We start from the raw sequence: 57,513 nt of genomic DNA, 5'->3' as shown, positions 1-57,513 counted from the left end.
TCCAGGACAAGGGCAAGCGGTTCAACACCGATCTGCTGGAGGCCATCGAGCTGGGCAACCTGCTCGACCTGGCCGAGGTCATGGCCATCTCCGCCCTGGCCCGCAAGGAGTCGCGCGGCGGTCACTACCGCGAGGACTACCCGAACCGCGACGACGTCAACTTCATGCGGCACACCATGGCGTACCGAGAGGTGGGCGCGGACGGCTCCGAGTCCATCCGCCTCGACTACAAGCCGGTCGTGCAGACCCGCTACCAGCCGATGGAGCGTAAGTACTGATGAGCACCCCCACTCTCGAGAAGTCCGACCAGGCCCCCGAGGCGGCCGACGCCACCGCCTCGCACCTGATCACCGTCACCTTCCGGATCCGGCGCTTCAACCCGGAGGTCTCGGACCAGGCGGTCTGGGAGGACTTCCAGATCGACATGGATCCGAAGGAGCGCGTCCTCGACGGTCTCCACAAGATCAAGTGGGAGCTGGACGGCACCCTGACCTTCCGCCGTTCCTGCGCCCACGGCATCTGCGGATCCGACGCGATGCGGATCAACGGCCGCAACCGGCTGGCCTGCAAGACGCTGATCAAGGACATCAGCCCGGAGAAGCCCATCTCGGTCGAGCCGATCAAGGGGCTCACGGTCCTCAAGGACCTGATCGTGGACATGGAGCCGTTCTTCCAGGCGTACCGCGATGTGATGCCCTTCCTGATCACGACGGGCAACGAGCCGACGCGTGAGCGGCTGCAGTCGGCGGCGGACCGTGAGCGGTTCGACGACACCACCAAGTGCATCCTGTGCGCCGCGTGCACCTCGTCGTGCCCGGTGTTCTGGAACGACGGCCAGTACTTCGGCCCGGCGGCGATCGTCAACGCGCACCGCTTCATCTTCGACTCGCGTGACGAGGGTGGTGAGCAGCGGCTGGAGATCCTGAACGACAAGGACGGCGTCTGGCGCTGCCGTACGACCTTCAACTGCACGGAGGCGTGCCCGCGAGGGATCGAGGTCACGAAGGCCATCCAGGAGGTGAAGCGCGCGCTGATCACGCGGCGCTTCTAGGAGGGCCACGGGCGAGGGCCCCGCTTCCCGGGTTTCCGGGGGCGGGGCCTTCGTCGTTCCGGCGCGCCTTCGTCGTTCCCGTGTGCCTTCGTCGTTCCGGCGTGCCTTCGTCGTTCCCGTGTGCCTTCGTCGTTCCGGCGTGCCTTGTCGTTCCGGCGCGCCTTCGTCGCTCCGGCGCGTTCCGGGGAACTATGCACAGTGGGTATACACATCGCGTATAGTCGTGCTCATGGCCACCGCCTACGTTCTCCCGATCAAGACCGCCGCCGCGCTCTTCCCTCTGCTGGCGCTCTTACTGTTGCTGCCGACAGCCGTCGCCCTGTACCGCCGTCACGGCGTGATGTCCCGGGGGCGGGCGCTGTCGCTGTACGGCTTCCTCTACTACGCGCTCACGGCCTTCTGCATGACGATCGTGCCGCTGCCGAAGCAGTCCGCCGACATGTGCCGGCGGTTCGCGATGGTGGCCCATCCGCAGTGGATGCCCGGGAACACCTTCAGAGACATCTGGAAGGAAGCGGACCACAAGGTCGGGCTCAACTCGCTGGTCCTCCAGAACCCCGCCGTCGCCGGAACCGTCTTCAACCTGCTGCTGCTCCTGCCGCTCGGCGTCTTCCTCCGCTATCACTTCCGGCGCTCGCTGCCCGCCACCGCCGCGATCGGCTTCGCGGTCTCGCTGTCCTTCGAGCTGACGCAGTGGACCGGGGTCTGGGGTCTCTACAACTGCCCGTACCGGCTCTTCGACGTGGACGACCTGATCGTCAACACGGCGGGGGCGGTGGCCGGTTGGCTGCTGGCCGGGCCGGTCGCGCGGATGCTGCCGACGCTGGAGACGCTGGACGGGCGGGCGTTGGCGGCACGCCCGGTTCCGTTCGGGCGGCGGCTGACGGCACTGGTCGTGGATGTGGCCGGGTATGTGGTCGCCTCGGTGTTCACCACCGTCGTGATCTACCGGGGCGGGTCGGCCCCGACCTGGATGCTGGTGGGAATCTTCGTGGCCTGGTTCGTGCTGCTGCCGCTGGCGACGGGGGCGACCCCCGGAAAGCGGCTGTTGCTGCTGAAGCTGGTGGCGGACGACGGCGGCCCGCTGGTGGTCTGGCGGCTGACCCTGCGCGCGCTGCTGATCGGGGCGCTGGTGATGCCATTCCTGGCGGGGCTGTTCCTGGCGGTGCTGACCCTGCTGAACGAGCCGTATCCCGCCCGCCTGTTCGCCACCGTCCGCGACTCGGGCACGCAGGGCGCGGCGGCGATCCTCATGGCGCTGAGCCCCGCTCAGCTGCTGACGGTGATGGTCGGGTTCACGCTGACGGCGGTGTGCGTACGGAAGACGCTGCGGCACCCGGACCGGCTGGCCCCGCACGACCGCATCTCGGGCATCCGCAACGCGACGCTGCCGCACCGGCGGGCGGTGCGGGCGGCCGTAGGGACGGCGACGGCTGACCGGCCCGCTGAACGGCCTGCCGACCGGCCCGCTGCCCCGCCTGCTGCCCCGCCTGCCGACCAGCCTGCTGCTCCGCCCGCTGACCGGCCCGCCGACCAGCCTGCTGCCCCGCCCGCTCCGGTCGCGGTAGGCGCGGACCGGGGCTGAGCCGGCGGGCGTTCAGGCGCGGGTCGAGGCGAGCTCCACGACGGTGACGTCCGGCGGCGCCCCGACCCGTACCGGCGGGCCCCAGGCGCCCGCGCCACGGGTCACATAGAGCTGGGTGTCGCCGTACCGCTCGAGCCCGGCGGCGGTCGGGTTGGCGAGCTCGGCCACATAGGTGCCGGGCCACAGCTGACCGCCGTGGGTGTGGCCGGAGAGCTGGAGATCCACGCCCGCCTTCACCGCGTCGTGGATCACCACCGGCTGATGGGCGAGCAGCACGGAGGCGCGCGAGCGGTCGCGGTCGCCGAGCGCCTTGCCGAAGTCGGGACCGTGGCCCTCGCTCTCCCCCGCCACGTCGTTCACTCCGGCGAGATCGAAGCCGGGCAGCTCGGTGCGCTCGTTCTCCAGGGGCCGCAGACCCAGCTCGCGGACGTGGTCCACCCACTCGGCGGCGCCCGAGTAGTACTCGTGGTTGCCGGTGACGAACCAGCTGCCGTGGCGGGCACTCAGCCCACGCAGCGGCTCGGCGGCCGGGCCGAGGTCGGCCACGCTGCCGTCCACGAGGTCGCCGACGACGGCGACGAGGTCGGGGTTGGTGCGATTGACCGCCTCGACGACCCGCCGGGTGTGATCGCGGCCCAGGATCGGCCCGAGGTGGATATCGCTGACGACGGCGATCCGGAAGCCGTGCGCCCGGCGCGGCAGCTTGGCGAGCGGCACGGTGATCCGCTTGACCCTCGGCCCGCGCAACACGGTGTACGTCCCGTACCCCACCGTCCCGGCCGCCACGGCAGTGGCCCCGAGGGCGACGGCCCGCGCGACGAAGAGACGGCGAGAGGGCACGGGGGCGGCGTCCCCGGGGTCCGCCGCGCCGCCTTGGGCGGCCGCCTGTGCGGTGGGCTTGGCGGCGTCGCCCTCGGCGACCTCGACCGCCCCGGCCACGGCGGGCCCCGCCGTCCCGGCCAGGGCCTCGATGGCCCCGTCGGCGACGGCCTCGGCTTCACTCACCACAGCCGCGCCCAGGCCATCCCCGACCACTGAGCCCGCGCCGCCTTCGGCGGCCGCGCCCTCGCTGCCACCCGTGCCGACGGCCGCCGGAGCAGGAGCGGGAGCAGGAGCGGGAGCAGGAGCAGGAGCAGGGGCGGGAGCGGCGGCGCCGCTGTCGTCGGCGAACGCCGTCGGCGGCCCGCCCGACGGGCCGCCGGGCGCGTCCGGGCCCTCGTCGGAGATGGCCGTCGACCGCACATCAGCGGACTTGCTCAGCCAGGCGCGCAGCAGGGGACGTACCGCCTCGCCCGCCAGGAGAGCCAGGGTCAGGTACAGGAGCAGGGCGAGCCAGAGGTAACCCGGCCAGGCGAGGGCGCGCTGGAGGGGGAAGGGCGCGCCCGCGCGGCCCGCGATCAGCGCGCCGACGCTGATCAGCGGCAGCGCGAAGGCCGCCGCCGTGCCCGTACGGCGCGCCCACCCCCCGCGCGCCGTCGTATCGCGGACAAGCCGCCGCCACACGTACCAGTGGACGCCGGTCAGCAGACCGACGACGACCAGTGCGATCAGGACGTAGAGCACGACCATCCCCGGTCCCCTCCCCTAGCGACTACGCGACTGCCTGCCACGGCAGCTGCGGCTGCGGCTGCGGCTGCCTGCCATGGCTGCCTGGAACGGCTACTCGGAGGCGTCGTTCCGGCGCAGAGCGCGCACGCCACGCAACCCGATCACCCCGATCGCCGTCCCCAAGAGAAACGAGGTGATCGCGAGCAGCAGATGCACCCAAAAGTACGCGGTGGGGTCGCCGGAGTCGTCGAAGGCGAGTCCGCTGGCGTCCTTCCACAAATTTTTGACAAAGGTGAACCAGATGACCCAGCTCCAGACCCCGAAGGCGAGCAGGAACCAGGACACGGGGCGGCTGAGCTTCATGGTCTCCAGTATGGGCGCGACCTCCCATACCCCCACGCGGGGGTCTGCCGTCAATACGTCGGCGCTGCTGTCGCTCTCCTCAGCGACGCCAGGTACGTTCACCTCCGTGCCCACACCTTCCTTCACCAGCACTCACGTCCGACACAGCACCCGTAAGAGCACCGGCAAGAGCACCGGCAAGAGCACGGACAGGATCTCCGGCAAGATCTCCGGCAAGGGCCGCACCCCCGCCCGCCACGCCGTGGCCCCGCTGGCCGCCACCGCCGCCGCCCTCCTGCTGTGCGGTCCGCTCGCCGCCGCCCCGGCGTACGCCGCCGACCAGCCGGGCGGCTCCACCGACGCGGTCAAGCCGCCCGCGCACATGTCCACGGTGGGCGGGAAGCGGCTCGGCCGCCCCGACACCCAGGTGGACCCGAAGCCGGGCGCGCCCGCGCTGCCCAAGGGGCTCAGCGGGAAGTCGTGGCTGGTGGCAGACGCCGAGTCGGGCGATGTGCTCGCCTCGCACAACGCCCACTGGCAGCTGCCGCCCGCGTCCACGCTGAAGATGCTGTTCGCGGACACGCTGCTGCCGAAGATGCCGAAGACGAAGACCCACAAGGTGCAGCTGTCCGACCTGGAGGGGATGGGTGAGGGCAGCAGCCTGGTCGGGGTCAAGGAGAACTACACCTACTCGGTCCACGACCTGTGGCTCGGCGTCTTCCTGCGCTCGGGCAACGACGCGGTGCATGTGCTGGCGGCCATGAACGGCGGGGTCCCGGCGACCGTAAAGGAGATGCAGGCACACGCGAAGTACCTGAACGCCCGGGACACCCGTGTGGTCACCCCGGACGGCTACGACGAGAAGGGCCAGGTCAGCAGCGCGTACGACCTGACCCTCTTCGCCCGCTCGGGGCTGCAGAAGGCGGATTTCCGGGAGTACTGCTCGACGGCGACCGCGCAGTTCCCCGGGACGTTCGAGAAGGACAAGAAGGGCAAGAAGACCCGCTCCAGCTTCGGCATCCAGAACACCAACCGGCTGCTGACCGGCCTCGGTGTCGACCCCTACAAGGGCATCGCCGGGGTCAAGAACGGCAACACCACGAACGCGGGCGCCACCTTCACCGGGGTCGCCCAGCGCGGCAACCGGGTACTGCTGGTCACCGTCATGAATCCGCAGCAGCAGGAGGCGAACGAGGTCTACAAGGAGACCGCGAAGCTCTTCGACTGGGGGTTCAAGGCGTCGGGCTCGGTGAACCCGGTCGGCACCCTCGTCCGGCCGGGCGCTGCGGGCGCCAACCACCCCTCGGCCGGTAGCGAGAACGGCCATAAGCACGCCCAGGCGTCCGTCTCGTCGGACGACGGAAGCTCGGGCGGTATGTGGACCGCCGTGGGCATCACGGGCGGCTCCCTGGCGCTGCTGGGCGCGGTGGCCTTCGGGGTGCACCGCCGCTGGCCGCTCCCCGAGCTGGTGCGCCGCCGCTCGCGCGACTGAGCGAAGCCCTTAGGGGCGCCGTGGCCGCCTTACCGGGCGCCGTGGCCGCCTTACGGTCGCCGCCGTCCGTTGTTCACGCCGCCGCCGGCGGGCCTTCCGGCCCGCTGGCGCGGTGCTTTTCGACCTCCGGCTCGGGCGGCCCGGACGCCTTAGGCGGCTCGGACGGCCCGGACGGCTCGGACGGCCCGGACGGCCCGGACGGCTCCTCCGGTTCGGACGGCTGGGCCTTGTCCGCCTCGGCCGCCCATTCCGCCTCGTGCTCGGCCTGGGCAGCGGGCGGGGTGGCTGTCCAGGCGGCGCAGTACAGCGTGAGTTTCGCGGTGAAGTTGATCCACAGCAGCAGCGCGATGGGCACCCCGAACGCCCCGTACATGCTCTTGGCCGCCACGTCCTTCAGATAGCTGCTGAGCAGCAGCTTGAGCAGTTCGAAGCCGATCGCCCCGATGAGCGCGGCGACCGCGACCGTACGGCGGGGCGGCTCCACGGCCGGAAGCCAGGTCAGCACGTAGCACAGCAGCAGGAAGTCGGCGCCGACGGCGATGAGGAACGCGGCGATCCGCAGCAGCCAGCCGCCGACCCCGTCCTCGGGGATGCCGATGAGCCGGGCGACCCGGCCCACGGCGGTGGCGGCCAGGGCGGACACGGCGAACGAGACGAGCGCCACCCCGCCCAGCCCGATCAGCACGAACGCGTCCTTGACCTTCCGCACCAGCGGGTTGCCGGGGTCCTCCTCCAGCTCCCATACGGCGCGCAGGCACTCGCGCAGCGAGCCCACCCAGCTGATGCCGGTGAACAGCAGCAGGGCGCCCGCGACGACCCCGATCGTGGCGGCGTTCTGGACGAGTGCGCCCAGGTCGAGCTGGCCGGAGATACCGGGGATCTGCTGGGCGAGCTTCTTCTGGAGCTGCGCCATCTGCGCCTGGCTGAGCGTCGCCGCGCCGATCGCCGCCCCGACGGCGATGAGCGGGAAGAAGGCGATGAAGCTGGTGAACGTGATCGCGGCGGCGAGCCGGCTCCAGTGGACGCGGTCGAGCCGTTCGTACGTACGCCAGGCGTGGGTGCGCATCAGCCAGGCCAGGGCGGGGCCGACGACAGGCAGCCGGGTCAACGATTCCATGATCAGCAACTACCCTTCTGCGCGTTGTCACTCCTCGGCGCGCCGGGCGCGCGGTACGGATATCCGGGTTCCCCGGACCGGCGCTCCCCTCATCACTCTTTTCGGTGAGGGCGCGCATACGGACGCACGATCACTCCATATGCTCCGGATCGTGCGGATAAGTTCCCTGCATGAAGGACGTCGTCGGTTCCCCGCAGTCGCTGCTCGTCCTGGGCGGTACGTCCGAGATCGCCCTGGCGACCGTCCGCCGCCTGATCACCCGGCGGGCCCGTACGGTCTGGCTGGCCGGCCGTCCCTCGCCCGCCCTGGAGTCGACCGCGCGGCAGCTGCGGGACCTCGGTGCCGACGCCCTTACGGTGCCCTTCGACGCGCTCGCCCCCGAGGCCCACGAGGTGACCCTGGGCAAGGTCTTCGCCGAGGGCGACATCGACCTGGTGCTGCTGGCCTTCGGCGTCCTGGGCGTCCAGGCGCGGGACGAGACCGATCCCCCGGCGGCGGTCCGGGTCGCCCAGACCAATTACACCGGCGCCGTCTCCGCGGCCCTGATCTGCGCCAACGCCATGCGCCGCCAGGGGCATGGCTCACTGGTGGTGCTCTCCTCGGCCGCCGCCGGACGGGTCCGCCGCACCGACTTCATCCACGCCTCCGCCAAGGCCGGGCTCGACGCGTTCGCCCAGGGGCTGGGGGACGCGCTGCGCGGCACGGGCGTCCATGTGATGGTCGTACGCCCCGGCTTCGTCCGTACGAAGCTCACGGCCGGGCTGCGGCCCGCACCGCTGGCCACCACGCCCCAGGCGGTCGCCGAGGTCATCGAGGAGGGGCTGCGGCGGCGCGCCCCGGTCGTCTGGGCGCCGGGCGCACTGCGGCTGGTGACGGCGGCACGCCGCCTGCTGCCCCGGTCCGTCTCCCGCCCGAGCGGGCCCCGTAGGGGTGCGGGGCCGTGTTGATGTGCGGCTCCGCCGCGCGGGTGTGACCGGCCACGACGGGCCCGCGGATGACTGACGCACCGGAACCCCGGCGGGGCGTCCCGGCGGAACGCTCAGTGAGAGGGCGCCGCCGGGCGCGAGAGATCCGCCTGACGGGGCACCACGGGCTGGGCACCGCCCGGCTGTTCATCCGCTCCGAAGGGGTATTCGCGGTCCAGCTGCCAGACCCCGTCCGCCCCCTGCTCGTACAGGGCGAAGCCGGTGATCGTCCAGGCGGCCTCGTACTCCTTGAGCTCCACGAACGCCCGGTCCATCGCCTCCTCGTCGATGCCGTGTGCGACCGTGACATGCGGGTGGTACGGGAACTGCAGCTCACGCGCGCACGGCCCGGACTCGGCCCGGATCCGCTCCTGGAGCACCGCGCACTCCTCCGCGCCCTCGACGATCCTGACGAAGACCACCGGCGAGAGCGGCCGGAAGGTGCCGGTGCCCTCCAGCCGCATCGGGAACGGCCGCCCCTCGGCCGCGACCCGCGCCAGATGGTCCTCCACGGCGGGCAGCGCCGAGACGTCGACCTCGGTCGGCGGCAGAAGGGTGACGTGCGTGGGAATGCCATGGGCGGCCGGGTCCCCGAAGCCCGCGCGCCGCTCCTGGAGGAAGCTGCCGTACGGCTCCGGGACCGCGATCGAAACGCCGAGCGTTACGGTCCCCACTGCGTTCTCCCTCCTGGCCCTCCCGGGCTGCTGGGTTCTGGCCGCTGCACCCGTGTCAGTGTGGCGGCTGCGCTGCCCTCGCGGCTAGATTCCTCGGTCCTTTGGCACACCCGTCCAAAGGCCCCCTGGTCAGGGGGCCGGACTGGTATGTTCCGCTTTCCGCGCGGGTCCGTATTCATAGGTGCGCGGGGCGCTCCGTGCTCACCGGGCGGTGCGCACGGCGCTCGGCGTGCCGCTCAGCGCGCCGCGGGCAGGAAGCCCACTTTGTCGTAGGTGGCGGCCAGCGTCTCGGCGGCGACGGCTCGGGCCTTGTCCGCCCCCTTGGCCAGGATTCCGTCCAACGTCGCGGGGTCGCGCAGGTATTCCTGGGTCCGCTCACGGAACGGCGTGACCCACTCGACCAGCACCTCGGAGAGCTCGGTCTTGAGCGCGCCGTAGCCCTTGCCCTCGTAACGGCGCTCCAACTCCGCGATGGCGGTGCCGGTCAGGGTGGAGTAGATGGTCAGCAGATTGCTGACGCCCGGCTTCTTCTCCTCGTCGAAGCGGATCTCCGTCTCGAGGTCGGTCACCGCACTCTTGATCTTCTTCGCCGAGACCTTGGGCTCGTCGAGGAGGCTGACGATGCCCTTCGGCATGGACGCCGACTTGCTCATCTTGATCGTCGGGTCCTGGAGGTCGTAGATCTTCCCCGTCTCCTTGACGATGTACGGCTCGGGAACGGTGAAGATCTCGCCGAAGCGGCCGTTGAAGCGGTCCGCCAGATCGCGGGTGAGCTCGATGTGCTGGCGCTGGTCCTCGCCGACGGGGACGTGGTTGGCCTGGTAGAGCAGGATGTCCGCGACCTGGAGGATCGGGTAGGTGAAGAGGCCGACGGTGGCCCGGTCGGCGCCGTGCTTGGCCGACTTGTCCTTGAACTGCGTCATCCGGGACGCCTCGCCGAAGCCGGTGAGACAGTTCATCACCCAGCCGAGCTGGGCGTGCTCGGGCACATGGCTCTGGATGAAGAGCGTGCAGCGGTCCGGGTCCAGGCCGGAGGCGAGCAGCTGGGCTGCGGCGAGCCGGCTGTTGGCGCGCAGCTCCGCCGGATCCTGCGGCATGGTGATCGCGTGCAGGTCGACCACGGTGTAGAACGCGTCGTGGGTCTCCTGCAGCGCGACGTACTGCCGGATCGCACCGAGGTAGTTGCCGAGGTGGAAGGAACCTGCGGTGGGCTGGATACCGGAGAGTGCACGGGGACGATCGAGGGCCATGGCACCCATTCTCTCAGGTGTGGAACCAGACTCCGTCCGCCGGTGTATGAGATGTGTGAGGACTGGTGAAGCACAGATCATCGCGCGAGTGCGGGCCGGCGACGCCGAGGCGTACGCCGAGCTGGTGCGGGCTCATGCGCCGATCGCGCACCGCACCGCCCGGCTGCTCGGGGCGGGCGCGGATGCCGAGGATGTGGTGCAGGACGCCTTTGTGAAGGCGTATCTCGCGCTCGGGCGGTTCCAGAGCGAGGCGGCGTTCCGGCCCTGGCTGCTGCGGATCGTCGCCCATGAGACGAGTAACGCGGTGCGCTCGGCGCGCCGGAGGCGCACGGCGGCGGACCGGGAGGGGGCGCTGCTGGCCGGAGCCGAGCCGGTGATACCGGAGTCGGCCGATCCGGCGGCCGTGGCGCTGGCGGGCGAGCGGCGGGCACGGCTGCTGGCCGCGCTGGAGGAGCTGAGCGAGCCGCAGCGGCGAGTGGTGATCTACCGCTATCTGCTGGATCTGGACGAGGCGGAGACCGCGGAGGCGCTGGGCTGGCCGCGCGGCACGGTGAAATCGCGGCTGAGCCGCGCCCTGAGACGGCTGGAGCGGCTGCTGGGGCCGTCGGAGATGTCGGAGACCGAGAGGGAGACGGCCGATGAGATGGAGTGGGGAGGCGAAGGAGATGGCCGAGGAAGGGCTGCCCGGAGAGCTGCGGGCGCTCGGGCGGGGGCCGGGGATACCGCCGTCCGGCGGACCGTCGCGGCACGGCGTGTCGCAAGCGGGCGGCGTGGAGCCGGAGGACGGCGCGCCCTCGGGGGCGGCGGCGGACGGCGTCCCGCCGGCGGGCGGGGAGACGCTGGTCGAGCGGGTGCTCGCCCGGATCGTGGGCCTGCCGGTGCCGGTGGCCGACGACGACCGGATCCTGGAGGAGCAGTGGTGGCGGCCCCTGCCCGGCCTGGAGGCCGGGCAGGGCCCCGCGCCGGAGGTCAGCCGGTCGGCAGACCGGGCGCCGGGTAGGCCGCCATCAGCTCGGACACCTCGGCCCTGATCTTGGTGAGGGCACCCTCGTCACCGCTCTTCGCGGCGGTCACCCCGCGGTCGATCCAGTCGGCCACCGCGGGCATGTGCTCGGTGGTCAGACCTCGCGAGGTGAGGGAGGGGGTGCCGATCCGGATACCGGAGGGGTCGAAGGGCTTGCGCGGGTCGTACGGGACGGTGTTGTAGTTCACCACGATCCCGGCCTGGTCCAGGGCCTTGGCCGCGACCTTGCCCGGCACCTCCTTGGGCGTCAGGTCCATCAGGATCAGATGGTTGTCGGTGCCGCCGGAGACCAGGTCGAAGCCGCGGGCGAGCAGTTCCCCGGCGAGCGCCTTGGCGTTGGCGACCACGGCTCGGGCGTAGTCACGGAAGGCGGGCTGGGCGGCCTCGTGCAGGGCCACCGCGATGGCGGCGGTGGTCTGGTTGTGCGGGCCGCCCTGGAGCCCGGGGAAGACGGCCTTGTCGATGGCCTTGGCATGGGTCTCGCGCGACATCAGCATCGCGCCGCGCGGACCCCGGAGCGTCTTATGGGTGGTGGTGGAGATGACATCGGCGTACGGGACGGGCGAGGGGTGGGCGCCGCCCGCGATCAGACCGGCGATATGCGCGATATCGGCCACGAGCACCGCGTCCACCTCGCGGGCGATCTCCGCGAAGGCGGCGAAGTCGATCGTGCGGGGCACCGCCGTGCCACCGCAGAAGATCAGCTTGGGCCGCTCCTTGCGGGCCAGCCCGCGCACCTGGTCGAAGTCGATCACGCCGGTGTCCTGCCGCACGCCGTACTGGACACCGCGGAACCAGGTGCCGGTGGCGGAGACGCCCCAGCCGTGGGTGAGATGACCACCCATGGGCAGTGACATGCCCATCACGGTGTCACCGGGCCGGGCGAAGGCCAGATAGACCGCGAGGTTGGCGGGCGAGCCGGAGTAGGGCTGGACATTGGCGTGCTCGGCGCCGAAGACGGCCTTGGCCCGGTTGATCGCCAGGGTCTCCACCTGGTCGATGACCTGCTGACCCTCGTAGTAGCGGCGGCCCGCGTAGCCCTCGCTGTACTTGTTCTGCAGCACCGTCCCGGAGGCCTCCAGGACGGCGGCGGAGACATAGTTCTCGCTCGGGATCAGGCGCAGGGTCTCGGACTGCAGCAGCTCCTCGGAGCCGACGAGGGAGGCGAGTTCGGGGTCGGCGGCGAGAAGGGCGGGGTGGGACAGGGGCAGGCTCATCGAGTCCTCCGGGGCGATCGGCGACGGTCCGGTCGTGTCCCGGGGTGCCCAGGCGGGCGGCACCTCGTGGCGCTGTGGCCGCGCATCGCTTCCTCGTGGTCGGTTCCACGCTCGGCTCGCCAGTCACGGTGCGCACCCCCACTCTAGCTAATGAGACAAGGAGGACAAGATGGGACCGGGACGCTCCGCGGAGCGGGCCATCGCCGCCGCCGAGGCCCATGGCGCGCACAACTACCATCCGCTGCCGGTCGTCGTCGCGTCCGCCGAAGGCGCCTGGATGACCGATGTCGAGGGCCGCCGCTATCTCGATCTGCTCGCCGGATACTCGGCGCTCAACTTCGGGCATCGCAACCGCCGGCTGATCGAGGCCGCCAAGGCCCAGCTGGACCGGGTCACCCTCACCTCCCGCGCCTTCCACCACGACCGCTTCGGCACCTTCTGCTCCGAGCTGGCCGAGCTGTGCGGCATGGAGATGGTGCTGCCCATGAACACGGGCGCGGAGGCGATGGAGACGGCCGTCAAGACCGCCCGCAAATGGGGCTATCGGATCAAGGGCGTCCCGGACGGCCGGGCCAGGATCATCGCCGCCGGGAACAACTTCCACGGCCGGACGACCACCCTCATCAGCTTCTCCACCGATCCCGAGGCCCGTGCCGACCACGGCCCCTTCACCCCGGGTTTCTCGATCGTGCCGTACGGGGATCTGGCGGCGATGGCGGCGACGCTGGACGCCGCGCCCGAGGAGACGGTCGCGGTGCTGCTGGAGCCGGTCCAGGGCGAGGCGGGGGTGGTGGTGCCGCCGCCCGGCTATCTGGCCGGGGTCCGGGAGCTGACCCGGGAGCGGAATGTGCTGTTCATCGCCGATGAGATCCAGTCGGGCCTCGGCCGCACCGGCACCACCTTCGCCTGTGAGCACGAGGGCGTGGTCCCCGATGTCTATGTGCTGGGCAAGGCGCTGGGCGGCGGGGTGGTGCCGGTGTCGGCGGTGGTGTCCTCCCGCGAGGTTCTCGGGGTGCACCGCCCCGGGGAGCACGGCTCCACCTTCGGCGGCTCCCCGCTCGCCTGCGCGGTCGCCCTGGAGGTCATCGCCATGGTGCGGACCGGGGAGTTCCAGCGGCACTCGGCCACGCTGGGCGAGCTGCTCCACCGCGAGCTGGGGCTGCTGCTGGGAAGGGGGGTCCAGGAGGTGCGCGGCCGGGGGCTGTGGGCGGGGGTGGACATCGATCCGTCGCGAGGCACCGGGCGGCAGATCTCCGAGCGGCTGATGGACCGCGGAGTGCTGGTCAAGGACACCCATGGCGCCACGATCCGGATCGCCCCGCCCCTGGTGATCAGCGAGGAGGATCTGGAGTGGGGGCTGGATCAGCTGAGGGCGGTGCTGGCCGAATGACCCGGTCTCGCTCAGCGGATGACGTGCGGGATGAAGCGCGCGTACTCATCCGTCACCAGCCCCGCCGACTCGCGGATGCCGAGCCCCGCCGACTCGCCCTCGACCACCCAGGTGCCGAGCACCACGCGGTTGCCGTCGAAGTCGGGCAGCGGCGCCAGTTCCTGGTAGCAGCACGGCTCATCGCGCACGACGGGCTCCTCGCCCGGCGGATGCACGGTGACCCCCGCACCCTCGCGGCCCAGCAGCGGTTTGGCCACATAGCCGGTGGTGCGGGCCAGTTCCCGGGGGCCGTCGAGGTAGGCGGGCAGCAGATGGGGGTGGCCCGGGAAGAGCTCCCACAACACGGCCAGCAGCGCCTTGTTGGACAGCAGCATCTTCCAGGCCGGTTCGATCCACAGGGTGGATCCGGTGCCGCCCCCGTTGTCCAGCGTGTCCAGCACATGCGGGCCGAACCGGTCGGTGGCCAGCCACTCCCAGGGGTAGAGCTTGAAGCAGCTCCGGATGAAGCCGAACCGCTTGTCGACGAAGCGGCCCGACAGCCGTTCCCAGCCGATGTCCTCCATGGAGATCGCCTCGGTCCTCAGCCCGGCCTGCTCGGCCGTCTCGCGGAGGTAGGCCACCGTCATCAGGTCCTCGCCCAGTTCGTCCCCGGCCGAATGGGCGAAGTACAGGGGCGTCCCCGGCGGCAGCAGCGCCGCCTGGGTGCGCCAGGCGTCCACCAGCCGTTCATGGAGGGAGTTCCACTGGTCGGCGCCCGGGAAGCGGTCCTCCATCCAGAACCACTGCGCGCTGGCCGCCTCCACCAGCGAGGTGGGTGTGTCGGCGTTGTACTCCAGCAGCTTCGCCGGGCCCGACTCACCGTCGTGGCGCAGGTCGAACCGGCCGTAGACGCTGGGCTGTTCGGCCCGGCGGTGCCAGGACTCGGCGATCAGCCCGGCCAGCCGCGGATCGTCGATGCCGAGGTCGGCGAAGCGGCCGGTCTCGACGATATGGGCGGCCGCCGCCAGCGACATCCGGTGCAGCTCCTCGACGACCTCCTCCAGCGCCTCGACCTCGGGCAGCGAGAACGCGTAGTAGGCGCTCTCGTCCCAGTAGGGGCGCAGCGAGCCGTCCGGGTAGCGGGTCAGCGGATAGATGACTCCCTGCTCCTCGACCGTGGACTGCCAGTCGGGGCGGGGGTCGATGGTGTGGCGCTTCATCGTGGGGCGGCCCGCTCAGCCGCCGCTGGAGCCCGAGCAGCCGAAGCCGCCCCGGTCGGCCGCCTTGCTCTTGTCGAAGGTGCCGTAGTCCGCCCAGCGGCCGCTGACGTCGGAGTCGTAGTACCACTCGCCGTCGACGCCCGATGTGCCCCGGCTCTTCTTGCCCTTGCCGCCCGTGGTGGACGAAGAGCCCTTGCAGGCACTGGAGTCGACGATCCGATAGCCGTTCACCGCGTCATAGCTGTCCCGGTCCACACAGCGCTTGTCCGGTTCCGAACCACAGGAGGTGAGCGCCGCCGCCAGCGCGCCCATACCGCCCAGGATCACCGTGCTCGACCGCAGCCGCCGCGTCGTCTTCCGCTCCATCCCCGTCTCCCCCGTTCCTCTCCCCCGAGGCCGTGATCTCCTCCGAGGCAGTCGTCCCGCCCGCGGCCCTCGTCCCGTTCGCGACCCTCGTCCCGCCCGAGGCCGTGACCGCTCACCTTAACCTCGCGCTTCCGCGAAGCGCGCCGCTCGACGGAGGGCGGTGATGGTCGGCCGCTCGTCATCGGCTCGTGTGATGACGGCGATCTCCGGGGCCGCTCCCTCCAGGGGAACGAACCGCACATCGGGGCGCGGATAGAAGTCGCGTGCCACCTCCGCGTGCAGCGAGATGTATCCGCTGGTGGCGACGGCGGTCGGGATGGCGGCCGGCTGACGGACGACCGGTGCGTTCGGCCCCGGCTCGGCAGCGGGCCCGAGCCATTCATGCAAGGCCGGGCTCAGGCGTGGAGTCGCCAGCCATGGCCCGTCGGCGACCTCGTCCATGGTCAGAAACGTGGCGTCGGCAAGCTGCGACCGGGCGGGCACCACCGCGACCCGGGGTGACGACAGGACGACGTCGGACCGCAAGCCGTCCACCGAACCGGCGTGCCACATGATCCCGGCGTCCACGGTGTGGTCGAGCACGGAGCGATATTGCGTGGACCAGTCCAGGTCGACGTACTCGATGCGTAACCCGGGCACCTGAGCGGTCAGCGCCGCACGCAGATCATCCCACCTCTGCCCCGCTCCGAATCCGAGCACCCCGAGGCGCAGCGTCCGCTCGTCCCGTCCGGCGCCCTCGGACCTGGCGCGCTCGGCGAGCTGGCCCACCGCCTCGAGCAGTACCCGGGCCTCGGCCACGAACCACACACCCGTCGGGGTCAGGGTCACCCGCCGACTGGTCCGCTCGAACAGCGAAGCGCCTACCTCGCGCTCGAGACGCCGGATGTACTGCCCGAAGGGCTGCTGCGAGATGTGATGCCGCTCGGCCGCCCGCCCGAAATGCAGTTCCTCGGCCAGGGTCACCACATAACGCAGTGAGCGGATCTCCATCGAATCTCCACGGAACAGCCAGGCAGGCATCGGCGCGCAGCCGGGCGGGCGCATCGGACAGAACAATTTTGACTGATGATCCAGATGGATCTTCGTGATGTCCTGCTTTGCGGATAGCGGCCATCGCTATCAACGGAAACTACTTGCTAAGGGGCTGTATATGATGCTTCGTAAGGCTTTGGTCACGCTCGGGTGTGTGGCAGCGATCGGAATGGCGGGTGCGGGTACGGCTTCGGCATCCGCCCAGCACACGCAGTCAGTTGCCGGGACGCAGTCGACCGTCGGAACGCAGTCGGCTGTCGGGACGCAGTCAGTTATCGGCAACTTCAAGACCAGGGACGAGTGTAAAAGAGTGGGGACATTCCTGGCGGCACTTGGTTCCCCGCGCACTCACGGGTGGTCTTGCATGTTGAACCAGCAGGGCACGTACACGCTGCGTGTTTTCTAGGCGGTGCGAAGAGTTTGCTGGGCGCCCAGCGTGTGACCTGAGCGCCCAGCGCATGACCTGCGGAAACTGGAGGAATCAGGGCAGGAATTGCTCTGGGCGGGGACTGTCTGACCGACGCGTGGGGCGTCAGGGCAGCACCCGGCACAGCGCCTCCAGCGCGCCTGTGAAGGCGTGGTCGGGCGGGGCGCCATAGGCGAAGACCAGCGCGTCCAACTGCCCGTCCGGGCCCGGTCCGGGCTTGTCCGGCTCCCGCTCCTCGCGATAGCGGTAGCGGGACAGCCCTTCCAGGGCGAGGCTCTGCCAGGCCGCGCCCTGCACCACGGACCGCTCGGTACCCGACGGCAGTTGGATCACCGCGTGCAGTCCAGCCGCGATGCCCGTGACCCGCACCCGCGGGGCGCGTTCGGCGAGCGCCGTCACCAACTGGTCGCGGCGCCGCCGATAGCGCATCCGCATGCCACGCACATGGCGGTCGTACGCCCCGGATTCGATGAACTCCGCGAGCGTCAGCTGGTCCAGCGCGCCCGACTGCCACTCCCCGGTTGCCTTGACCGCCAGGACGTCGTCCAGCAGATGGTCCGGCACCACCATCCACGCCAGCCGCAGCGCGGGCGCCAGGCTCTTGCTGGCGGTGCCCAGATACACCACATGCTCGGGGTCGAGCCCCTGGAGCGCCCCGACCGGGTGACGGTCATAGCGGAACTCCCCGTCGTAGTCGTCCTCCAGGACCAGCCCGCCCACCCGCGACGCCCAGTCGACCACGGCGGCGCGCCGGTCGGGGTGCAGCGAAACCCCGGTGGGGAACTGATGCGCCGGGGTGAGCAGAACGGTCCGCAGCCCGGCGGACCGGTCCAGCTCCGCCGTGCGCGCGCCCTGCTGATCGACCGGCAGCGGCACGGTGCGCAGCCCGGCCCCGCGCATCACGTTCCAGTGGACATCGAGCCCGTAGGACTCCACGCCCACCTCACGGTGCCCCGCCTTCGCCCGCACCCTGCTGAGCAGGGCCAGCCCCTGGACGAACCCCGCGCAGACCACGATCCGTTCCGGCGCGGCCCGCACCCCGCGGGCGCGCGCCAGATAGTCGGCCAGGACCCGCCGCAGCTCGGGCCGTCCGGCGGGGTCGCCGTAGCCGAAGGCCTCGTTCGGCGCGGCGGTCAGGGCGCGCCGGGCCGCGGAGAGCCAGGCGGACCGGGGGAAGGCCGAGACATCGGGCTGACCGGCCCGCAGATCGTAGATGGGCCGGGTGGCGGCCACGGCGGCGGGCGGGGGCGTGCGCGGCGGCGCGGGCTCCGGCGGCACGACGCGCCGGGCGACCCGGGTGCCCGAGCCCTGCCGGGCCGTCAGCCAGCCCTCGGCCACCAGCTCCCCATAGGCGTCGGCCACGGTGTTCCGGGCGATGCCGAGGTCGGCGGCGAGTGAGCGGGAGGACGGCAGCCGGGTGCCCGGGGGAAGCCGCCCGTCGCGGACGGCGTCGCGCAGGGCACGGATGAGCGCGTCCCGCACCCCGGCCCCGCCGCCCCGCGGCAGATCCAGATGGAGATCCGCCCCCGGCCCGGCCGGGCCGCCCGCCCGCTGTCCGGGTTCACCCCTCGGAGTGGCCCATGAATCCGCCATGGAAATGGACCATACCCCTGGGCCGCCCGGCCTCTAGCGTGAAGGCATGACGACCGGAACTTCTCACGCACACGGCCCCCGGATGCAGTTCGCCAAGGCCGCCCCCGAGGTCTACAAGGCCATGGTCGCCCTGGACGCGGCCGCCAGAAAGGGCGTCGACCCGACGCTGGCCGAGCTGGTCAAAGTCCGTGCCTCACAGCTCAACCACTGCGCCTTCTGCATCGACATGCACACCAAGGACGCCCGCGCGGCGGGCGAGTCCGAGGAGCGCCTGTACCTGCTCAACGCCTGGGAGGAGGCGGGCCACCTCTACTCCGAGAAGGAGCAGGCCGCCCTCGCCCTGACCGAGGCCGTCACCGTCCTGACCGACGGCTTCGTCCCGGACGAGGTCTACGAGCAGGCCGCCAAGCACTTCGAGGAGCGGGAGCTGGCCCAGCTCATCGCCCTGATCTTCACCATCAACGCCTGGAACCGCATCGGTGTGACCACCCGCATGACCCCCGGTGCCTACAAGCCGACCGTGTGACCATCTGCCCCCGTCGTCGTTATTGACGACGGGGGACCGTTATCCGACATCGGAGTCATCGCGTAACGCATGATGGTGACAGGCCCCCGCATGGCAGTACGGCACGAAGGCAACACAGCCAGAAGGGGGACCCGCCAATGGGAGGTCTCGTGATGACGGCGCCACTGCCCGACCAAGAGTTCGAAAATCTGCTCGACATCCATGCCCAGCTGGAGCTGCCGGATGGAATGCGAGCAGAACTCATCGGGGGGGAGATCGTCATCTCACCGACGCCTGCGAATTTCCACAACTGGATCTTCAGCGAGCTGAACCTCCAGCTCGTCCGCGAGGTACCGACGCAATGGCGCATTACCAACACCGCCACGGTCTTCCTCCCCGCGACGGAGGAGAGGTTCATTCCGGACCTGCTCATCTGCGAGTCGGAAGCGCTGAAGAGCATGGAGGAATGGCAGGTCCAAGCGGATGACGTCCTGCTCGTCGCCGAGATCACATCGCCCTCCACAAGAGCGCGAGATCTCCAGGCCAAGGTCAAGGGCTACGCCCACTCCAACGTGCCGATCTATTTGCTGATCGACCCGCACGACGGCGACGGGAGCACGACGGTGTACTCGCATCCCGACGGGAAGGGCCTCTACCGCGATGAGCACCGAGCGATGTTCGGGGAGAAACTGACGCTCCCCGAACCGCTCGGCCTCGAACTCGACACCGCGGGCTTCCTCAAGTAATCCGGTCGCCCAAGCTGCCCTGAGCGCGATCCGGGCTCAGGGCATCCACTTCTTCCAGACGTCCGGATGCGCCTCGACCCACTTCTTCGCGGCGTCCTCGGGTGACATCCCCTGCGAGGCGATCAACTCGGACACCTCGTTCTGGTCCTTCTTCGTCCAGTGGAAGTTCTTCAGGAACGCCGCCGCCTTGCCGCCCTTCTTCGCGAAGTCCGCGTTCAGATACTTCTGCAGCGGTGTGGTCGGGTAGGCGCAGTCGAAGGAGTCGGGGTCCTTGGCGCCCTCGTCAGCGCACTTGTCCGTGTACTTGGGCAGCTTGACCTCGACCATCGGGACCTGGTTGAACAGCCACTGCGGCTCGTACCAGTACGAAAGAAACGGCTTCTTCGCCTTGGCGAACTGCTTCATCTGGGTGATCTGCGCCGCTTCCGAACCCGAGAAAACGATCTGGTAGTTCAGCTTCAGATTCTTCACCAGCGCCTTGTCATTGGTGACATAGGACGGTGAACCGTCCAGCAGCTGGCCCTTGCCGCCGCTCTCCGCGGTCTTGAAAGTCTTCGCGTATTTGTTGAGGTTCTTCCAGTCCAGGACGTCCGGATGGGCGTCGGCGAAGTACTTCGGCACCCACCAGCCGATATGGCCGGTGACGCCGAGCCCGCCGCCCGGCACGATCGTCTTCTTGTCCTTGACGTAGCGCTGCTCCTGGTCCGGGTGGCCCCAGTCCTCCAGGATCGCGTCCACCCGGTCCTGGCTGAGCGCGTCCCACGCCGGCACCTCGTCCACCTGGACGGTGTCGACGCGATAGTCCAGCTCGTGCTCCAGCAGATACTGGGCGACCGCGACATTGGACTGGGCGCCGACCCACGACTGGACGGAGAGCGTGACGCTCTTCGCCCCGCCCACATTGGCGTACGGCGAGGACTGCTTGGTCATGTCCGCCGCGCCGCAGCCGGTCGCGGTGAACACGGCCGCCACCCCGGCGGCGGCCATCAGCAGCTGAGTGCGGGTGCGAGCCATCTCAGGCCCCCTTCCTGTCGCGGCGCGACGTCGGCTGGGTGACCCGGTCCAGCATCAGACCCAGGCAGACGATGGCCGCGCCGGCGACCAGACCGGTGGCCAGATCGCCCTGGGCCAGGCCGAACACCACGTCGTAGCCGAGCGCGCCCGAGCCCACCAGACCGCCGATGATCACCACGGCGAGCACCAGCACCACGCCCTGGTTGACGGCCAGCAGCAGCGCCGGGCGGGCCAGCGGGAGCTGGACCTGGCGCAGTTGCTGCCCCTGGGTGGCGCCGAGCGAACGCGCCGACTCCAGCGCCGCCGGATCCACGTTCCGCAGCCCCTGGGTGGTGATGCGGATGACGGCGGGCAGCGCGTAGACGATGGCCGCGGCCGCCGCCGGGGCGCGGCCGACGCCGAACAGCGCGACCACCGGGATCAGATACACGAACTGCGGCATGGTCTGGCACACGTCCAGCACCGGCCGCAGCAGCCGCTCCAGCCGGGTGGACCGCGCGGCCGCGATGCCGATCGCGAAGCCGAGCACCAGCGTGACGAAGACGGCCGCCAGCACCTGGGAGAGGGTGTCCATGGACGGCTCCCACACCCCGAGCACACCGACCGCGGCCATGGCGGCGGTGGCGGTCAGGGCGGTGGCCCAGGTGCCGATCAGCCAGGCCAGCGTCGCGACGATCAGCAGCACCGCGTACCACGGGAGGCCCTGCAGCCCCTCGCGCAGCGGGTCCAGGATCCACTTGACGTAGTCCGAGGCCCAATCGGCGGTGCCGCCGACGACCGGCACACCCGTGTAGAGGTGGTCGACCATCCAGTCCTTGAACTGGTTGACCGGCTCCTCGATGGGGACGGTCCAGCCGGTCGGCCAGGTCTGGGACCCGGCCAGCCGTCCGACGAGGGTCACCACCACGGTGATCACCCCGACGCCCGCCCAGGCGGGCCAGCCGCGCAGCAGCCGGGGCCCGCCCTCGGCCGGGGGCTCGCCGAGGCGCTCGCCCGCCGACGCGGTGGTGCGGTCCATCACGACGGCGAGCAGCACGATCGGGAGGCCGGCGGCCAGCGCCTTGCCGACGTCCACGCTGGACAGCGCCTGGTAGACGCGGTCACCGAGACCGCCGCCGCCGATCACCGAGGCGATGACGGCCATGGACAGCGCCATCATGATCGCCTGGTTGACGCCCAGCAGCAGTTCCTTGCGGGCCAGCGGCAGCCGGGCCGACAGCAGCCGCTGCCGCCAGGTGGCGCCGAGCGAGGCCACCGCCTCCAGCACCCCGGCGTCCGCGCCACGCAGGCCGAGGGCGGTGAGCCGGGCCATCGGGGGCGCCGCGTAGATCACGGTGGCCAGCACCGCACCCGGTACGCCGATGCCGAAGACCAGCACGACGGGCAGCAGATAGGCGAACGCGGGCAGCACCTGCATGGTGTCGAGAATCGGGCGCAGCGCCCGGAACGCCCGCTCCGAGAGCCCGCCGGCCAGACCCAGCAGCCCGCCGATGACGACGGACGCGGTGACGGCGACGGCCATCAGCGCGAGCGTCTGCATCGTCGGCACCCACATGCCCAGCAGCCCGCACACGGCGAAGGACACCAAGGTCGTCACCGCGACCCGCACCCCGGCGACCCGCCAGGCCACCAGGGTCGAGGCGGCGGTCACCCCGGCCCAGCCGAGGGTGAGCAGGACGACGTAGACGGCGCGCACGCAGATGATGACCGCGTTGCTGATGTGGCCGAAGAAGTAGAGGAAGATCCAGTGGCTGTCGCGGTTGTCGATGATCCAGTCGCTGGCCTTGCCGAGCGGCTCGGAGACATCGACGGTCAGCGCGTCCGGCCAGCTGCCGCCGGCCCACTTTGCGTGCGCGAGGGGCACGAGCACGGCGGCGATCACCACGAGCACCGCCAGCTTGCGCGCGGCATGGCTGTGCACGACGGCGCTCAGCAGGGACGGGCGCGTCCCGTCCGGCGCCGTGCCGGTGGCCGCCGGTTCGGTGGCGGGATCGGTGGAGGGGCGGGTAGCGGTGGCACTCACACGCGCCCCCCGGTGCGGCCTGGCGGAGAGAGGGTCGAGGTGGGGCTCATGCCGCGGCCACCTCCTTGCCGTCCAGGCCCGCGACGACGCTCAGCAGACAGGCGTGGTCGACGACGCCCACGCAGCGGCCACCGTCCACGACGCGCGCGGGGCCGCCGGTGCGGGCCACGGCCTCGATCGCGTCGGCGACCGTGGTGCTCGGGGCCAGCGCGGGCCCACCGTCCTGCTCGTCGGGCTTCGCGGGGCGCATCGCGCGGCGCACGGTCAGCACCTGCTCGCGCGGCACGTCGCGGACGAAGTCCCGTACGTAGTCGTCCGCCGGGGAGCCGACGATCTCCTCCGGGGTGCCCAGCTGCACGATCCCGCCGTCGCGCATCAGCATGATGCGGTCACCGAGGCGGAGCGCCTCGCTGAGGTCATGGGTGATGAAGACCATCGTCCGGCCCTCCTCGTGGTGCAGCCGGATGACCTCCTCCTGCATATCGCGGCGGATCAGCGGGTCGAGCGCGCTGAACGGCTCGTCGAAGAGCAGCACCTCGGGGTCGACGGCGAGCGCCCTTGCCAGGCCCACTCGCTGCTGCTGACCGCCGGAGAGCTGGCCGGGGCGGCGGCGCTCGAGGCCGGTGAGGCCGACCTTCTCCACCACCTCGGCGGCCTTGGCCCGGCGCTCGGCCTTGCCCACGCCCTGGATCTCCAGCCCGTAGGCGACGTTGTCGAGGACGGAGCGGTGCGGCAACAGCCCGAAGTGCTGGAAGACCATGGCGGCGCGGTGCCGGCGCAGATCGCGCAGCCGGGCCTTGTCCATGGCCAGGACGTCCTCGCCGTCGATCTTCAGAGTGCCGGAGGTGGGCTCTATCAGCCGGGTGAGGCAGCGGACGAGGGTGGACTTGCCGGAGCCGGAGAGCCCCATGACCACGAACACCTCGCCCGGCTGGACGTCGAAGGAGACCTCACGGACCGCGGCGGTGCAGCCGGTACGGGCACGCAGCTCAGCGGCGGACAGCTCGGCCTCGGCGGAGCCGGGGATCCGGTCGGCCTTGGGGCCGAAGACCTTCCACAGGTCGCGGACCGAGAACACCGGGGTGCGCTCGCCACTCTCGGGGGTCTTGGGGGTGTCGGGCGTCTCGGGGACCACGGTCGTAGCCATCACGCCTCACCTCCCGGCGCCAGCATGGCGGCTCGGTCATCGGGCCGGTGCCGGTCCCGATCGCGCTCCTCGAACAGCAGCTCAGCGCACTTCTCGCCCACCATCAGGACTCCGATCATCGGGTTCACGGCCGGCATCGTCGGGAAGACGGACGCGTCGGCGATACGGACGCCGCTCAGGCCCCGGATCCGCAGATCGGGGCCGACCACGGCGAGTTCGTCCGACGTGGCACCCATACGACAGGTGCCCGCCGGGTGGTACACGGTATGCGCGACCTTGCGGGCGTACTCGCTGATCTCCTCGTCCGAGGTGATCTCCGGCCCCGGGCACACCTCGCGCTTGAGCCAGCTCGCCAGCGGTTCGGTCTTGGCGATCTCACGCGCGACACGGATGCCGTCGACCAGCGTGCGGCCGTCGTAGTCCTCCTCGTCCGTGAAGTACCGGAAGTCGAGGGCGGGCTTGACGGACGGGTCGGCGCTGGTGAGGTAGAGCCGGCCGCGGCTGCGCGGCTTGGGGATGTTGGGGGTCATCGACACACCGTGCTCGGGCCTTTCGTAGCCCAGCCGCTCCGGATTGTCGGTGAACGGGATCTGGTAGAAGTGGAACATCAGGTCCGGGCCCCGGGATTCGGGGTCCCGCCGGATGAACAGCCCGGCGTCGGAGTCCATCGCGGAGTTGTCCGGAATCGGGCCGTCCGTCTCCCACACGATGACCGACTCGGGGTGGTCGAGCAGATTCTCGCCGACGCCCGGCAGATCGTGGACGGCGGGAATGCCCAGCGCCTCCAGATCGGTCTTGGACCCGATACCGGAGTGCATCAGCAGCCGCGGGGTGTCCACGGCACCCGCGCAGACCAGAACCTCGGTCTCGGCCCGGACCAGGATCTCCTCGCCGTCCTTGGTGCGGACGTGCACGCCGGTGACCCGGCCGGTGTCGTCCAGCTCCAGCTTGTACGCCCAGGTCTCCAGCATCAGATGGAGGTTGGGCCGGTCCAGGAACGGGTGCAGATAGGCGACCGACGCCGAGGAACGCTTGTTGTTCTCCGGGTGATAGGCGAGGTCGAAGAAGCCGACGCCCTCGTGGAACGGCTTCTTGTTGAACCCCTCGACCCGCGGTACCCCGGCGGCGGCCTGGGCGGCGTCGACGAAGTCCCGCGCGATCGCGTTCCGGTCCTTCTCGTCCACCGGGACGATGTTGTTGCGCAGCCGCCGGAAGTACGGGTCCATGGACTCCGCGTCCCAGCCCTCGGCGCCGGCCTCGGCCCACTCGTCCCAGTCACCGGGCAGCGGCTTGAAGGAGATCAGGGTGTTGTGCGAGGAGCACCCTCCGAGCACCCGCGCCCGGCTGTGCCGGATATGCGAATTTCCGCGTGGCTGCTCGGTGGTGGGGTAGTCGTAGTCCAAGTCGCCGCCGAGCAGGCCGAGCCAGCGGCGCAGGGTGAGCACATCGGGCCGGTCGACATCCGACGGTCCGCCCTCGATGACGGCGACACGGATGTCCGGGTCCTCGGTGAGCCGGGAAGCGATCACCGATCCTGCGGTGCCGCCGCCGATCACGACGTAGTCGTATGCGACAGGTACGGACATGTGGGGTTACTCCTCGCGGTCTTACCCAAACGGCTCGCGCCGGTGCGGGCCGGGGGCTGCTGCCGCCCCTGGGGGTGGGGGTGTTGCTGGGTGCCTCAAGTGCCTACGGCTTCTCGCCGCCGGTCGCCGCGATCGGGCGCGGCCGGGTCCGGGCCCGGGGGACCAGTCCGGGCCCGGCCGTGCCCCGGGCGGGGCCGACGGCGGGGTGTCAGCCGGCGAACCAGCGCACCGGGCTCGGCCGCAGGTTCTCGTAGACGTGCTTGGTCTCGCGGTATTCGTCAAGGCCCGCGGGACCGAGCTCACGCCCGACCCCGGACTTGCCGAAACCGCCCCATTCGGCCTGCGGAAGGTAGGGGTGGTAGTCGTTGATCCACACGGTGCCGTGCCGCAGCCGGGCGGCGACGCGCCGCGCCCGAGCGGTGTCGGCGGACCAGACGGCGCCGGCCAGTCCGTACTCCGTGTCATTGGCGAGTGTGACTGCCTCGTCCTCGGTTTGGAAGGACTCGACCGTCAGAATCGGCCCAAACGTCTCCTCCCGCACCACCCGCATCTCGCGGTGGCACTGGTCGAGCACGGTCGGGAGGTAGAAGTAGCCGGTGGCCGGGCGGACCTCGTTGGACTCCGGCTGCTTCCCACCGCAACGCAGCAGCGCGCCCTCCTCGAGGGCGGAGGCCACGAACGCCTCGGTCTTGTCCAGCTGCTGGGCCGAGACCAGCGGACCGCACTCGACGCCGTCCTCGGTGCCGCGGCCCAGCTTGATCTTCTCCGCCCGGCGGGCGAGCTCGGCCACGAACCGCTCGCGCACCGACTCCTCGATGATCAGCCGGGCACCGGCCGAGCAGACCTGGCCGCTGTGGATGAAGGCGGCGTTCAGGGCCTGGTCGACGGCGGTGTCAAAGCCATCGGCGGTGGCACAGGCGTCGGCGAAGACCACATTGGGGTTCTTGCCGCCGAGCTCCAGCGCGACCTTCTTGACCGTCGGCGCGGCGGCCTGCGCGACCTTGGTGCCGCTGACCAGGCCACCGGTGAAGGAGACCAGGTCCACATCGGGGTGCTCGGACAGCCGGGCACCCACCGGGTCGCCCGCACCGGTGACCACATTGGCCACCCCGGTCGGCAACCCGGCCTCGGCCAGCAGCTTCACCAGATGGACGGTGGACAGCGGGGTCACCTCGCTGGGCTTGATCACAAAGGTGTTCCCGGCGGCCAGCGCCGGGGCGACCTTCCAGCTGGCCTGGAGCAGCGGATAGTTCCAGGGGGTGATCATCGCGCAGACGCCGACCGGCTCATGGACCACGACGCTGTGCACCTCGGGGGTGCCCGCGTCGACCACGCGCCCGGCCGACTCGCCCGCGACCAGATCGGCGAAGTAGCGGAAGGCGTTGGTCACGTCATCGACGTCGACCCGGCCCTCCTCCAGGGTCTTGCCGGTGTCACGGCTCTCGATGAGCGCGATCGTCTCGCGGTCACGCTGGAGCAGGTCGGCGACGCGGCGCAGCAGAGCCGCCCGCTCGGCCACCGGCGTCCCGGGCCAGGGACCCTGGTCGAAGGCTCGACGCGCGGCCGCGATCGCCGCGTCGGTGTCCTCGACACCACCCTCCGCGACGACGGCGAGGGTCTTGGCGTCCGCGGGGTCGAGGACCTCCCGCTGCGCCCCGGATGCGGCTGCCTGCCACACCCCGTCCACATGAATGGTCTCGGCTGCCGCCACGTGATTTCTGCCTTCCGGTTCCGCGTGCTGTGCCACTGGTCCAAGCCAGCAACTTGGACCCCTAACCGGAAGGCGGGAACCTATGCGCGATTCGCAAGAGAAAGTGGGGCGGCTCACGTGATCCGAAGGCGGAACCGGCCCCACGGCTCATGATCGGCCTGTATGTCAAGAGGCCGTGCGGTCAAGAAGTGGTTCGGTCACAAGAGGGTGCGGTCGAGAGGCGGAGGTGTGATCAGAAGGCGGTGCGGTTACGACGCGGCGTGATCAGAACGAGCTGCGGCTACGACGCGATGTGATCAGAACGGGGTGCGGTCACGACGCGGTGCAGTAGGCGGTCGGGCAGAAGGTGTCCACCGCCGCCTGGTGGACCTCCCGCTCCTCCACCCGGTCCCCGGCCCCGGAGGGGCCGATCACCAGCACCGCGTACATGGTGCCGCCGGGGGCGGCGAAGCGGCGGTCGAGTATCCGGCGGTGGCCGTCGCTCTTGGATTCGTATGTGTACTCCAGCTGGACCGGGTCCATGGCGGCCGAGCCCAGCCGGGTGAGGGCGATCTGCTCGTAGTCGCGGTGGGTGGAGGCGATCCGCTCGGCCTCCTGGGCGGACTCGTACGGCGTCGACTCGGGGCCGTGCAGCTCAAAGATCTGGATCACGGTGCTGTCGTCGGGCGAGGTGTAGTAGACGCTGGGGCCCTGCGTCGTCCGTCGCCATCCGTCCGGGACCGCGAGGTGGTATCCGGCCGGATCGGCCTGGGTGCTGTAGCCCGCGGGCGGGGCGGCACCCGTCAGGGAGGGTGAGGACGGGGTACCGAACGGCGTCGCGGACGGGGACCCGGAGGGCGCCCCGGTCGGACGGTCCGTGGGGAGATCGGTCGGGAGATCGGTCGGCCCACTGGTCTCGGGGCCGGGCGAGGGGTAGAGATCGCTCGGCTGGGAGGCGTCCCCGCTCGGCGTGGCCGTGGGGCTCTCGCGGTCCCAGGGCAGCGGACCCGCCTGATTCCGGGAGGTGCCATCGCCTCCGAAGGCCACCCATCCGGAGAACGCGATTCCCGCGACCAGGAAGATCGTCACTGCCAGCGCCCGTAGCGCCCGCCTGGAGTCCTGCCCCGGCGCTCCCCCGTTGTGCATGCTCATCTATGCCCCCCGATGGTGGATCTCTGCTCCCATATGCGGATAAGCCGTGTCGACTCACATCGATGTACCCGGTTCGGGGGCCGCCCCACCCCCTGTCACCGCACCGATACTTATCCGTCGCCCGGCCGCCGGTCAGGTGGCCGGGCAGTAGGCCGTGGGGCAGAAAGACGCCAGCACGATGCCCTGCCGCTCCCGCTGCTGCGGCCAGTCGTCGGCCGGGCCCGCGACCAGCACCGCGTACTGCACCCGGTCCGGGCCGGTGAAGGCTCGGTCGAGTATCCGGCGCGGACCGTACTTGGCGCTGCGGTAGCCGTACTCCAGCTCCGCGTCCGCGTCATCGCCGGGCCCGAGCCGCTTGAGCTCATACCGCTTGTAGCCGGGGTTCTTCTTGAGCCCCGCCTCCGCCTGGCGCAGCGCCTCGTACGGAGTGATGTCGGGCTCGGTCAGCGCGAAGACCTGGATCAGACTGCCCCCGTCGGACGACTCGTAGAACACCCCGGTGTCACGCTTGACCCGCTGCCAGCCCGTGGGCACATCCAGCCGGAATCCCTCCGGGTCGGTGGTGCGCACATAGTCCGCCGGCGGCCCCTGGGTGCTGTCCTCGGACACCGACGGCGGCGCCGAGGTCGGCTCCGCGTACGGCCCCGACGACGATGCCGAAGGCTGCTCGGCCGACGGCGACCAGGACGAGGCCGAGGGCGAACCGCCGTCCGCCCTGGGCTTGTCGTCCCCGCCGCCCGACGCCAGCTTCCAGGCGCCGAACCCGATCCCGCCGACCAGCACCACGGCGAGCACCGCCAACAGCACCGTGCCCAGATGCGGATTGGGTGGTCTTCGGCCCGGGGCCGGCGGCTCCGCGCCCGCTCCCACCCAGCGTTGGGCCTCCTCGTCCCATTGGCGGCCCCCCTCGCCGCCCGGGGTGGTCATCTCACCCGCCCAACAGCGCGCCGACCGCCTGTCCGACGGCGACGCCCGAGGCGAGCATGCCGACACTGGCGCTCGCGTCCTGCAACATCACCCGGATCCGGGCCAGTCGGCCGGCCCCCGCCCGGCCGGTGCGCTGGATCTCGTCCTCGGTCCGGTCCAGCTCGTCGGAGAGCGCGCCGACCTCCGGGCTCGGGACCACCCGCCGCAGATCCTCGGCAAGCTGCCGAACGGCCTCCAGCAGCTCCTGATAGGCGGGGTCACAGGGGGCCTCCGCCTGACGTCCGTTCACAATGTGGTTGTGGTCGCCGAAGCCGATGGCGCTGTCCTGCACCTTGCCGAACCGGATGTTTCCGAACTTGCTGCCGCCGCCCGCCGCCGGGGTCGTGCCGCCACCGCTCGCGCCCGCCGCGCGGTCCGCGCCGCCGCCCATGTCGCTACCGTCCTCCGTGTCAGCCATCGCCATGGCCGCCTCCCGCTCCATTGCTTCCGGTGGTGTTGCTGATGGTGTTGTGGTCACCGAAGCCGAAGGCGCTGTGCTCCGCGGACTCGATGAAGACTCCGCCGCCGCTCACATTGATGACCTTCTGCTCGAACTCACCGGTCTCCCAGCCGGCTTCGTCGAGCGCCCTTCGCACGCCGTTGGCCACCCGGTCCTCGACGCTCTTCAGATAGCGGCTGACATCCATCTCCTGGAAGAGCGATGCGCCGACGTCGCTGCCCAGCTCGCGCACCGAGGCCCAGGGCCCGTCGGGGATGGCCGCCTCGTAACCCCCCGCGTACATCCGCCAGACGAAGGCGGCCGAGCGGAAGGCGTGGATGACCGCCCGGCCCGCCGCCGTGGGCATCCGCCCCAGCGCCCAGATCACCTTGCCCGGCAGCCCGCCGCGGCGGTGGGAGTCGGAGAGCCGGTCGACCGCCCGGAAGTCCGGACGGATCGGGCGCAGCACATGCGGGGCGAACTCCAGCATCAGCATGCCGCCCTGCGTATGCACCCGCACGAAGACCGTGGTGACGACTTCTTCCCGCCATGCGCCGACGCGGATGCGCAGAAAGTGCCGACGGATCTCGCCGCCCTCCTCGACGGCCTCCGCCCGCTCCCGCGCGAAGTCCGCCTCTCCGTACGGCACGAAGGAGCGGCTCCGTAATCCGGTGACCTTGAGGAAGACACATTCGTCGAGCTCCAGGCCACGCAGCCGATCGCGACTCTCGGCGGCGGCACGAGCGGTGCCCTGGGCGGAGGCGGTGCCCTGGGCGGACGGGGTGCGCAACTTCTCGACCAGCGGCCGGATCCGCTCCAGGATCACGCGGTTGTCCAGCGGCACCGGATCGCCGCCCTCGCGCGGCCGCAGCTCCACGGCGAGGGTCCAGGTGTCATGCGCGGTGCCCGCGCCGAGGAAGGGGTGCCGATCGTGGTAGAGGATCACCGGTGAGTGCTGCTCACGGCGGATCAGGGCCCGCACCCGCTGGAACCGCCCGCCCTCGAACCGCTCCGCGGGGTCCGCGGCGGGGTCGGCAAAGGTCTCCGGCTCCAGATCGGTGGCCAGCACCCGGGCCACATGCTCACGGTGCAGTGCGACCGCGGCGGCCATCGCGGCCGGGATCACCAGCGCGAACCAGGCGGCGGTGGTGTCCGACCCCGTGGCCAGGCCCGGTGCGAAGTCCTGCAGCCAGCCCGAATCGGACTGCCCGTCCGTGAGCGCCTGCGTCAGGGCGGAGACCACATAGGACAGCAGGGTCAGACAGCCGAGCACCCGCAGCACCGCCGCCGCCCGCCGCCGGGTGACGGTGACCCCGTCGGCTCCGGGATAGTCAGCGCGGAAGGCGCCCATGGCGCCACCCCTGGCCCAGGCGGCCAGCAGTAGCAACGCGCAGGAGAGCAGGAAGAGATAGAAGAAGCCCTGGGCCAGCAGGAAGTCCAGCACCCATAAGGACACCAGCAGCGCGGTCCAGCACGCTTCCAGACGGCGCGCGCGCAGCGCGTGCGCGAGCACCCGGACCGCGTCGATGCCCAGCGAGGGCGCCACGGCGCGCTCCTCGTGGACATACAGCTCGTCCACGACCGCGTCCCGGAAGTCGTCGTCCAGATAGGCGCCCGCGCATAACAGCCGGGTGGCCTCGCTGGTGGCGTAGGGAGACGCGTCAGCCGCGGTACGAGGAGAAGGGACGGCGGGTGACGGCTCCGACCGCGACCGCGGCAGACGAGCGGAATGGTCCCCTACAGAAGACTGGGCACCGCCAGAAGAGCGAGCACCGCCAGAAGACTGAGCACCGTCAGAAGGATCAGCATCGCCTGAAAAATGATCACTGCGCGTATTGGCCATGTTTCCCCCCGAGGCCGTAGCAACTGCCTCCACGGTAGGGGAAGATGGCCCGCGATTACAGTGCATGGCCGAAGGGTCACACTCCGGAGTGAATACCGGAATGTGACCCTTCGGAAACGACCGCGTCGGGGCGGCTGAGGAGCGTCAGATCAAGCCGAGGCTCCGCACGGCCTCGCGCTCGTCCTCGAGCTCCTTCACCGACGCGTCGATGCGGCCCCGCGAGAACTCGTTGATGTCCAGGCCCTGGACGATCTCGAACTTCCCGTTCTTGGCGGTGACCGGGAAGGAGGAGATCAGGCCCTCCGGCACCCCGTACGAACCGTCGGAGACCACACCGGCGGAGGTCCAGTCGTCGGCGTCGGTGCCGTTGACCCAGGTGTGGACGTGGTCGATGGCGGCGTTGGCGGCGGAGGCGGCCGAGGAGGCGCCGCGCGCCTCGATGATCGCGGCACCGCGCTTGGCGACGGTCGGGATGAAGGTGTCGGCCAGCCACTGCTCGTCGCTGACGACCTCGGCGGCGTTCTTGCCCGCGACCTCGGCGTGGAAGACGTCCGGGTACTGGGTGGCGGAGTGGTTGCCCCAGATCGTCAGCTTCTTGATCTCGCTGACCGGGGCGCCGGTCTTCTTCGCCAGCTGCGACAGCGCGCGGTTGTGGTCCAGCCGGGTCATCGCGGTGAAGCGCTCGGCCGGTACGTCCGGCGCGGCGGCCTGCGCGATGAGCGCGTTGGTGTTGGCCGGGTTGCCCACGACAAGGATCTTGATGTCGTCCGCGGCGTGGTCGTTGATGGCCTTGCCCTGCGGCTTGAAGATGCCGCCGTTGGCCTCCAGCAGATCGCCGCGCTCCATGCCCTTGGTGCGCGGGCGGGCGCCGACCAGCAGCGCGACGTTCGCACCGTCGAAGCCCACGTTCGGGTCATCGGAGATGTCGATGCCCTGGAGCAGCGGGAAGGCACAGTCGTCGAGCTCCATCGCGGTGCCCTCGGCGGCCTTCAGCCCCTGCGGGATCTCCAAGAGACGCAGTTTGACCGGCACGTCCGCGCCGAGGAGCTGACCGGAGGCGATGCGGAAGAGCAGCGCGTAGCCGATCTGGCCGGCCGCGCCGGTGACGGTGACGGTGACGGGAGTGCGGGTCATGGCGGTCTCCTGCGCTGTGTTGTCAGTCCAAGATCTCTTGGTGTCGAGATACTTGCGTCAGGCTATCCGACGGCACCTGACCCACGTTCTCTCGGGCCATTGTGTAACCGCTCACCGTGCGTTCCGGACCACCGCGCACATGGGACCACCGCGCACTTTGGCGGCCGCCTGCCAGGAGGGGGAGTGCAGGCGGCCGCCCAGTGCCGCACCCGTGGGGGGGCTCGAGCAGCGCCTGCCCCGATTCCCCCGGCTCATTCCCCCCGGATTTACGAATTGCTCCGGACGGACTCCGGACGAGCTCCCGAACCGGCCGGACAAGCTCCCGAACGGACTCCGGACAGCCTCCCGGACGGGCCCTCACTCCCCCGCGCTCAGCCCCGGGCGCCAAGGGCCGTGCAGGCGCGCGTACCGCCGCCGAGGGTGGCGCACGCGGTGGCCCGCGCGGCGGAGTCCACCGAGATCATCTTGGTGTAGGCATCGCCGTCGGCGCCGACCCTGCCGCTCTGCGAGCGGGCCGCGCCGCCGTCCGCACCCGGTGCCTTCACCTGGATGGCGTCGCCCACCTGGATGGCGTCGCCCGGGGTGGCCCGGGTGATCCGGGCCCAGGCCGCCCTGCAGGTCTTGCTGTAGCGGACCTCGACATACGCGGTGCCGACGGTGACGTCCGCCGTCGTCGTCGCGGCGGTGCCGCACCCCATGGCCTGCGGATCCTGGCCGGCGCAGTCGTGCCCGGCGCATTTCACGCCCTCCGGGAGCTGCTGACGCGCGCTGGTGGCCGGTGCGGTGGTCGGCTTCTGCCCCCGCTTCTCGCCGTCGCCACCCGCGTCGAGCAGAAGGACGGCACCGGCGACGAGCAGAAGCGCGCCGACGAGCCCCCCGGCGAACAGCACGGCGACGCGCTTCCGCCCTCTCGGGGGCGCCGACGACGGCGGTGGCGACGACGACGGAAGGGACGACGACGGAAGGGACGACGCGGGCGACGGCGGTTCGGCGGAGTCCGGTGCCCGCCCGGCCAGGGCCCCGCGAGCCGGGAACTCCGGAGCCGTCGCGACCAACGGCTGCTCCGGATCGGGCGGTTCGGCCCTCGGCCGGTCCTTCCCCGGGGAGCGGCCGTTGTTCCGGGCGTCCGCCCCCTGCGCCGCCGGGTCGAACTGCTCGATGGCGGCCCGCGCCCGCGCGACGCTGATGGCCTCCATCGTGACGTCGTGCCGCATCTCGGAGCGGCTCCAGGCCCGCTCCGCCAGCTCCCACAGCGTGCTGAGGTGGTGGACGTCGGCGCCGGTGGTCTCGGCCAGGGCCTCCACCGCGCCCCGCGGGGGCAGCAGCCGCCCGTTGAGGTAGCGCTCCCAGGAACTCTTGCTGTAGCCGGTGCGGTCGGCGACGGCGACGACGCTCAGCCCGCTGCGCTCGACGAGCGTGCGCAGCCGGCCGGTGAACTCCCGGACCTGCGGATCAAGTTCCTCCGGTAAGTCCCTCCAACGAGGCATTGCCTCCCCCTGTCCCCCCGCACGTACCTGTGTCAATCTCCCGCGCTGCGGCCGCCGTTGGCGTCCCCGAGCCCCGAACTGACTACCCAAAGGGATGCCTTGCCCCAGGATGTCAGCTCTTCGAGCGGGGGCGCATCGGAGCATTTCGTGCACCGGTACGCGCTCTCTCACGCCCGGCTCGTCGTTGCACGGCCGAGACCTCGTGTTGGAACGGTCACTTCCGCGCCACAGGGTTTCGACGCTCATTGATCCGGCACAGCTCACACACAACCCTGATTACCAGGCGGTCCGTCCTTCTTCGGGGGAGAGGGCGGACCGCCGCCGGACCATTCGGATCCGGCCACAACGACGGCGGCCCGTCCTTCCACGGGGGGAGGACGGGCCGCCGTTTCACGTCGTCGGCTAGCGCACCGTGAAATGCACCACGTCGTCAAGGAACGGGATCGACACCCACGGATCCGGCTGGGCCATCAGGGACAGCAGCACGATCGCCGCGCCCAGCAACCCGTAGGTCAGCATGTCGGTGAAGCGTGACCGCACCGCGAGCATCCCCACCTCGGGCAGCGCCCACCGGAAGAAGGCGCCCGCCAGGAGGGACAGCCCGATCAGCACCGTACCGGCACGGAACGCGTCCAGGGCGACGATCAGCAGCCCCAGCCCCACCCCGCCCATCACCGTGAGCAGCGGCCACTGCCGGGCGGGCGCCGGAGCGGCGCCGGGCGCGGCCCGGCCACCGCCCTCCGGACGCGCGGTGTCCCGGGTGATCAGCGGAAAGCGGCGCGACCTGCGGATGAACCGGCCGGGCCCCGCGGGCGGCGCGGGCGGCTCCTGCCGCTGCTCCCCGGCCGCCGGTTCGCTCGCCTCAGCCGTCATGGCCGGCACCGGCGTCGGCGGTCGCCTTCGCGTCCCGCTCCGCGGCCTCCACCACGTTGACCAGCAGCTGGGCGCGGGTCATCGGGCCGACCCCGCCCGGGTTCGGCGAGACCCAGCCCGCGACCTCGGTCACACCGGGGTGCACATCGCCGGCGATCTTGCCGTGCTCGTCCCGGCTGACGCCCACGTCGAGCACCGCCGCGCCCGGCTTGACGTCCTCCGGCTTGACCAGGTGCCGCACCCCGGCGGCCGCCACGATGATGTCGGCCTGGCGCAGGATCCCGGGCAGGTCGCGGGTGCCGGTGTGGCAGAGGGTGACCGTCGCGTTCTCCGAGCGGCGGGTCAGCAGCAGCCCGATCGACCGGCCGACGGTGATGCCGCGGCCGACGACCACCACATGCGCGCCGTTGATCTCCACACCGTGGTGGCGCAGCAGTTGGATGACGCCCTGGGGCGTGCACGGCAGCGGGCCGCTCTCGTTGAGCACGAGGCGGCCGAGGTTCATCGGGTGCAGCCCGTCGGCGTCCTTGGCCGGGTCGATCAGCTCCAGCACCCGGTTGGTGTCGATGCCCTTGGGGAGCGGCAGCTGGACGATGTAGCCCGTGCAGGACGGGTCCTCGTTGAGCTCCCGGACCGCCGCCTCGATCTCCTCCTGGGTGGCGGTCTCGGGCAGGTCGCGCCGGATGGAGGCGATGCCGACCTCGGCGCAGTCGCGGTGCTTGCCCGCCACGTACCACTTGCTGCCGGGGTCCTCGCCCACCAGCACGGTCCCGAGGCCGGGATGGATGCCCTTGGCCTTCAGCGCCTCCACTCGGCTGACGAGATCGGACTTGATCGCGGCTGCGGTTGCCTTGCCATCGAGAATCTGGGCGGTCATGACTTCATCCTCCCGGATGCGGGGACGTCGGATCCAATCAGGGGCCGGCCGGGGCCGGACCGGCGAAGGCCGCACCCCGTGATCCGGTCGGGGTGCGGCCTCCTGTGCTCGCTCAGCGAGCGCCCGGTGCTCGCTCGCTGGTCACTCGGTACTCGCTCAGTGGAAGATCAGTGGAAGAAGTGGCGCGTGCCCGTGAGGTACATGGTCACACCCGCCTTCCGGGCGGCCTCCACCACCGCCTCGTCGCGGACCGAGCCGCCCGGCTGCACCACGGCGTTCACGCCCGCCTCGGCCAGTACCTCGAAGCCGTCCGGGAACGGGAAGAAGGCGTCGGAGGCGGCGTACGATCCGGCGGCCCGCTCGGCACCGGCCCGCTCGACGGCCAGCTTCGCCGAGTCCACGCGGTTGACCTGGCCCATGCCGACGCCGACGGTGGCGCCGCCCTTGGCGAGCAGGATCGCGTTGGACTTCACCGCGCGGCAGGAGCGCCAGGCGAAGGCCAGCTCGGCGAGGCCGTCGGCGTCCAGCGCCTCGCCCGTGGCGAGGGTCCAGTTGGCCGGATCGTCGCCCTCGGCCTGGAGGCGGTCCTTGACCTGGACGAGCGTCCCGCCCTCGATGGGACGCTGCTCGGTGGCGTCCGCCGGCGGCTCCGCGCAGCGCAGCACCCGGATGTTCTTCTTACGGGCGAGCGCCTCGACCGCGCCGTCCTCGTACGCCGGGGCGACGATCACCTCGGTGAAGATCTCGGCGACCTGCTCGGCCAGGGCGACCGACACCGGGCGGTTGACGGCGATCACCCCGCCGAAGGCCGACAGCGGGTCGCAGGCGTGCGCCTTACGGTGCGCCTCGGAGACATCCGCCCCGACCGCGATCCCGCACGGGTTGGCGTGCTTGATGATCGCGACACAGGGCTCGGTGTGGTCGTACGCGGCCCGGCGGGCGGCCTCGGTGTCCGTGTAGTTGTTGAACGACATCTCCTTGCCGTGCAGCTGCTCGGCCTCCGCGAGCCCCTTACCGCTGCCATCGGTGTAGAGGGCGGCGGGCTGATGCGGGTTCTCGCCGTAGCGCAGCACGTTCTTACGGGTGATGGTGGCGCCCAGGAAGTCCGGCAAGGAGGAGTCGTCCGCCGCCGAGTCGGCCGCGAACCAGTTGGCCACCGCCACGTCGTAGGCGGCGGTGTGCTGGAACGCCTCGGCCGCCAGCCGCTTGCGCCGCTCCAGGTCGAAACCGCCCTCCGCGGCGGCCTTGAGGACGTCGCCGTACCGCTCGGGGTTGACGACCACTGCCACGGACGGGTGATTCTTGGCGGCGGCCCGGACCATGGAGGGGCCACCGATGTCGATCTGCTCGACGCACTCGTCCGGCGCGGCGCCCGAGGCGACCGTCTCGCGGAACGGATAGAGGTTGACCACGACCAGCTCGAAGGGCTCCACGCCCAGCTCCCGCAGCTGCTCACGGTGGGAGTCCAGCCGCTGGTCGGCCAGGATGCCCGCGTGGACGCGCGGGTGCAGCGTCTTGACGCGGCCGTCGAGACACTCGGGGAAGCCGGTCAGCTCCTCGACCTTGGTGACCGGCACCCCGGCGGCGGCGATCTTCGCGGCCGTCGAGCCGGTCGAGACGAGCTGGACGCCCGCCGCGTGCAGCCCTCGGGCCAGCTCCTCGAGACCCGTCTTGTCGTAGACGCTGACCAGCGCGCGGCGGATGGGCCGCTTGGTACCTTCGGCGGTCACGGGATCCTTACCTTTCGTCCCTCTATGCGGTAGCCGTGACGGGCCAGACGCCCCACGACCTCGATGAGCAGCGAGCGCTCGACTTCCTTGATCCGCTCATGGAGAGCGGACTCGTCGTCCTCGTCCCGGACCTCGACCACGCCCTGCGCGATGATCGGGCCGGTGTCGACGCCGTTGTCGACGAAGTGGACGGTGCATCCGGTCACCTTCACACCGTGCGCGAGCGCGTCGCGCACGCCATGGGCGCCGGGAAAGCTGGGGAGCAGTGCGGGATGGGTGTTGACACAGCGGCCGCCGAACCGGGACAGGAACTCCCGGCCCAGGATCTTCATGAACCCGGCCGAGACGACCAGGTCCGGCTCGTGGGCGGCGGTGGCCTTCGCCAGGGCCGCGTCCCACTCGGCGCGGTCGGCGTGGTCCTTGACCCGGCACACGAACGTGGGGATCCCAGCGCGCTCGGCGCGCGCCAGGCCCTCGATGCCGTCGCGGTCGGCGCCCACGGCCACCACCTCGGCGCCGTAGCGGGCCACGCCCTCGGCGGCGATGACGTCGAGCAGCGCCTGGAGATTCGTACCGGAGCCGGAGACGAGGACGACGAGGCGGACCGGGCGCCCGGGGCGCGCAGGACTGGCGGGGGGAGGCGGGGAGGCCACGGCGGGGCTCTTTCTCGCGGGCGATCTGCCGTTTGTGTGGTCGTACGAGGTCGCGGACTCGTCAATTCCGGGGAACTCTACGAAGCCGCCGACCGTCAGCAACGATACCGGCACACGAAGCGGCCCCCAGGGGACGGGGGCGGGCACGGGAGGTAGCGTCTGGACTGCGAATGCAACTGACGCCACTGACGCCGTGGGAACGACCGCCGTGCCCGCGCCCCGAGCCGTACGGCACCGGCCGTACCCGCGTCGTACGGCACCAGGCCGTACCCGCCCCGGCGTGCAGGACGACGACACAAGGGGAAGACACACTCCACATGCCGGACCGACGCCGCCGCGCGGCTCATCGCCTCACTCCGCCCTCCGCCCAGGCCCGGGGGCGGCGATGAGGCGCGCCCGCATGTCGCGTACGACGCCGCTGCTCCGGGAGCAGCAGTCGTCGTCCTCCTCGTCCTCCCCCGCCCCCGGCGGGCCGAGCGGGGACCAGCGCGAGGACAATCCGTTCGCCCCGCCGCCCGAGGGCAGGCCGGACCGGCCCTGGCAGCCCCGCCACCGGCCGGACGGCTCCGGCGGCGAGAGCGGCGAGGGCCGCCCAGGGACCCAGGAAGGCCAGGACGAGCCGGACGGCGACCAGAGTGGTCAGCAGCCGCAGCAGCCCCCGGCCTGGGGCAGCCAGTGGAGCAGCCGCCAGCCCGGTCGCCAGAGCGGCGGCTTCGGCGGCGCCCCGGGCTCCAACCGCCCCGCCGGCCCCAGCGGGCCCGGCGGCCCGCGCTGGGACCCCAACGACCCGGCCCAGCGGCGCGCCCGGTACGCGCTGCTGTCGGGCATGTGGGCGTTCTTCTTCGCGCTCTTCAGCCTGCCGCAGATCTCGCTGCTGCTCGGGGTGCTGGCCCTGTACTGGGGCATCAGCTCGCTGCGGGCCAAGCCGCGCCGTACGGCGCCGTCCCCGGCCGCGGCCGCGCCCCTGAACGCCCCGCCCCCGCCTCCGGGCGCCGCACGGGCGGCGCTGCCCGCGCCCGGCAGCGGCCCGGCGAAGCCGCAGTCGACGGCGGCGATCAGCGGTCTGGTGACGGGCGGGCTCGCGCTCGCGATCGTCGCGGCGACGTTCAGCTTCCAGGTCGTCTACAGCGACTACTACACCTGCGTGGACGACGCCCTTACGCAGACCTCGCGCCACGACTGCGAAACCTTGCTCCCCGAGCAGCTCCGCCCCCTGCTGAGCACGCAGGACTGACGGCGCCGAGCCCGCACGGCGGACAGCTCGCGCCCGCTCGCCGCCCGCTCGCCGTCCGCCTTACGGTTCGCGCTTACGGTTCGCGGCGGGCGTCGTCCGGCGGGGACGGCGGCGAGGGCTCCGCGAGCAGGGGGTCCGGGGCGGGCTGGGACTCGGTGGGCGGCTGCGGCTCGGGCGCGCGCTTCCGGCTCAGCGCCCAGCGGCGCGGGCGGGCCGCCCCGGTGGCGTCCGGGGTGCCCGCGGGAGTCGCGAGCCCGGCCATCGTGCCCACACCGGTTTCGCGTCCGGTCTCCCGTCCCGCCTCCGCACCGGCACCGGGTCCCGCCTTACGGTTCCGCTTGCGGTCGGCGCCCGACGCCCCGGGGCGCAGCCACTGCCACCACGGCTCGGCCATCGCCTCGCGCACCTCGGCCGACTCCATGGGCGACACCGTGGGCAGCGCCGCCGCCCGTGCCTCCGCCTCGGCCGCGGCCCGTGCCGCACGGGCGGCCTTGGCCTCCGTACGGGTCTCCCTGGCCGCCGTACGGGCCTGCGCGCGCGCCGTCCGGCGCTCCGCCCGCGCCGCCTTCCATTCCGGCCAGGAGGCCCTGGTGGGGACGCACAGCCGGTACCAGCGCAGCACCATCGCGCCCGGCACCCCGATCACTCCCGTCCAGGCCAGCGTGATCATGCCCGTGCGCCACCAGCTCGGGCCGAGGTCGGCGAGGATGCCAATGCCCAGCGGTCCGCCCGAGACCCCGGCCAGCAGTGCCATCGCGACCGCGCAGCCGACCGCCGCCAGCGCGGCGAGCACGAGCGTCTCGGCCCAGCCCCAGGGCGGCCTGGGCTCGCCCTTGCCGGGCCGCCGCACCGCCGCGATCCCGATGAACCAGGCCACCGACGCCCCGGCCGCGATCCCCGTGAGCCAGACCAGCGGACCGCCGGAGCCGTCCGTGGGCAGCGCGGCGACCAGGGGAAAGTGCGGCAGCTGGGGGTAGGAGGTGATGCCCAGCGGCGCGACCACACTGCCGCCGCCCACCGTGAACCCCGCCCCGACCCCGTACGCGGCGCCCCAGACGATCGCGTTCGGCAGCAGCGCCAGGCTCACCAGGAGCACCGCGAACCGCCCCGACCACACATCGCTGAGGTTGAGGAACGTCACCTGCACGGCGCCCGCGTGGCTCAGCATCGACGTCGCCGTAAGGAGCGCACCGCTGCCGAGAAGGACGACGAGACCGCTGGTCCCGGCCCGTAGCGCGGCGGTCAGCCGGCGGCGCCGGCACCAGCTGCGCGCGGCCAGGGACGCCGCCGTCCTTACGGTCCATCCGGCTCCGGGGAGCCGCCGCAGTCTCTCGCTCACCCGCCCCGGCGGCCGGAGCGGGAACCGTCCGTCGGCCGTCCACACACCGACGGCGGCGATGGCCCCGGCGACGACCGGCAGATGCAGCAACGCGCTGAGCGGATCGACACGCAGCGGCCCGGTCGCGGCGTACACCGCGGCGGCGGTGCCCACCAGCAGATAGCCGCCGGTCACCCAGGCGAAGGCGGTGCGCGGATCGACGACGGACTCCTCGGGCACCCACTGCCCCTCGCCCTCGTCGGGCTCCGCCTGGTAGACGGCGTGCTGAGCGGCCCGGTAGAGCAGCCAGCACGGCACCAGGCTGAGCAGCAGCGGGGTCAGCCCGACGGGCGCGGTGTGGCCGGAGAGCGTCTCGGTGCGCACGAGGTCGGCGCCATGGCCGAGCAGCCACAGGTCGGCGGCGACGTGCAGGGCCCCGTCGGGGCTGCTCTCGGGGGACGAGGAAGTGATCCACAGCAGCAGTACGACCACGGCGAGCGTGCCGAGGCCGAGCCCCGCGGCGACCACACCGCCGAGGAACGCCTCCCTGATGGCGGAGGAGCGCCGGGGCGCTGAGCGGTCGCGTGCGGACACCGACGGGCTGCGATCGGTCGTTTGCGTCACACGACCATGCTGCCAATAACAGCCGTTTCATCCCTACATCAAGGGTTTGGTCGCCGTGTCGCGGCTAGTCTGCTTATGCGTCTTTTATGACGCGACGGGACGGATAGGTGGCTTGCCGTGTTCCGCCCGGGTATCCGTCGCCCGGGAACGCCGCGGGCCCGCACCACCATGGGGTGGTACGGGCCCGCGGCATCGAGCCGTGGCGGCGTCAGCCGGCCAGCGCGGCGCGCGCCAGGCGCGCGGTCTCGGACGGGGTCTTGCCGACCTCCACACCCGCGGCCTCGAGGGCCTCCTTCTTGGCCTGGGCGGTGCCGGAGGAACCGGAGACGATGGCACCCGCGTGGCCCATCGTCTTGCCCTCGGGGGCGGTGAAGCCCGCCACATAGCCGACGACCGGCTTGGTGACGTTGGCCTTGATGAAGTCCGCGGCCCGCTCCTCGGCGTCGCCGCCGATCTCGCCGATCATCACGATCAGGTCGGTGTCGGGGTCGGCCTCGAAGGCGGCGAGGGCGTCGATGTGGGTGGTGCCGATGATCGGGTCACCGCCGATGCCCACGCAGGACGAGAAGCCGATGTCCCGCAGCTCGTACATCATCTGGTAGGTCAGCGTGCCGGACTTCGACACCAGACCGATCCGGCCGGGCTTGGTGATGTCGGCCGGGATGATGCCCGCGTTGGACTGACCCGGCGTGATCAGACCCGGGCAGTTCGGGCCGATGATGCGCGTCTTGTTGCCCTTCTTGCCCGCGTAGGCCCAGAAGTTCGCCGAGTCGTGGACCGCGATGCCCTCGGTGATCACCACGGCGAGCGGAATCTCGGCGTCGATCGCCTCGATGACCGCGCTCTTGGTGAACTTCTCCGGGACGAAGATGACCGTGACATCGGCGCCGGTGGCCTCGATGGCCTCCTTGACGGAGCCGAAGACCGGGATCTCGGAGCCGTCGAAGTCCACGGTGGTGCCGGCCTTGCGCGGGTTCACACCGCCGACGATGTTGGTGCCCGAGGCAAGCATCCGACGGGTGTGCTTCTGCCCCTCGGACCCGGTCATCCCCTGGACGATGACCTTGCTTTCCTTGGTGAGGAAGATAGCCATGGTTTCTGGTGACCTCGTCCCTTACTTCGCAGCCAGCTCGGCGGCACGCTCGGCCGCGCCGTCCATGGTGTCCACCTGCTGAACAAGCGGGTGGTTGGCGTCGGTGAGGATCTTGCGACCCAGCTCCGCGTTGTTGCCGTCGAGGCGCACGACCAGCGGCTTGCTGACGTCCTCGCCCTTGGACTTCAGCAGCTCCAGGGCCTGGACGATGCCGTTGGCGACCGCGTCACAGGCGGTGATGCCGCCGAAGACGTTGACGAAGACCGACTTGACGTCCGGGTCGCCGAGGATGATCTCGAGACCGTTGGCCATCACCTCGGCGGAGGCGCCACCACCGATGTCGAGGAAGTTGGCGGGCTTGACGTTGCCGTGGGTCTCGCCCGCGTAGGCGACGACGTCGAGGGTGGACATGACCAGCCCCGCGCCGTTGCCGATGATGCCGACCTCGCCGTCGAGCTTGACGTAGTTGAGGCCCTTGGCCTTGGCGGCCGCCTCGAGCGGGTTGGCCGCGGCCTTGTCCTCGAGCGCCTCGTGCTCCGGCTGCCGGAAGGCGGCGTTCTCGTCCAGGGAGACCTTGCCGTCCAGCGCGATGACCTTGCCGTCTTCGGTCTTGACCAGCGGGTTGACCTCGACGAGCAGGGCGTCTTCCTTGATGAAGACGGTCCACAGCTTCTGCAGGACCGCGACGACCTGGTCCGCGATCTCGGCCGGGAACTTCGCGGCGGCGACGATCTCGGCGGCCTTCTCCTGGGTCACGCCCTCGATGGCGTCCACCGGGATCTTGGCGAGCGCCTCGGGGTTCTGCTCCGCGACGGCCTCGATCTCCACACCGCCCTCGACGGAGGCCATGGCGAGGAAGGTGCGGTTGGTGCGGTCCAGCAGGAAGGAGACGTAGTACTCCTCCTTGATGTCCGCGGTCTGGGCGAGCATCACCTTCTGGACCGTGTGGCCCTTGATGTCCATGCCCAGGATCTGGGTCGCCTTCTCCACGGCGTCGGCCGGGTCGGAGGCCAGCTTGACGCCGCCCGCCTTACCGCGGCCGCCAACCTTGACCTGCGCCTTGACGACCGCGCGGCCGCCCAGGCGCTCGGCCACCCCGCGCGCCGCCTCAGGCGTGTCGATGACTTCACCGGCCAGCACCGGTACACCGTGCTTGGCGAAGAGGTCCCTCGCCTGGTATTCGAACAGGTCCACGCGCGTCCGTCCCTTTTCCATGGATATCGCGGTCGTTATCTGCGCGGGCGTGCCGCGGGGGCAGCGTGAGGACGCGATCTTTAACGAGGGCGGCACACGTTCGCCGGGTACGCGGCATGTCCGTCTCGCAGGTTATCTCCGTGGGCCGTGCGGCCCTAAATCGCAGATCACACTGGAGCGGTGATTACGGTCACAGATCGCGACCGTTTCCATCTATCTCCGTACGACAACCGGGCAGCCCCCTCCCCAACGAGGGCTGCCCGGTCGACGACGCTTGCCTTACGGTTTTACGGTTTTGCAGCCTGCATGGCCTTCACGGCCTGACTGCCTGACGCCCGCCGGAGCGATCAGACGGTCGGAAGCGTGCCCGGAACGGTCGGCAGCTGGACCGGCACGGAGGGCAGGTCCGCCGGAACCTGCGGGAGGTCCGCCGGAACCTGCGGGAGGTCGGCCGGCAGCTGGGGCAGGTCGGCCGGGACGGTCGGGAGCTGCGGCAGGTCGGTGGGCAGCTGCGGCAGGTCGGCCGGGACGGTCGGCAGGTCCGCGGGGAGCTGCGGCAGGTCGGCCGGGAGCTGGGGCAGCTCAGCCGGAACCTGCGGCAGGTCGGCCGGGAGCTGCGGGAGCTCGGCGGGGACCTGCGGGAGGTCGGCCGGGACGGTCGGCAGGTCGGCCGGGAGCTGCGGCAGGTCGGCCGGCAGCACCGGGAGGGCCGGGATGTTGGCGACGTCGGTCAGGTCGGTGGGCACCGCCGGGAGCAGGCTCAGCGCGCCGTCCTTGGCGTTCCCCACGGTGGTCTGGGCGTTCGCGACCACGCCGGTGGCCAGTCCGTGGGCGAACGGCACGGTGGTGCCCGCCACGTCCTGCGCGAACGGCACGGCGGTGGACGGCACGCTCACCACGACCGGCACCAGGCGGTCGACGGTGTCCTGGGCGGCCGGAACCACGTTGGAGGCGGTGCCCAGCGCGAAGCCCTCGGCGCTGCCGGTCACGACGTCCGCGTACGGGGTGGTGCGGGCCACGGCGTCGTCGGCCAGCGCACCGGTGTCACCCACGGTCCGCTCGGCGACCGGGACGACCTTGACCACGAGGCGGTACACGGCGGGCGGCAGCACGTCCGAGGCCACACCGTCGACGACCGGCCTGGTGGTGCCGACGACACCCTGGACCTTGCCAGTCAGCTCCTCCGGGCGGATGCCGGCGCCGGAGAGGGAGGCGAGCAGGTCATTGGCCGAGCCCGGGGCGGTGGGCAGCTTCGGGGTGGCGGGGAGCTCGGTGGGCAGCCCGCCCGTGACGCCGTCGACGTTCGGCAGCGAGCCGGTGGGCAGCGTGGAGGTGTCGGGCAGGGTCGGCAGCGAGCCGAGACCGGGCAGGCTGGGCACGACGCCGGGGACCTCGCCGGTGGGCAGGTCGAGGTCGGTGGTCTTCTTGACGGTCTTCTCGACGCCCTTGACGGCCTTGTGGGCCTTCTTGACGACCTTGTCCGGCTTGCCGGCGACGTCGCCGGTCAGGCCGTCGGTGGTGTGCTCGACGTTCTTGGTGACATCCGAGACCCGCGGCAGGTTCTCGGCGCCGGGGACGCGGTCCCGCACCGGGGCGGTGACGCCGTCGACGGTGGAGGCGGCGCCGTCCACGGTCTTCTTCGCGGTGTCGGTCACCTTGGAGGTGTCGGCCACGCCGCCGGTCACACCGTCGACCGTCTTGGTCACGCCGTCCACGGTGCTGGTGACACCGTCGGTGGAGGGAACGGCCGGGTTCTCGGCGGCGGAGGCGGCGGCCGAGCCGAGGGCCCAGATACCGGTGGCGGCAGCGGCTACGAGGATGGAGCGGCGAAGGTTGTTGCGCATGGTGGAGGAAGTCCTTCGAAAGTCAAGAGGGGTTTCGGACGGGTAGACCTGACCCGCCCCCGCGCGGCAGGTCTCAACAGACGGGGGTGAGGTCTGCCCTAGCCGGGGAATTCGAGGACTTCGTTGAACCGCTCGCGCGTCGGCGCCGAGCTCTCCGCGCGGACCGTACCGGGCTTCAGCCCGAAGGACGGCACGCCGGACGGCGGAAGAGCGGCCTGGGTGTTCCCACCACGGGAAGCGCCGCTGTCGCCGGTGTACTGGGAGGTGGCCCCGAGCGGGGACCGCGGAAGGGGCAGCGGCGCCGGGGCGCCACCGTCCGGACCGGTGCCGGAGACGGCCGCCCGGACGACGGGCCCGTGCCCGTCGTGGGAAACGGCCGTGTCGTAGTGCGCGATGACGGCCTGGGCGGGTGCCCCGGGCCCCATCGGCTCCGGCGCCGCGGGCGCCGCCTTGTGCACGGTCGCCGACTCGGCCTTGGCCGCGTGGTGCTCGGCGGCCGGGCCGTGGTGCGCCGCGGAGCCCTGGGGGCCCATGCCGATCGCGTCACCGATGCCGACCTCGGGAAGGCGCACCGGCAGTTCGCCGCTGGTGGCGCCGCCGACCAGGTCGTCTATCGGCTTGGTGATCTTCTGCGCCTGCCGCTCGACCGGCTCCTGGATGGGCCGCACGGTCTCCCGTACGACGTCCTCCGCCGTGTCAGTGGTACGCGCCACCACGGGCGGTGCGTGCCGCTCCACCTGCCGCCGCGCCCGCTCGACACCCGAGGGGTCGAGCAGCCGGGACGCGTTGGAGCGGTCGGCCGACGCGCCGGTGGCCCCGCCCTGATCGCTCCGCTCGGCGGCGTGAGCGCTGCCGCCGAAGAGGAACGCCAGGGCGAGGAAGCCACCGAGGAAGAGCGCCGCCAGCAGCGCCCGCCGCGCGGCCACCGTGCGCGGCAGGCGCACGGCGACAGGCATGGCGGACGTGACAGACACGAGCGGGGCCTTCCCTGAGTACGAGTCGTACAACGGGCACGTAAGCGTGGCGATATGGCTTGTGGGCCGCCAGAACAGGACGACATCGCCAACCGGATGGCTGGATTCATGTCCTGGGCGACGGGGATGATCCTTGCACGACCCACAGGGGTCGGCGCAAGCCCCGGATCACTGATGCATCGCCATGTCCGGTATAGGCAGTTGGCGTCGTTCGATGGCCGCGGCCATCACGTCCGGGAAGAGATCGGGGGTACAGGCGAAGGCGGGCGCGCCCAGCGCGGCGAGTGCCGCCGCGTGCTCGCGGTCGTAGCTCGGCGCCCCCTCGTCGGACAGCGCGAGCAGCGTCACGAACTGCACCCCGGACGCCTTCATCGCGGCGACCCGGCCCAGCATCTCCTCGCGTATGCCGCCCTCGTAGAGGTCGCTGATGAGGACGACCACGGTGTCGGCGGGGCGGGTGATCTGCGACTGGCAGTAGGCCAGCGCGCGGTTGATGTCGGTGCCACCGCCGAGTTGGGTGCCGAAGAGGACGTCCACCGGATCGTCGAGCTCCTCGGTCAGGTCGACCACGGAGGTGTCGAAGACGACCAGTCGGGTGGCGAGGGAGCGCATCGAGGCGAGCACGGCACCGAAGACCGAGGCGTAGACCACGGACGCGGCCATCGACCCCGACTGGTCGACGCACAGCACCACGTCCTTCTTCACCCCGCGGGCCGCCCGCCCGTATCCGATGAGCCGCTCGGGGACGACCGTCCGGTGGTCGGGCAGGTAGTTCTTGAGGTTGGCCCGGATGGTGCGGTCCCAGTCGATGTCCCGGTGGCGCGGGCGGCTGATCCGGGCGGAGCGGTCGAGCGCTCCGGTGAGGGTGGCGCGGGTGCGGGTGGCCAGCCGCTTCTCCAGATCCTCGACGACCTTACGGACGACGGCCCGAGCGGTGTTCTTGGTCGTCTCCGGCATGGCCTTGTTGAGGGACAGCAGGGTGCCCACAAGATGGACGTCCGCCTCCACGGCCTCCAGCATCTCCGGCTCCAGCAGCAGGGCGGACAGCCCCAGCCGGTCGATGGCGTCGCGCTGCATGACCTGGACCACGGAGGTGGGGAAGTACGTACGGATGTCGCCGAGCCAGCGGGCCACCTGGGGCGCGGAGCCGCCGAGTCCGCCGGAGCGCGCGCCGCCCCCGGCACCCTGGGAGCCGCCGCTGCGCCCGACGGCCGTGCCGCTGCCGCCTGCGCCGTCGCCGCCTCCGGAGCCGTAGAGGGCCTCGAGCGTGCGATCCATGGCGGCGTCGGCCCCGCTGAGCGAACAGCCGGTGCCGTCGGCGGCCTGGCCCCCGAGCGCCAGCCGCCAGCGCCGCAGCCGTTCCTGGTCGGTCTGGGGGCGGGCGCCCTGGGAGCTCTCATGGTTGGAGGCGGAGTCGCCGTGCGGGTCGGCGCCGCCGTGCGGGTCGGCGTCGATGTGCGGGTCGGCGTCGATGTGCGGGGCGCCGTGCGTCATCGGGCTGCCTCCATGGAGTCGTTGGCGTGCGGGGCGGGGTCGAGGCCCAGCAGCAGCCGCACCGTCGGTACGACGGCCGCCGCGCGGTCCGGGTCCAGCCCGGGGCCGAAGCCGGGTGCGGCCGGGGCACCTTGGCCGCCAACGCCGGTGGGCCCGTCGGCCGCGGGGCCCCGGCGGACCAGCTCGCCCAGGGTGCGGCGCACACCGGTGTCGTACGCGGAGAAGGTGCGCCGCAACAGCGGCAGGACGTCGGTGAACGCCTCGGCGGGAACGGAGACCAGCCAGCGGTCGACCAGTCCGAGCAGCCGCTCGTCGTGGACGAGCAGCATGCCGCCGCCCGCACTGCCGCCGATGAACCCCTCGATCCAGGAGGCCGCTTCGGGCGGCTGGGTGCCGGGCGAGAGCGCGAGCCCCATCAGCCGGGCCGCCTCGTCCTCGGCGAGCCGGCCGTCGTCCAGCAGCAGCCGCGCGGCGCGGCCCCGGATCAGCCCGGGGGTGGCGGGGGTGCCGTCCCGCCCGGCGAGGTTGCGCAGCATGGCCGCCCAGCGGGCCCGTAGGCCGTCGGCGGCGCGGGGCTCGGCCGCCCGCGTCTCCGTTGTCGACATGTCCGTTGTCGACAAGTCGGTCCGCGTGTGTGGCTGCACCCCGGTCTCTGTCCCTGTCCTCGCCGCTGTCCCTGTCCTCGCCGCTGTCCCGGCCGTCTCTGTCCCGGCCGTCTCTGTCTCCGACAGCAGGGCGATGGCCCGGTGCACGGCCTCCATATGGCGGCGCATCTCGGCGGCGCCGTCGGCGTCGAGACCGACGCAGGCGGGCAGCAGCCCGACCAGGATCCGCTCGGCCAGCCCGACCGCCACCTCGCCGAGCGCGGCCGTGCCGGTGCCCCGTACGTCCCCGTAGCGCACCGAGCGCACCAGTGCGGGCAGGGCCTGGGCGAGATGGCCGACGTCCGCGTCGAGCGCGGCCCGGTCGGCGAGCGAGCGCATCACGACGGGGAGGGCCCCGGAGAGCCCGGCGAGCAGACAGCGCTCGGCCAGCTCGGTCACCTCGGCGAGCCCCTTGGCGCTCCGGGCCTCGGTCTCCGCCTTGGCGGTGGCCGCCGACAGCACCGTGGTCCCCCACACCCCCGCCTCGGCGACCCGCACCGCCAGCTCCGGCTCCCACCGCAGCCGCCAGGTCTCCCTGAAGGTGCCGGTGCTGCCGCGCGAGACGACCGGGGTGCCCCAGTCGACCCCGAGGAGCCGCAGCCGGTGCAGCAGGCGGCTGCGTCCCGCGTCGGTCTCCTTGCGCAGGTCCAGCTCCAGCTCGCGCTCCGGCGCCTCGGGCTTGAGCCGCAGCGAACGCTGGGTGCGCGTCAGATCGCGCTGGAGCGGCACCGCCGGAGCCGACTCGGGTACTTCGCCCAGGATGTCGCCGACCACAAGCCGGTCCTGGACGAGCGCGATCGGCACATCCGAGCCGTCGCACATCACCGCCCTCACGGCGTCGAGGGTCTCGGCGAGCCCGGCGAGCGGGCGTCCGCGCATGGCGGCCAGGGTCTCGGCGAGCCTTACGGCCTCGATGACATGGGCCGAGGAGACCGCGAAGTCCTCGTCCCTCAGCAGCCCGGCGACCTTGGTGAGCCAGCGCTCGACGGGCCGGTCCGGGGCGTGGAAGAGATGGTCGTACCAGCCGGGCGAGGTGATGCCCGCCCCGTATCCGCTGTGCCGGGCCAGCCGCCGGTGGGTCCACGGCACCCAGCTGATCTCGGTCTTGACCTTGGGCAGCCCCTTGAGGAGCTTCCGGTCGGCGGTCGCGGTGGTCCGCTCCCCCAGCGCCGGTACGTGCCAGGCCCCGCAGACGACCGCGACCTCGTCCCCGAACTCCCGCCGCGCCTCGCGCAGCCGCAGCCGCATATGGGCCTCGCGCACCGCGTCGTCCTCGTGCCCGCCGTGCCCGTACTCGACGCGCAGCGCCTCCATGGCCTCCGCCACGGCCGTGAACGCCTCAGCGCCGCCGGTGCCGCGGTGCTCGATGACGTCCTCCCACCAGCGCTCCGGGTCGTCGTATCCGGCCGCCTCGGAGAGGACGGCCAGCGGATCGACACGCATCCGCGCGGCCTGGTCGGCGACCGGAGCCGCTTGACCACCCGGGTCGGCTTGGTCCGCCGGACCGGCCGGACCGGGCGGGGCAGGCGGGGCAGGCGGGTTCGCCGGACCGGCCGGAGCGGCTGCCGGACCATGCGCGACCGCCGGAACGGGCTGACCGGCCGGGTCGGGCGCGGCCGCCTCGGCAGACACGGTCGCCGGGTCCGCCGGACCGGCCGGGACAGGCTCCGCCGCCGGGGCGGGCTCGACCGCCGGGCCATGCGGTCCAGCCGGGGCCGGGGAACCGGCTGGATCGGACGGACCAGCCGGGGCGGGCACGGCCGCCGGGGGCTTCTTCGCCGCCATGGCCAGCGAGTTGGCCGCCGGGAGATCGATGAACCGCACCGGAACCTCATGGGCCAGCGCCCACTGGATGGCCGCCCACTCCGGGGAGAACCCGGCCAGCGGCCAGAACCCGGCGCGCCCCGGATCGTCCGCGGCATGGGCGAGCAGCGCGATCGGCGGACGCATGTCCTTCTCGGCGGCGAGCCCCACGATCGCGTCCGCCTCCGGCGGCCCCTCGATCAGCACCACGCGCGGTGGGCACGCCTCCAGCGCGGCCCGCACCGCACGCGCCGACCCGGGACCGTGGTGCCGCACGCCCAGCAGCAGCGGGCCGGTGGCCCGCGCCCGTGGGGCGCCCGTCATGCGGTCACCTCTCGGCACGCGCGGTAGAAGTCCTTCCAGCCCTCGCGCTCACGGACCACCGTCTCCAGGTACTCCTGCCAGATGACGCGGTCGGCCGCCGGGTCGCGGACGACCGCGCCCAGGATGCCCGCGGCCACATCGCCCGACCTGAGCACGCCGTCGCCGAAGTGGGCGGCGAGCGCGAGACCGCCGGTGACCACGGAGATGGCCTCGGCCGTGGACAGCGTGCCCGAGGGCGACTTCAGCTTCGTACGGCCGTCACCGGTCACTCCGTCCCGCAGCTCGCGGAAGACCGTGACCACCCGGCGGATCTCCTCGACGCCCTCCGGGAGCTCCGGGAGCTCCAGCGAGCGGCCGATCTGGGCGACGCGGCGGGAGACGATGTCGACCTCGTCCTCCGGGGTCGCGGGCAGCGGCAGCACGACCGTGTTGAAGCGGCGGCGCAGGGCGCTGGAGAGTTCGTTGACCCCGCGGTCGCGGTCGTTGGCGGTCGCGATCAGGTTGAAGCCGCGGACCGCCTGGACCTCCGCCCCCAACTCCGGGATCGGCAGCGTCTTCTCGGACAGGATGGTGATCAGCGTGTCCTGCACATCGGCCGGGACGCGCGTCAGCTCCTCCACGCGCGCGGTCATGCCGTCCGCCATCGCGCGCATCACCGGGCTCGGCACGAGCGCGTCGCGGCTCGGGCCGTGGGCGAGGAGCTGGGCGTAGTTCCACCCGTACCGGATGGCCTCCTCGGGCGTCCCGGCGGTGCCCTGGACCAGCAGGGTCGAGTCACCGCTGACCGCCGCCGCCAGATGCTCCGAGACCCATGTCTTGGCGGTGCCGGGCACGCCCAGCAACAGCAGGGCGCGGTCGGTCGCGAGGGTGGTGACGGCGACCTCGACGATGCGCCGCGGGCCCACGTACTTGGGTGTGATCACGGTGCCGTCGGGCAGCGTGCCGCCGAGCAGATAGGTGGCGACCGCCCACGGCGACAGCCGCCATCGTGCGGGACGCGGGCGGTCGTCGGCCGCGGCCAGCGCGCTCAGCTCGGTAGCGAAGGCGTCCTCCGCATGTGGACGCAGCGCTTCCGCGGCTCCGGCGGCCTCTGCCGCCCCGCTCGTATCGGTGGATTCGGTTCCGGGCACAGTGACGGTCACAGCTCCCCCACGACTCGTTTCCTCGTTCCGTTTCCGGACGCGTGAACCACACTGCACCACCCCACTGACAACCGGCTGCCCGTCAGCGAATGCGCAGGTCAGAGCGATTGTCAGTGGGTGCCCGTACCGTCGCAGACATGAATCCGCAGGGGGAACGCTGGACGGCGGAGCAGGTGCTGGCCCTGGCTCCTGACGCCACGTCACGCACGGCGGGCGGCAAGCTCGCCGCGGCCGGCAAGTGGTCGGGGGCGGGCGCGCACGGGCGGGCGGTGTGGGGGCTGTGCTCGGGCAGCGGCAGCAAGCCGTACCAGACGGTGGTCGATCTGAACGGGCCGGGATATCGGTGCAGTTGCCCGAGCCGGAAGTTCCCGTGCAAGCACGCGCTGGGTCTGCTGCTGTTGTGGACGTCCGGCGAGGGGGGCGTGCCCGCGGGCGGGGAGCCGCCGGAGTGGGCCGGGCAGTGGCTCGGCGACCGGCGGGAGCGGGCCGAAAAGCTCGCCGCCGGAGCCCGGGACGGGGGCCCAGGCCCCGGCGGCGGGACGGGGGACGGCGCGGGGAAAGGGGGGAGCGGAGCCGCGGCCGATCCGGAGGCGGCGCGCCGCCGCGCCGAGCGGCGGACCCAGCGCATCGCCGCGGGCGCCACGGAGCTGGAGCGGCGGCTCGCCGATCTGCTCCGCGACGGTCTGGCCTCCGCCGACCGCGCCGGGTACGGGGCGTGGGACGAGACGGCCGCGCGGATGATCGACGCCCAGGCACCGGGTCTTGAGGCGCGGGTGCGGGAGCTGACCGCGATTCCGTCGTCCGGTCCGGGGTGGCCTGCCCGGTTGCTGGAGGAGTGCGCGCTGGCCCACCTGCTCAACCAGGGCTTTCTCCATCTGGACGGCCTCCCGGAGAAGCTGGCCGCCACCACGCGCACCCGCGTGGGCCTCACGACACCGGTGGCCGAGCTGCTGGCGACGGAGGGGACGGTCCGGGACCGCTGGCTGGTCCTGGGCCGTCAGGACGGGACGGACGGCAGGCTGACCACGCGCCGGATCTGGCTGCGGGGCGAGCGTACGCACCGTATGGCGCTGCTGCTCTCGTTCAGCGCCCCCGGCCAGTCCCCCGAGCTCGCACTGCCCGTCGGCCTGGTGCTCGACGCCGATCTCGCGTATTACCCAGCGGCCCGGCCGCTGCGGGCGGCGATCGGCCCCCGGCACGAGGGGGCGGCGGAGGCGGCGCCTCCCGTGGCGCCTCCGGCTGCTGAGGGGTGCGAGGTACCTGGGGCCCCCGAGGGGTGCGATGTCGAGACCGCGCTGGCGGCCTATGGGGCGGCGCTCGGGGAGGATCCGTGGCTGGACGGCTGGCCGGTGGTTCTCACCGATGTGGTGCCCGTCCCGGGGGACGACGGATGGCAGCTGGCGGACGAGCGGAGCGGTTCGGCGCTGCCCGTCGATCCGCGCTGCGCGTGGCGCACCGATCTGTGGCAGCTGATGGCGATATCCGGCGGTGGCCCAGTCACGGTCTTCGGTGAGTGCGGCCATCGCGGCTTCTCCCCCATCACGACCTGGGATCCGACCGCCGTCTCGCTCATCGGCACGGCAGCGCAGGGAGGCACCCGTTGACCATTACGACGCCCGTCGCGTCCAGCACGTCCACCGCACCCACCGCGCCCACCGCACCCTGGGACGATCTCGTCGCGGCCGCGCTGCTCGGCACCGAGCGGCGCACCCCGCCCGTGGTGCCGCGCCCCGGGCAGGACGTTCCGTCCGCCCTGCTGGACGCGGCCGCGCTCAGCACGGTACGGCGGCGGGCCGGGCTGCGGCCCGCGCCCGCGCGGCCGGGGCCGGACCGGGCGCCCGAGGATCCGCGGCCTGCGCTGCCCGCGGCCGCCCGCAGCAGGCTGGCGCTGCTGCTCGCCGACCGTTCGGCGCCGGGGCGCGGCGGTTCGCGCTCCGCGCCCGACCTCGCCGAGCTGCTGCCGCAGTGGCTCGCGCTCGCCAATCACCACAGCTATCGCGTGCCGGACGCGCTGCTTCCGGCGCTGCTCGACGCGGCCCGCGCCCGCACCGATCTGCGGGCCGAGGCGCTGACGCTGGGCGGGCCGCGTGCGCTGTGGCTGGCCCGGCTCAACCCGGACTGGAAGTTCGCGCTGCGGGGCACGGCGGGCCGGGCGTCCGCATCGCTCCCGGAGCCGCCCGGGGCGGCCACCGCACCGGACGAGGAACAGCGGCTGTGGGGGGAGGGGCTGTTCGCCGAGCGGGTGTCGCTGCTGGCGGCGGCCCGTCACCGCGACCCGGCGGCGGGGCTGGCACTGCTCAGCGGCACCTGGTCGACCGAGCGCGCCGAGGACCGGCTGATGTTCCTGGACTCGCTGCGCGACGATCTCTCCCCGTCCGATGAGCCGTTCCTCGAACAGTCGCTGTCCGACCGCAGCCGGAACGTCCGGGCGACCGCCGCCGAGCTGCTCTCCGCACTCCCCGACTCGGCGCTCGCCGCACGCATGGCCGAGCGGTCGCGGGGCTGTGTGTCGCTGACCGCGGATGAGCCGACCGCTGATGGGCTGACCGCCAAGGGATCGACCGGCGACGGGCTGACCGGCAAGGGGCCGACCGGCGACGGGCTGACCGGCGAGGGGCCAACCGGCGACGGGCTGACCGCCGACGGCCTTACCGCCAAGGGGCCGACCGGCTACGGCCTTACCGACAAGAGACCGACCGGCGACGGGCCGACCCCCAAGGGGCCGACCGGCGACGGGCTGACCCCCAAGGGGCCGACCGGCGACGGGCTGACCGCCGACGAGCTGGCGGCCTCCGAACGGACACCCCGGATAGCCGTCCGCCCGCCGGACGAGTGCGACAGCGGAATGCAGCGCGACGGCGTCGTGCCCAAGCCGCCCTCCGGCCGGGGGGAACGGTCCTGGTGGCTGGGCCAGTTGGTGGAAGCGACCCCGCTGGACCGCTGGACCGAGTGGTTCGGCGGACGGGGCCCCGCCGAGATCGTGGCGCTGCCCGTCGCGGACGGCTGGCAGGCGGACCTCCACGCGGCCTGGTGCCGGGCCGCGGTGCGGCAGCGCAGCGCCGAGTGGTGCCGTGCGCTGCTCGGTACCCCGGCGGTCGCGCCGGTCACCGCCGGGGAGGCGGCCCCCGCCGCCTGGCGGGACCCGGCGAAGCTGCTCTCCGCACTGCCCGCCCGGGAACGGGCGGAGTGGGTCGCCGAGTTCATCGCGTCCCACGGGCTGTCCGACGCCTTCCGGCTGCTCGGGGTGTGCGCGGTGCCCTGGGCCGAGCCGCTGGGCCGGGCCGTCGTCGACGCCCTGGACATCGCCCGCGACGCGGGCAGCTACCCCTGGAGCTTCAGCGGCGTCATGGGCCTGGCCGAGCGCTGCCTGGACCCGACCCAGGCGGACCGCCTCGAAGTGCTGACGGCGATACCGGACGAGAGAGAGGGAGCGGCCCCGGGAGCCGGAGGCTACTGGGCGGAGGCATTCCAACGTCTGGTCGGCACGCTCCGGCTAAGAGAAGCGATGCGAGCAGAGCTCGACCCGAGCTGACCTTGACCCGGACCGGCCTCCGGCTCGGGGGACGCCCTGGGCTCGGGGCGTGCCCGGGGCCGGTTGGTCCGGCGTCCGGACGTCCGCCCCACGGCGCCGATGGAGCGACGCGCTCCGGGGCGTGGATGTCCCGGGCTCCGGCCGGGCTCCGGCACCCCGGCTTGGCTCAGGGCCCGGACCTCAGACCCGGGTCGAGAACAGTGCGGCAGGCCTCGGGGCGAGAGCAGTGCGGCGGGTCAGGCGGCTACCGGGCGAACGTTTTTGCGGACCCAGTCGACGATGGCTGTCGTGGTCGCGCCCGGGGTGAAGATCTCGGCGACGCCCTGTTCCTTGAGCGGGGGGATGTCCGCCTCGGGGATGATCCCGCCGCCGAAGACCTTGATGTCCTCCGCGTCGCGCTCCCGCAGCAGCTCCAGCACCTTGGCGAACAGGGTCATATGGGCACCGGACAGGATGGACAGCCCGATCGCGTCGGCGTCCTCCTGGATCGCGGTGTCGACGATCTGCTCGGGGGTCTGGTGGAGCCCGGTGTAGATGACCTCCATGCCCGCGTCGCGCAGTGCCCGCGCGATCACCTTCGCCCCACGGTCATGGCCGTCCAGCCCCGGCTTGGCCACCACTACACGGATAGGACCGGTCACACCCATCGCAGCCTCCAAGCCGTCGCGCCCTCGCCTACCTCGACGTGAACGAACGTTATCTCCAGCATCCCCTACCCGGCAGTTTCGCGGCGCGCAGCGAGGGGGAAATCACACGTGGGACACGTTCACTGAAGGCCGCACCCGTACCTGCATCCGCATCCGCATCCGCGCGCATCGCACACCGCGCATCGCGCATCCGCCGCGCGGACGCCGCATACGCTCGGGCCGGCCACATCAGGGGAGCCGCAGCGGGGACCGTCGCACCGCGCAGCGCCGCCGCGAGCCGCATGGCGCCGCGGTGCGACGGGCGGTCCTGCGTCATGGGGTCACAGCGCCATTCATCGTGCGGTGCCGGGCATCGGGCCACCGCGCGGCCGAAGTCGTCGCCCTGACCGGGACCCATGACCACGACCGGCACGAACGAAGCGAACGGCTGCCCATGAGGGCATTCGGGGGGAGCCTCCAGCCGCCTCTCGTGCGCCGCATCGCGGGAGGTCGGCCGCCATGGGCCTCATACACAGCCAAAACAACCAGAACAACCAGAGCAACCAGAACACCCAGAGCGTCCAGAGCATCCGGAACGCCCAGCACATCCGGGCCATCGCCCTCGACCTGGCACTGCTCGCCGGGCATCTGCTGCTCTACCCGACCGGGCTGCGGCAGGAGCGCCCACCCGGTACGGCGCCGCGCCTCCCCATGGACAGCCCGGCCCACCGACCCGTTCTGCTTCTCCACGGCTTCATCGACAATCGGTCCGTCTTCACCCCACTGCGCCGCTCGCTCGGCCGCCACGGCCGTCAGCACATCGAAGCGCTCAACTACTCGCCGCTGCTGTGCGACCTCCGTACCGCCGCCGCGCTGCTCGGCCGCCATGTCGAGGAGGTCTGCGCCCGTACCGGCCACGGCCAGGTGGACGTCATCGGGCACAGCCTGGGCGGCCTGATCGCCCGTTACTACGTCCAGCGCCTCCGCGGGGACGCCCACGTCCACACCCTGGTGACGCTCGGCACCCCGCACAGCGGCACACGTATCGCACCCCTGTTGTCCGTACATCCACTCGTGCGTCAGATGTGCCCGGACTCCTCGGTGATAACGGAGTTGCGGCAGCCTGCCCCCGATTGCCGTACGCGATTCATCGCTTTCTGGAGCGATGTGGATCAGTTGATGATCCCGAAGGAGACGGCCCGGATAGACCATCCGGATGTGATCTCCCAGAACATCCGCGTCAACGGAATCGGACATCTCGCCCTGGCGGTGCATTCCTCCGTGGCCGCCCGCATCCGCGAGGCCCTGGACGCCGCCGACGAGGCGCCCGCGGGCGCCTCCAGCGCGGTTCCCGATGGTTCAGAAGCCTCGGAATTGCCGAACGTCAATCGAACATCCGACCAAGGAAGCACGTACAGTCAGCCGAAAGACGACCAAATGCCCTTTGCCGAGATGCTCAAAACTCACGGAAGATTGTCGCTGCCGCGTACTGCCGGGTACAGTCGCCGCTAATTCTCCTGCAGCCGAGGC

45 protein-coding genes, 2 pseudogenes and 1 riboswitch (1 of these 48 only partly in view) are annotated in these 57,513 nt (G+C 71.8%); of the genes and pseudogenes, 13 read left to right on the top strand and 34 right to left on the bottom strand.

The genetic code is table 11. The annotated features are described in order from the left end of the window. From sdhA to J2Z30_RS27445, 3 genes are all read left to right on the top strand, one after another. On the top strand, positions 1–278 hold the 3' end of the coding sequence (gene sdhA, locus J2Z30_RS27455; protein ID WP_044573914.1) for a succinate dehydrogenase flavoprotein subunit. The gene continues 1,477 nt to the left of window position 1, outside the view; 278 of the gene's 1,755 nt are visible here — the last part of the coding sequence; its start codon lies beyond the left edge, outside the window; it ends in the stop codon at positions 276–278. Further along, entirely contained in the window at positions 278–1,051 is a 774-nt protein-coding gene (locus J2Z30_RS27450) for a succinate dehydrogenase iron-sulfur subunit (RefSeq protein ID WP_044573912.1), read from the top strand. The genes sdhA and J2Z30_RS27450 overlap by 1 nt, the downstream gene beginning before the upstream one ends. A gap of 229 nt (positions 1,052–1,280) precedes the next feature. Next, positions 1,281–2,636, top strand: a complete 1,356-nt coding sequence (locus tag J2Z30_RS27445; RefSeq protein WP_078957364.1) for a VanZ family protein — start codon at positions 1,281–1,283, stop codon at positions 2,634–2,636. Between the two features lie 12 nt (positions 2,637–2,648). On the opposite strand, the gene J2Z30_RS27440 is transcribed toward J2Z30_RS27445, so the two are convergent. Together J2Z30_RS27440 and J2Z30_RS49910 are read right to left on the bottom strand one after the other, a co-directional pair. Further along, complete coding sequence (locus tag J2Z30_RS27440) at positions 2,649–4,205, bottom strand: metallophosphoesterase (RefSeq protein ID WP_044573910.1); 1,557 nt, start codon at positions 4,203–4,205, stop codon at positions 2,649–2,651. A gap of 90 nt (positions 4,206–4,295) precedes the next feature. Further along, positions 4,296–4,547, bottom strand: a complete 252-nt coding sequence (locus tag J2Z30_RS49910) for an SCO4848 family membrane protein (RefSeq protein WP_037953585.1) — start codon at positions 4,545–4,547, stop codon at positions 4,296–4,298. Positions 4,548–4,653: 106 nt separating this feature from the next. Between J2Z30_RS49910 and J2Z30_RS27435 the strand changes: the two genes are divergently transcribed. Then, positions 4,654–6,018 carry a D-alanyl-D-alanine carboxypeptidase family protein gene (locus J2Z30_RS27435; protein WP_486389185.1) on the top strand — a complete coding sequence of 455 codons (1,365 nt, stop codon included), beginning with the start codon at positions 4,654–4,656 and terminating at the stop codon, positions 6,016–6,018. 73 nt (positions 6,019–6,091) lie between these two features. On the opposite strand, the gene J2Z30_RS27430 is transcribed toward J2Z30_RS27435, so the two are convergent. Continuing rightward, positions 6,092–7,135, bottom strand: coding sequence for a YihY/virulence factor BrkB family protein (locus J2Z30_RS27430; RefSeq protein WP_078957362.1), 1,044 nt, complete (start codon positions 7,133–7,135; stop codon positions 6,092–6,094). A 170-nt stretch (positions 7,136–7,305) separates the two neighbouring features. On the opposite strand from J2Z30_RS27430, the gene dprE2 reads away from it, so the two are divergent. After that, a complete protein-coding gene (gene dprE2, locus J2Z30_RS27425; protein WP_044573908.1) occupies positions 7,306–8,082 on the top strand; it encodes a decaprenylphospho-beta-D-erythro-pentofuranosid-2-ulose 2-reductase in 777 nt (258 codons plus the stop codon). 92 nt (positions 8,083–8,174) lie between these two features. Here the strand turns inward: dprE2 and J2Z30_RS27420 are convergent, their stop codons facing one another. Beyond that, a complete protein-coding gene (locus J2Z30_RS27420) occupies positions 8,175–8,774 on the bottom strand; it encodes a 2'-5' RNA ligase family protein (protein ID WP_044573906.1) in 600 nt (199 codons plus the stop codon). A gap of 236 nt (positions 8,775–9,010) precedes the next feature. After that, positions 9,011–10,024, bottom strand: coding sequence for a tryptophan--tRNA ligase (gene trpS / locus J2Z30_RS27415; protein WP_044573904.1), 1,014 nt, complete (start codon positions 10,022–10,024; stop codon positions 9,011–9,013). A gap of 76 nt (positions 10,025–10,100) precedes the next feature. Between trpS and J2Z30_RS27410 the strand changes: the two are divergent. Continuing rightward, positions 10,101–10,622: pseudogene (locus tag J2Z30_RS27410) on the top strand (RNA polymerase sigma factor); the annotation flags it as partial. A gap of 371 nt (positions 10,623–10,993) precedes the next feature. Here J2Z30_RS27410 and glyA read toward each other — a convergent pair. After that, complete coding sequence (gene glyA, locus J2Z30_RS27405) at positions 10,994–12,265, bottom strand: serine hydroxymethyltransferase (protein ID WP_044581814.1); 1,272 nt, start codon at positions 12,263–12,265, stop codon at positions 10,994–10,996. Positions 12,266–12,304: 39 nt separating this feature from the next. Beyond that, a riboswitch (ZMP/ZTP riboswitch) is annotated at positions 12,305–12,402 on the bottom strand. Positions 12,403–12,434: 32 nt separating this feature from the next. Between glyA and rocD the strand changes: the two genes are divergently transcribed. Further along, the gene (gene rocD, locus J2Z30_RS27400) at positions 12,435–13,655 is read left to right on the top strand and encodes an ornithine--oxo-acid transaminase (protein WP_044573902.1); all 1,221 of its coding nucleotides are present in this window, start codon (positions 12,435–12,437) and stop codon (positions 13,653–13,655) included. Between the two features lie 11 nt (positions 13,656–13,666). Here the strand turns inward: rocD and J2Z30_RS27395 are convergent, their stop codons facing one another. From J2Z30_RS27395 to pdxR, 4 genes are all read right to left on the bottom strand, one after another. Beyond that, positions 13,667–14,854: a glutathionylspermidine synthase family protein gene (locus J2Z30_RS27395; protein ID WP_044573899.1), complete on the bottom strand. Its 1,188-nt coding sequence runs from the start codon at positions 14,852–14,854 to the stop codon at positions 13,667–13,669. 15 nt (positions 14,855–14,869) lie between these two features. Then, positions 14,870–15,220 carry a hypothetical protein gene (locus tag J2Z30_RS27390; RefSeq protein WP_044573897.1) on the bottom strand — a complete coding sequence of 117 codons (351 nt, stop codon included), beginning with the start codon at positions 15,218–15,220 and terminating at the stop codon, positions 14,870–14,872. A gap of 117 nt (positions 15,221–15,337) precedes the next feature. Further along, complete coding sequence (locus J2Z30_RS27385; protein WP_044573895.1) at positions 15,338–16,210, bottom strand: LysR family transcriptional regulator; 873 nt, start codon at positions 16,208–16,210, stop codon at positions 15,338–15,340. Positions 16,211–16,784: 574 nt separating this feature from the next. Beyond that, on the bottom strand, positions 16,785–18,272 hold the full coding sequence (gene pdxR / locus J2Z30_RS27380) for a MocR-like pyridoxine biosynthesis transcription factor PdxR (protein WP_044573892.1): 1,488 nt from the start codon (positions 18,270–18,272) through the stop codon (positions 16,785–16,787). A gap of 46 nt (positions 18,273–18,318) precedes the next feature. Between pdxR and J2Z30_RS27375 the strand changes: the two genes are divergently transcribed. Together J2Z30_RS27375 and J2Z30_RS27370 are read left to right on the top strand one after the other, a co-directional pair. Continuing rightward, positions 18,319–18,798, top strand: a complete 480-nt coding sequence (locus tag J2Z30_RS27375; protein WP_044573890.1) for a carboxymuconolactone decarboxylase family protein — start codon at positions 18,319–18,321, stop codon at positions 18,796–18,798. Between the two features lie 152 nt (positions 18,799–18,950). Beyond that, positions 18,951–19,523 carry a Uma2 family endonuclease gene (locus J2Z30_RS27370; RefSeq protein WP_044573885.1) on the top strand — a complete coding sequence of 191 codons (573 nt, stop codon included), beginning with the start codon at positions 18,951–18,953 and terminating at the stop codon, positions 19,521–19,523. A gap of 36 nt (positions 19,524–19,559) precedes the next feature. Here J2Z30_RS27370 and J2Z30_RS27365 read toward each other — a convergent pair whose 3' ends face one another. The 15 genes from J2Z30_RS27365 to purN all read right to left on the bottom strand — a co-directional run bounded on the left by J2Z30_RS27365 (position 19,560) and on the right by purN (position 38,137). Then, positions 19,560–20,537, bottom strand: a complete 978-nt coding sequence (locus J2Z30_RS27365; RefSeq protein WP_044573882.1) for an ABC transporter substrate-binding protein — start codon at positions 20,535–20,537, stop codon at positions 19,560–19,562. Position 20,538: 1 nt separating this feature from the next. Beyond that, on the bottom strand, positions 20,539–22,560 hold the full coding sequence (locus J2Z30_RS27360) for an ABC transporter permease (protein ID WP_372453311.1): 2,022 nt from the start codon (positions 22,558–22,560) through the stop codon (positions 20,539–20,541). A 46-nt stretch (positions 22,561–22,606) separates the two neighbouring features. Next, positions 22,607–23,707 carry a quaternary amine ABC transporter ATP-binding protein gene (locus tag J2Z30_RS27355; RefSeq protein WP_044573880.1) on the bottom strand — a complete coding sequence of 367 codons (1,101 nt, stop codon included), beginning with the start codon at positions 23,705–23,707 and terminating at the stop codon, positions 22,607–22,609. After that, a complete protein-coding gene (locus J2Z30_RS27350) occupies positions 23,707–25,293 on the bottom strand; it encodes a GMC family oxidoreductase (RefSeq protein ID WP_044573877.1) in 1,587 nt (528 codons plus the stop codon). Before J2Z30_RS27350 ends, J2Z30_RS27355 begins: the two co-directional genes overlap by 1 nt. 208 nt (positions 25,294–25,501) lie before the next feature. Then, positions 25,502–27,004 (bottom strand): aldehyde dehydrogenase family protein, encoded by a 1,503-nt coding sequence (locus J2Z30_RS27345; protein ID WP_044573875.1) that lies wholly within the window; start codon positions 27,002–27,004, stop codon positions 25,502–25,504. Positions 27,005–27,316: 312 nt separating this feature from the next. Beyond that, positions 27,317–28,135 (bottom strand): serine/threonine kinase C-terminal domain-containing protein, encoded by an 819-nt coding sequence (locus tag J2Z30_RS27340; RefSeq protein ID WP_245388483.1) that lies wholly within the window; start codon positions 28,133–28,135, stop codon positions 27,317–27,319. A 132-nt stretch (positions 28,136–28,267) separates the two neighbouring features. Next, positions 28,268–29,062 (bottom strand): serine/threonine kinase C-terminal domain-containing protein, encoded by a 795-nt coding sequence (locus tag J2Z30_RS27335; protein WP_245388482.1) that lies wholly within the window; start codon positions 29,060–29,062, stop codon positions 28,268–28,270. Position 29,063: 1 nt separating this feature from the next. Beyond that, positions 29,064–29,525: a hypothetical protein gene (locus J2Z30_RS27330; protein WP_052702095.1), complete on the bottom strand. Its 462-nt coding sequence runs from the start codon at positions 29,523–29,525 to the stop codon at positions 29,064–29,066. Continuing rightward, positions 29,512–31,119, bottom strand: coding sequence for an AbeC-like domain-containing protein (locus J2Z30_RS27325; RefSeq protein WP_308280081.1), 1,608 nt, complete (start codon positions 31,117–31,119; stop codon positions 29,512–29,514). Before J2Z30_RS27325 ends, J2Z30_RS27330 begins: the two co-directional genes overlap by 14 nt. A gap of 408 nt (positions 31,120–31,527) precedes the next feature. After that, complete coding sequence (locus J2Z30_RS27320; RefSeq protein WP_044573871.1) at positions 31,528–32,517, bottom strand: malate dehydrogenase; 990 nt, start codon at positions 32,515–32,517, stop codon at positions 31,528–31,530. 371 nt (positions 32,518–32,888) lie between these two features. Beyond that, complete coding sequence (locus J2Z30_RS27315) at positions 32,889–34,004, bottom strand: helix-turn-helix domain-containing protein (RefSeq protein ID WP_044573869.1); 1,116 nt, start codon at positions 34,002–34,004, stop codon at positions 32,889–32,891. Positions 34,005–34,406: 402 nt separating this feature from the next. Further along, a complete protein-coding gene (locus J2Z30_RS27310; RefSeq protein WP_245388481.1) occupies positions 34,407–34,877 on the bottom strand; it encodes a DUF3017 domain-containing protein in 471 nt (156 codons plus the stop codon). Then, entirely contained in the window at positions 34,867–35,754 is an 888-nt protein-coding gene (locus J2Z30_RS27305; RefSeq protein WP_044573867.1) for a bifunctional methylenetetrahydrofolate dehydrogenase/methenyltetrahydrofolate cyclohydrolase, read from the bottom strand. The genes J2Z30_RS27310 and J2Z30_RS27305 overlap by 11 nt, the downstream gene beginning before the upstream one ends. A 167-nt stretch (positions 35,755–35,921) precedes the next feature. Beyond that, positions 35,922–37,484 (bottom strand): bifunctional phosphoribosylaminoimidazolecarboxamide formyltransferase/IMP cyclohydrolase, encoded by a 1,563-nt coding sequence (gene purH / locus J2Z30_RS27300; protein ID WP_044573864.1) that lies wholly within the window; start codon positions 37,482–37,484, stop codon positions 35,922–35,924. Beyond that, complete coding sequence (gene purN / locus J2Z30_RS27295) at positions 37,481–38,137, bottom strand: phosphoribosylglycinamide formyltransferase (protein WP_044573861.1); 657 nt, start codon at positions 38,135–38,137, stop codon at positions 37,481–37,483. Before purN ends, purH begins: the two co-directional genes overlap by 4 nt. A gap of 400 nt (positions 38,138–38,537) precedes the next feature. Between purN and J2Z30_RS27290 the strand changes: the two genes are divergently transcribed. After that, positions 38,538–39,371 carry a hypothetical protein gene (locus J2Z30_RS27290; RefSeq protein WP_078956828.1) on the top strand — a complete coding sequence of 278 codons (834 nt, stop codon included), beginning with the start codon at positions 38,538–38,540 and terminating at the stop codon, positions 39,369–39,371. A 73-nt stretch (positions 39,372–39,444) separates the two neighbouring features. On the opposite strand, the gene J2Z30_RS51055 is transcribed toward J2Z30_RS27290, so the two are convergent. From J2Z30_RS51055 to J2Z30_RS27250, 8 genes are all read right to left on the bottom strand, one after another. Continuing rightward, positions 39,445–41,313, bottom strand: a complete 1,869-nt coding sequence (locus tag J2Z30_RS51055; protein ID WP_044573857.1) for a cell division protein PerM — start codon at positions 41,311–41,313, stop codon at positions 39,445–39,447. Positions 41,314–41,521: 208 nt separating this feature from the next. After that, positions 41,522–42,406, bottom strand: coding sequence for a succinate--CoA ligase subunit alpha (gene sucD / locus J2Z30_RS27280; protein WP_044573854.1), 885 nt, complete (start codon positions 42,404–42,406; stop codon positions 41,522–41,524). A gap of 21 nt (positions 42,407–42,427) precedes the next feature. Continuing rightward, positions 42,428–43,600, bottom strand: a complete 1,173-nt coding sequence (gene sucC, locus J2Z30_RS27275; protein ID WP_044573852.1) for an ADP-forming succinate--CoA ligase subunit beta — start codon at positions 43,598–43,600, stop codon at positions 42,428–42,430. Between the two features lie 347 nt (positions 43,601–43,947). Beyond that, complete coding sequence (locus J2Z30_RS27270; protein ID WP_044573849.1) at positions 43,948–45,444, bottom strand: hypothetical protein; 1,497 nt, start codon at positions 45,442–45,444, stop codon at positions 43,948–43,950. A gap of 98 nt (positions 45,445–45,542) precedes the next feature. After that, complete coding sequence (locus J2Z30_RS27265; protein ID WP_209468861.1) at positions 45,543–46,418, bottom strand: hypothetical protein; 876 nt, start codon at positions 46,416–46,418, stop codon at positions 45,543–45,545. Positions 46,419–46,586: 168 nt separating this feature from the next. After that, positions 46,587–47,912 carry a VWA domain-containing protein gene (locus J2Z30_RS27260; RefSeq protein WP_245388479.1) on the bottom strand — a complete coding sequence of 442 codons (1,326 nt, stop codon included), beginning with the start codon at positions 47,910–47,912 and terminating at the stop codon, positions 46,587–46,589. Beyond that, positions 47,909–50,683 carry a DUF5682 family protein gene (locus J2Z30_RS27255; protein WP_044573843.1) on the bottom strand — a complete coding sequence of 925 codons (2,775 nt, stop codon included), beginning with the start codon at positions 50,681–50,683 and terminating at the stop codon, positions 47,909–47,911. The genes J2Z30_RS27260 and J2Z30_RS27255 overlap by 4 nt, the downstream gene beginning before the upstream one ends. After that, the gene (locus J2Z30_RS27250; protein WP_044573840.1) at positions 50,680–51,825 is read right to left on the bottom strand and encodes an ATP-binding protein; all 1,146 of its coding nucleotides are present in this window, start codon (positions 51,823–51,825) and stop codon (positions 50,680–50,682) included. Before J2Z30_RS27250 ends, J2Z30_RS27255 begins: the two co-directional genes overlap by 4 nt. 137 nt (positions 51,826–51,962) lie before the next feature. Here J2Z30_RS27250 and J2Z30_RS27245 point away from each other — a divergent pair, with 137 nt between their 5' ends. Continuing rightward, positions 51,963–53,429 (top strand): SWIM zinc finger family protein, encoded by a 1,467-nt coding sequence (locus J2Z30_RS27245; protein WP_044573837.1) that lies wholly within the window; start codon positions 51,963–51,965, stop codon positions 53,427–53,429. Next, positions 53,426–55,357 (top strand): DUF5691 domain-containing protein, encoded by a 1,932-nt coding sequence (locus J2Z30_RS27240; RefSeq protein ID WP_245388478.1) that lies wholly within the window; start codon positions 53,426–53,428, stop codon positions 55,355–55,357. Before J2Z30_RS27245 ends, J2Z30_RS27240 begins: the two co-directional genes overlap by 4 nt. 236 nt (positions 55,358–55,593) lie before the next feature. On the opposite strand, the gene icmB is transcribed toward J2Z30_RS27240, so the two are convergent. Then, a complete protein-coding gene (icmB, locus tag J2Z30_RS27235) occupies positions 55,594–56,004 on the bottom strand; it encodes a coenzyme B12-dependent isobutyryl CoA mutase small subunit (RefSeq protein WP_044573834.1) in 411 nt (136 codons plus the stop codon). A 567-nt stretch (positions 56,005–56,571) separates the two neighbouring features. Here icmB and J2Z30_RS27230 point away from each other — a divergent pair. Continuing rightward, positions 56,572–57,333, top strand: a pseudogene (locus J2Z30_RS27230) (lipase family alpha/beta hydrolase); the annotation flags it as partial. Positions 57,334–57,513: the final 180 nt, after the last annotated feature.

The organism is Streptomyces iranensis (assembly GCF_017874715.1).
GTDB lineage: Bacteria > Actinomycetota > Actinomycetes > Streptomycetales > Streptomycetaceae > Streptomyces > Streptomyces iranensis.
Note: the sequence above shows the minus strand (reverse complement) of the source record. Positions and strands in the feature narration are given on the sequence as shown.

What these genes read in the sequence shown, in the direction of transcription:
- J2Z30_RS27450 (WP_044573912.1), top strand. Translation starts at nt 278, where the DNA reads ATGAGCACCCCCACTCTCGAGAAGTCCGACCAGGCCCCCGAGGCGGCC.
- J2Z30_RS27445 (WP_078957364.1), top strand. Translation starts at nt 1,281, where the DNA reads ATGGCCACCGCCTACGTTCTCCCGATCAAGACCGCCGCCGCGCTCTTC.
- J2Z30_RS27440 (WP_044573910.1), bottom strand. Translation starts at nt 4,205, where the DNA reads ATGGTCGTGCTCTACGTCCTGATCGCACTGGTCGTCGTCGGTCTGCTG.
- J2Z30_RS49910 (WP_037953585.1), bottom strand. Translation starts at nt 4,547, where the DNA reads ATGAAGCTCAGCCGCCCCGTGTCCTGGTTCCTGCTCGCCTTCGGGGTC.
- J2Z30_RS27430 (WP_078957362.1), bottom strand. Translation starts at nt 7,135, where the DNA reads ATGGAATCGTTGACCCGGCTGCCTGTCGTCGGCCCCGCCCTGGCCTGG.
- dprE2 (WP_044573908.1), top strand. Translation starts at nt 7,306, where the DNA reads ATGAAGGACGTCGTCGGTTCCCCGCAGTCGCTGCTCGTCCTGGGCGGT.
- trpS (WP_044573904.1), bottom strand. Translation starts at nt 10,024, where the DNA reads ATGGCCCTCGATCGTCCCCGTGCACTCTCCGGTATCCAGCCCACCGCA.
- glyA (WP_044581814.1), bottom strand. Translation starts at nt 12,265, where the DNA reads ATGAGCCTGCCCCTGTCCCACCCCGCCCTTCTCGCCGCCGACCCCGAA.
- rocD (WP_044573902.1), top strand. Translation starts at nt 12,435, where the DNA reads ATGGGACCGGGACGCTCCGCGGAGCGGGCCATCGCCGCCGCCGAGGCC.
- J2Z30_RS27395 (WP_044573899.1), bottom strand. Translation starts at nt 14,854, where the DNA reads ATGAAGCGCCACACCATCGACCCCCGCCCCGACTGGCAGTCCACGGTC.
- J2Z30_RS27390 (WP_044573897.1), bottom strand. Translation starts at nt 15,220, where the DNA reads ATGGAGCGGAAGACGACGCGGCGGCTGCGGTCGAGCACGGTGATCCTG.
- J2Z30_RS27385 (WP_044573895.1), bottom strand. Translation starts at nt 16,210, where the DNA reads ATGGAGATCCGCTCACTGCGTTATGTGGTGACCCTGGCCGAGGAACTG.
- pdxR (WP_044573892.1), bottom strand. Translation starts at nt 18,272, where the DNA reads ATGGCGGATTCATGGGCCACTCCGAGGGGTGAACCCGGACAGCGGGCG.
- J2Z30_RS27375 (WP_044573890.1), top strand. Translation starts at nt 18,319, where the DNA reads ATGACGACCGGAACTTCTCACGCACACGGCCCCCGGATGCAGTTCGCC.
- J2Z30_RS27370 (WP_044573885.1), top strand. Translation starts at nt 18,951, where the DNA reads ATGACGGCGCCACTGCCCGACCAAGAGTTCGAAAATCTGCTCGACATC.
- J2Z30_RS27365 (WP_044573882.1), bottom strand. Translation starts at nt 20,537, where the DNA reads ATGGCTCGCACCCGCACTCAGCTGCTGATGGCCGCCGCCGGGGTGGCG.
- J2Z30_RS27355 (WP_044573880.1), bottom strand. Translation starts at nt 23,707, where the DNA reads ATGGCTACGACCGTGGTCCCCGAGACGCCCGACACCCCCAAGACCCCC.
- J2Z30_RS27350 (WP_044573877.1), bottom strand. Translation starts at nt 25,293, where the DNA reads ATGTCCGTACCTGTCGCATACGACTACGTCGTGATCGGCGGCGGCACC.
- J2Z30_RS27340 (WP_245388483.1), bottom strand. Translation starts at nt 28,135, where the DNA reads ATGAGCATGCACAACGGGGGAGCGCCGGGGCAGGACTCCAGGCGGGCG.
- J2Z30_RS27335 (WP_245388482.1), bottom strand. Translation starts at nt 29,062, where the DNA reads ATGACCACCCCGGGCGGCGAGGGGGGCCGCCAATGGGACGAGGAGGCC.
- J2Z30_RS27330 (WP_052702095.1), bottom strand. Translation starts at nt 29,525, where the DNA reads ATGGCGATGGCTGACACGGAGGACGGTAGCGACATGGGCGGCGGCGCG.
- J2Z30_RS27320 (WP_044573871.1), bottom strand. Translation starts at nt 32,517, where the DNA reads ATGACCCGCACTCCCGTCACCGTCACCGTCACCGGCGCGGCCGGCCAG.
- J2Z30_RS27315 (WP_044573869.1), bottom strand. Translation starts at nt 34,004, where the DNA reads ATGCCTCGTTGGAGGGACTTACCGGAGGAACTTGATCCGCAGGTCCGG.
- J2Z30_RS27310 (WP_245388481.1), bottom strand. Translation starts at nt 34,877, where the DNA reads ATGACGGCTGAGGCGAGCGAACCGGCGGCCGGGGAGCAGCGGCAGGAG.
- J2Z30_RS27305 (WP_044573867.1), bottom strand. Translation starts at nt 35,754, where the DNA reads ATGACCGCCCAGATTCTCGATGGCAAGGCAACCGCAGCCGCGATCAAG.
- J2Z30_RS27290 (WP_078956828.1), top strand. Translation starts at nt 38,538, where the DNA reads ATGTCGCGTACGACGCCGCTGCTCCGGGAGCAGCAGTCGTCGTCCTCC.
- sucD (WP_044573854.1), bottom strand. Translation starts at nt 42,406, where the DNA reads ATGGCTATCTTCCTCACCAAGGAAAGCAAGGTCATCGTCCAGGGGATG.
- J2Z30_RS27270 (WP_044573849.1), bottom strand. Translation starts at nt 45,444, where the DNA reads ATGCGCAACAACCTTCGCCGCTCCATCCTCGTAGCCGCTGCCGCCACC.
- J2Z30_RS27260 (WP_245388479.1), bottom strand. Translation starts at nt 47,912, where the DNA reads ATGACGCACGGCGCCCCGCACATCGACGCCGACCCGCACATCGACGCC.
- J2Z30_RS27255 (WP_044573843.1), bottom strand. Translation starts at nt 50,683, where the DNA reads ATGACGGGCGCCCCACGGGCGCGGGCCACCGGCCCGCTGCTGCTGGGC.
- J2Z30_RS27245 (WP_044573837.1), top strand. Translation starts at nt 51,963, where the DNA reads ATGAATCCGCAGGGGGAACGCTGGACGGCGGAGCAGGTGCTGGCCCTG.
- icmB (WP_044573834.1), bottom strand. Translation starts at nt 56,004, where the DNA reads ATGGGTGTGACCGGTCCTATCCGTGTAGTGGTGGCCAAGCCGGGGCTG.